Here is a 40617-nt window from a genome sequence, read left to right as displayed (position 1 = left end):
AACCTGGCCCGGGCTGTATTCCCACCCGCCGGAGCCCGCCCCCCGATGTTCATCCTGAGCCGCCTCGACAGCGTGCCGCCCGAATCTTTCCAGAACCAGATCCGCGAGCTGGTGATCCACCATGTCGGCGAACTGAGCAGTGTCGCCATTACCGCCGACAACCCGCTGTACCCGCTGTACCAGTACGGCGTCGGCATGGAGGTGCACCAGTACCTGCAAGCGCTGGACGGCACCCGCGGCCTTGCCGTGGCGCTGACCCTTGCACTGGATGCCGAGGCCCCGGACCAGTTGCTGGGCTTTGCCCTGTCGCTGCCGGCCGACGACGATGAGCAGGCGTGTTCATTGGCATTTCTTGCCGTGCGCGCCAGCCATCGCCGCCAGGGCATCGCCCGCGCCCTGCTGGGCGACCTGCAGGCACGCCATGCCTGTGTGGAGCTGAATGCCTTTGCCAACCAGGTGCCGTGGTTCGAGGCGATGGGCATGCAGGTGGTGGCCGCCAATGGGCCGCAGGTGCTGATGAGCAGTACCGGCCAGGCCAGTGGTGCGCTGATCGGGCGCCTGGACATTGCGCCGATTTATCAGACCGCTGAAGTGCTGCAGATTCACACCTACCTGCTTAACCAGCAGGGTGAGGATGCGATGATCGAAGCAGAGCAGATGCGCGATGAGCGCCTGGATGAGCTGACCGCCCAGGCCCAGGAATGTGTGCGGCAGCGCAAGACCGTGCATTGATCCAAGGGCCTATTCGCGGGCTTGCCCGCTCCCACAGGAATACCACAAGGCCCAAGGGCGGTGTTGTACCTGTGGGGGCTTGCCCGCTCCCACAGGAATACCACATAGCCCAAGGCCGGTGATGTACCTGTGGGAGCGGGCGAGCCCGCGAAGAAGCCCCATTGGCCCGTCAGCCATGCACCCAGCGCCGATGCAGCGCACGCGCCAGGGCATCGAGCGCGAACCCCAGCACGCCAATCAGCAGCACCATCGCCATCAGTTCGGAATACGCCAGCCGGTCGCGGGTATCGAGAATGAAGTAGCCAAGCCCCGCACTCACCCCCAGCATTTCGCACGGCACCAGCACGATCCACAAAATGCCGATGGCCAGGCGCACGCCGGTCAGCACGTGGCCGATCACCCCCGGCACGATCACCTTGCACAAGGTTTCCCAGCGCGTGGCGCTCAAGCTACGGCTCAGTTGCAGCCAGCGTGGGTCCAGTTGCCTGACGCCCGCCGCGGTGTTCAGCAAGATCGGCCATAACGCGGCAAACGCCAGCAGGAAGTAGATCGGCTGGTCACCCACCCCCATCAACATCACCACCACCGGCATCCACGACAACGGCGAAATCATGCGCAGAAACTGGAACGCCGGCGTAGTCGCCGCTTCCAGATGCCGGTAGCTGCCCACCAGCAAGCCCAGCGGCACGCCAATCAGCAACGCCAGCAGCAGCCCGACCAGGATGCGTTTGAGGCTGACCCAGATGTGCCCGTAAACCTCGCCCTGCCCCAGCAACTCGACCAGGCTGGCCAAGGTTGCCGCCGGCGAAAAGCGCGCCGACAGGCCGTCGGCCTGGCCGAACACGGCAACGCCAGCCCACCACAACAGCAACAAAGCCAGCAACCCGGCCAGCCCAAGGCCGGCATGTACGACATGCGTGCGCATCAGACCGCGAACTCCTCGCTACGCTCGAAGTTGTCGGCAATACCGAACACCGACGGGCCACCAACCGCCGCGATGGCATTGCGCACGAAGCGATCGTCGACCAGGTCGCGGGCGGTCTGCGCCGGATCAAGCCCGGCAAGGAACGCGTTATCACCTTCGATCAGGGTGGTTTTAAGGCGTTTGACCAGCTCTTCGGTGTAACTCGGGAACGGGTATGGCTGGAAGTCGATGCGCTTTTCGTCCCACTGCTGATGGCGAATGGCGCCACTGGCAATGTAGCCCGCACGGTCCTCGGCGGCCGGGGCCAGTACCTTGGCCAGCACTGCAGGCTCGTGCGGGGTGTACTTGTTGGGGCCGGCCCTGGACAGCAACGCGGCGGCTTCGGCGCGGTGGTCGCGGGTCCAGTGCTGGGCCTTGACGATGGCGTTGACCACCTTTTGCGACCATTCGGGGCGATTGTTCAAGTCATGCTCATGCATGAACACCACGCAACAAGCGTGGTTGCGCCACACATCGCCGGTAAAGCGCTGCACGCGGCCAACCTTCAGGCTCTCGGCCAGGGCGTTGAACGGCTCGGCGACGATGTAGCCGGCAATGCGCTTGCTGGCCAAGGCTGGCGGCATGTCGGATGGCGGCAGCACCAGCAGGTTGACTTCGTTGGCCGCAAGCTGCGTGTTGACCGGTTTGGACACCGGGGTCAGGCCGTTGTCGTTGAGCATCTGCTGCAGCACGACGTTATGGATCGAGTACCAGAACGGGATGGCCACGGTCTTGCCGCCCAGTTGCTTCATGTCGGTGATGTCGGGCGCCACGGTCAGGCCCGACCCGCCGACATGGTTCCAGGCCACGACCTTGGCCGGCACCTTGCTGGCGTACCGCGCCCATACGGTCATTGGCGACAACAGGTGGATCACGTTGACCTGGCCGGAGATGAACGCCTCGATCACCTGCGCCCAACTGCGCAGCAGCACCGGGCGCTCGGCCTTGATGCCTTCGGCCTCGAACAGGCCATTGTTGTGCGCCACCAGCAACGGCGTAGCGTCGGTGATCGGCAAGTAGCCGATGCGCACCGGCGCGCCCGGTTCGGCGGCAGCGCGGGCTTGCAAGCTCGACAGCAACGGCAAGGCACCGGCGGCAGTGAGCATGGCGCCAAGCTTGAGGAAGTCGCGACGCGACGAAGCAGAACAGCAGTCATCCATGCACATGGACAGCCTCCGAGGGCAAGGGGGTTGGGGAAGGTTCGACTGTGCGGCTTGCCCGCCGAAGGGTTTTGACGATCTCGATGCGCAGGGCGCCCAGTTCCTCGACCCGGTGCGTGCGCGGCTGCGGCAGGTCGATACACCACTGGCCGAGGATATGCGCTGGGTGGTTGCCCAGTAGCAGGACCCGGTCGGACAGCAGCAGGGCTTCGTCGATATCGTGGGTGATCAGCACCGCCGCAGTATTGTGGGTGGCGATCAGTTGCAGCAGCAGTTGCTGCATGTCGGCGCGGGTCACTTCGTCGAGGGCGCCGAACGGCTCGTCAAGCAACAGCACTTCAGGTTGACGCGCCAGACAGCGGGCCAGCGCCGTGCGTTGGGCCATGCCACCGGACAACTGCGCCGGGTACTGGTTGCGCGCATGGGCCAGGCCCACGGCGGCAATCGCATGGTCGATGCGCGCACGCCGCTCGCTGGCCGCCAATTTAGGCTGGCGGGCAAAGTCCAGGCCGAAGGCGACGTTCTTCTCAAGGCTCAACCAGGGCAGCAGGCTGGGGTCCTGGAAGGCCACCGCTAGGCGCGGATGCGGCCCTTGCAGCGGCTCGCCGCGCAGCGTCACGCTACCGCCACGCGGTGCCTGAAGGCCGGCCAGCACCCGCAACAGGCTGGACTTGCCGACACCACTGGGGCCCAGGATGCTCACCACCTCGCCCGGCGCCAGCTGCAGGTCGAACTGTGCCAGCACCTTTTGCCAGCCCCCCTCGCGGGGGTAGCCCAGGCTGATGGCACGGGCGTCGAGCAGTACCTCGCTCATGCGGCGCCCGCCTGGCGTTGCAGTTCGGCGCGCAGTTGCACCAGGCTCGGCGTCACGATCGGCACGAACGCCGACTCGCGCCAACGGCGGGCGAAGCCTTCGCCATACTCACTGAGGTAGGCCTTGCCGCCACTGGCCTGCAGCTCCAACTGCACCGCGTCGGCAGCGCATTCGGCGAGGGTGATGCGCAGTTTGAACAGCGCCGCCGGCTGCTGCAGGAAACGCTCGTCGAGCAGGCCCTGCTTGAGTTCGCTTACGGTGTTTTCCAGGCGCGCCTTCAGCACCTGGCCGGCCTCGTCGAGGAACGAGCCACGGCCTTGCAGGTGTGCCGCCACCTCATCCAGTGCCCGCCGGGCCAGGCCGATGGCCATGCCGCATTGCAGTGCCAGGAAGGCCGGGCGCACCTTGGGCAGGAACGCGCGGGCATTCTCGTGCAGCAGCCACTCGCGGCCCAGCTCGACCTGGTGGAACGCCAGTGCGGCGGTATTGCTCGATTGCAGCCCCATCAGTTGCAGGTCGTCCGAGCGCTCCAACCCTTGCGCCTCGGATGGAATGGCCACCACGAACGGTGCCCCTTCGGCATCCCCCTCGATGGCTGCCGCCACCACAAAACCGCTCTTGCGCAGGTTGGTCACCCAATGCAGCCGGCCTTCAAGCTGCCACCCGTCGCGGCTCTGGCGGCCTCGCACCTGCAGGCTCTCGATGCCGGAGAGAAACTTCATGGCATTGGACAGCCCGGTTGCACCGGCCAGCTCGCCCGTCAACAGGCGCGGCAACAGGCGCTCGCGCAGCAGCTGGTTGGGGCTTTGCAGCAGGTATTCGATGAAGGCGCGCTGGCCCCAGCAGACGAACGCCGCCGCCAATGAACGGCTGGCAATGGCCGCGATCGCTTCGACCGCGTCGCTCACCTGCCCGCCCGTGCCGCCCTGGGCCGGATCGACGCCGACGCGCAGCACTTGCGCTTCGGCGATGTGCGCCAGGACCAGGTGCGGGTCGCACACGCCTTGGTCGATTGCCTCGGCGTTGGCATCCAGCCATTGCCGAAATGCGGGATCAAGCATGTCTCTACTCCTTTGAAAACGCCGGCGTGGTCGGCACCACACTTGGCTTACGCAGACGGCTGCCAGCGGTACTTGCTGAGTTCGTCGTTGAGCGGTGTCTGGGCGAAGACATTAGCAAAGTTGCACAAGGTTGCGAGGCTCACGCCAAGAATCACGTCCAGGGCGTTGCCTTCGCTGAAGCCGGCATCGCGAAATGCCTGGTAGGTGGGCTCGCTGACGTTGCCACGGGTGGCGATCACTTCACGGGCAAACGCGGCCAGGGTTTCGTAGCGTGCATCGGGCAGTTCGCCACGGGCGCGCAGCGCATCGACCACGTCCTGGGGCAGCTTGGCCTTGTTCAAGGCCACCGCAGTGTGGCCGGCGACGCAGAAGTCACAGCCATGCTGGGTAGCGGCAATCAGCTGCACCACCTCTCGCTCGGCCAGGGTCAGCTCGGACTTGCCATTGAGCGCCGACACGGTCACGTACGTTTCCAGGGCGGCCGGGGCGTTGGCCAGCACGCCCAGCAGGTTGGGGATGAAGCCAGAATTCTTCTGAGCGTTCTCAAGGAATGGACGGGCCGCTTCCGGGGCGCTCTGCAGCGTGTGTAAAGTAATGCGCGAGGACATGGAGTGGTCTCCTGTGGTGGGTGTCCTTACAGTCTGTTGGTTATAAGAATTCGCCTCCATATTCATCAGTCGCCTTTCCTTGCTCCTGAGTCTTTGCATTAGATGATTTCGTCCAGCCCCCTTGTCGATTGGTTATTAGAAGGCCTGGAGCTCGATGCCAGCCTGTTTCATGTCGGCCGCTACTGCGGTGGCTGGCACGCCAGCACCCAGGGCATGGGCCGCGCCAGCTTCCACTTGGTGGTGCAAGGATATTGCTGGCTGCACATCGACGGCCAGCCGCAACCGGTGCGCCTGAAGAAGGGAGATGCAGTATTCCTGTTGCGCGACCTTGCCTATCGCTTCTCCAGCGAGCAGGACCCGGTCGACGCCTGCGCCCAACCGCGTCGGGCCATGCAGGCACTGGATAGCGAAGCCCGCGACGGCGTCGGGCTGGTTTGTGGCTTCTTCCATTTCCAGTCCGGCCTTTCTTCACTGATTGTCGAAGGCCTCGCCGACTGGATCCTGCTGCGCGCCGAAGACCCCGCCGGCAGTGCAGCGCGGGCGCTGTTCGAGCTGATTCTGGAAGAATGTCGGCGCACCGCCGGCCCGTCACAGACGTTGCTGGAGCGGCTGACGCACCTGTTGTTCCTGTACGTGCTGCGCCAGCAGGTCAATGCCGGGCAGTCACTGGGCGGGCTGGTCGCCCTCGCCCGCCAGCCGGCGTTTGCCGGGCTGCTGGAACAGTTGATCGAGCAACCGGGGCAAGCCTGGACACTGGAGAGCATGGCCGCCTGCACCGGCTTGTCGCGGTCGGCGTTTTTCAAGCGTTTCAATGAACTGGCCGGGCAATCTCCGGGGCAAGTGCTGCTGGCGCTGCGCATGCGCCATGCCAGTCAGCTGCTACGGGCGGGCAATACCGTGGAGCAAGTGGGCGCGCAGGTGGGGTACCAATCGGTGGCGGCGTTTACCCGGGCCTTTGCCAAGGCGGTGGGCCAGCAGCCGGGGGCCTATCGGCGGCAACACGTGAGCCGCTGAACGTACAGGCCCTATCACTGCGCCAGGTCGGGACGGACCTGCTGCGCTGCATGTTCGAACTCGATACATCGCGCTTGGCAATCAAAGCGCGTCTACGCCCATCGATAGATGGGCGATTGCCGGCGGCCGGATGTAGCACTTATTTAACTTATTGCCACTGACATTTTTACCAGTTGTGTGTCATCCGGGCCGGCCATAGCCTTTCTCAGCAGACCATCGAATCGTCCCGCCCGTGCGGCGAACACTACATGTGTGCGCGGCGACTTGAACTTTTTATCTCGACCCGGATGAAAGCCCATGACCTCTTCAAGTCAGAGCAATATCGGTTGGCGCCGCTGCAACACAGGCATGGACCTGAACGTAATCAGGACTGCCTCCAAAAATCGGTCCCTCTATGTCCATGACGATGAGACCGGTTTGGCGCTAGGGGAAGTATTGAAATTCGAATTCGGCGCAAACAACACCAAGGACAAATGGCCGGTTTTTTTTCGTGAACAACTGCGTACGTCACCTCTATATGAGTACGTGCGCCTAGGGACCCACTCTGCAGTTGATGGCAATATCCAAGCCGAGGGTACTGTCGACCTCTGGCAGCGTGACAAGCCCTTGCGAATTGCACTCCGTGGTTTTACGGAAATAGACAATAAAATTACCTGGGTTTGCGCCCTGCATGACGTCATCGGCGCCGAAGCGACGCTGGTACAGATGATGGATGCGTTCATCCAGCCTCCCGAAGGCGGCGTTGGCAAGCGACGTGTCACGCTGACCGTACGTGACAAGCGGACCCAACAGACGGTGGATCGCTGGGAATGCGAGCTGGACTACAGCAAGGCGCCGGACAATCCCTCGGCGCGTGTTCAAGCCTTAAGGTACAGCCTTGCTGCTCGCCCTGTTCCGTACCTAACACGCAGCCTGGGCCTTGATACCTGTTCGGACGACAAAACAACCTGGACAATCATGCTCCCGCTCGCTTTGCAACTCGAATTGCTCTTGACCGATCAGCAGACCACAGATAAGCCAGAGACAAGCTTAAGCAGGGCCTCAGTAGAGCCATATTATTCAAAGGGCGACACACTGGAGATTGATGGCAAAAGCTGCACCTGGGTCAAGGGCGGCAAATCTAACTTCGAAATAGAGATCGATGGCAAACTCGAACACCCAAGCTGGCTATCTATAAATAATATTACCGAGCTCGGCAATATGCGACTACGCGCCGGCATTGCGTTTCGATCACTTCTGGATGCAGGCTGGATCAAAGTTGGCCGCTCAAGTCAGGCGCTAAGGTCGTCGCCTGATCCCTTCCTTGTAGTATTTGATGCGTCAGATAATAATTTAAAAATTTATTATGGCTACGGGCGTATCTCGCCGAGTACGCTCGGCCATTACAACTTGGAGGCGATTGAAACCCTCGCCGACCTACCTACTCACGCCAACAATGCCTTGATTCACCGCGCCATTGAGGAGCAAAAATCTATCCGCGCAAGGACCCGCTCCTATTCTTTTGCACACAATACCAGTTTTTACTACTTTGTCGGCAACACATCGGCACTTCCGCCCGGTATCGTAGAGGACACCGCAGAGGAATATGAGAACGCCTTCAAGCGCCTGATGGGTGACTCTTACAAGGCCAACGCGTGGCAGTATGTTGCCGACGCTAACGGGCACATAAAAATAAAGCCGGCCGCTGGCCACCAACCCGAATTGCCTCAAAATAGGGGCTGGCGCCGCTGCAACACGGGCCTGGACCTGCGCAAACGGAACGCCTCCACCGATCGTAGGCTCTATGTTTATGACGATGAGACCGGTCTGGCGGTAGACGCAAGGTTGAAGTTTACATTCGGCGATAACGACACGAAGGACAAATGGCCTGCCTTTTTCCGCGAACAGCTGCTGGCGTCACCTCTAGCTGACTTCGTGCGCCTGGGTACCCATACGGCGGTCGATGGTGATATCCAAGCCGAGGGAACCGTCGACCTCTGGCAACGCGACCAGCCCCTGCGGATAGCACTCCGTGGCTTCACGGAGGTAGGCAATAACATTGCCTGGGCTTACGCCCTGCATGACGCGACCGGCGCCGAAGCGACGCTGGCACAGATGATGGATGCGTTCATCCCGCCGCCAAAAGGCGGTGTTGGCAAGCGGCGCGTCGAACTGGTAGTGCGTGATAAGCGGACCCGGCAAATCGTCTATCGCAAGGAGTGTGAGCTCGACTACAACACAACGCCGGACAATCTGTCGGCGCGTGTCGATGTGCTGGCGACACTTCCCGTCGCGATTTACACTCGCCTCGGCAGACTAGGCAGCGAGACCCGTTTGGGCGACAAAACCAACCTGACACTAATGCTCCCGCAGGCCCTGCACTTCGAGATTACCCTGGCACTTGTCGAGGGTGTCATTGCTACCCCAATCTGGAACGACTGGACCGGCGGCGACCTGGATGATGATCTATTACCCGACCTGACAGGTTTCGAACCCGCTACCCTCGGCGCGGGTGCCCACGTATGGCAAAGCGCCGCCTACCTGCTTGCCGACCGCGACCTGAGTATGGGCGAACAGGTAAAAGCCTGGGTGATCAACGAACAGGACGGGCGCATCGTCAAAGAGGTTGCGTGGACCGCAACGGCCACCACCAAAGGCAACGCTGATTGGCCAGGAGAGTTCCTCAAAGCCGTCAACGACGCCCCCGCTAACACTGATGGCAACAAGTGGCTCTGCGCGGGCTATTTGACCGAGGGCGGGGCATTGGCCATCGGCGCCACAGGCAGCCCAACGTCGGAGGCTTTCATCGCGCTGGATGCTGCGGGCAAGGTACAAGTCAACCGGCTATGGTCATTTGCCGACGGCTGCCGGTTGTTCAGCAATGCGCCGTTCAAGGCCAACCAGGTCATCGCTAGCCGCTTGCCGGTTGCCCCCCCGCCCGCAGGTGAAAGCGTCTGCGTGCAGGTACGCGACCGAACCACGCAATATCTGTACGAAACTCACGTGTTCACGCCGCAGCGGGGCACGGCTGCAACATGGGCCAAGGCGCTTAGCGAGCAGATCAATCAGCACCCAGCGCAGATTGGCATGTTGCGCGCAGGCGTGCTGGCGAGCGATGGCGTAACCGTCGCGCCTGGCGATGCAAACAATGCACTGTGGATACCCCAACACTCCAATCTGTCGGTAGAGCTGGAGGCGCTGACGTGGCAGCTGTACCGGCCGGTAGACACCTTCACCCCAGTGGCCGGCCAGGTCATCCAGATCCAGTTGTACGACCGCTACAGCGCAGGCCAACTGCCCGGCTCCCCTTTCCAATACACAATCAAAAGCACCGATACCACTGCGGCCAAGTGCCTGGCCTCTTTGGCGAAAGACCTTGAAGAATCGGCCTTGGGCGCGTACCTGCGGCTAGGCACGGCCCAGGCATCAGACGGCAAACCGACCGCCGCCAACGGCGGGGTCCTGTGGCACATGCCTTTACCGGTCAGGGTAATCGTTACAGGCTTGCCGGGGCTGGACGGTGACGCTGTAAAAGCGCTTGAAACGCCTGAAGGGCAGCCGCTGACCCTGGGCAAGCTGTATGAAGACTTCAAGGATGGCGTGACGCTGACCATGACTGATCGATGGAGCGGCAATGCCATCACGTCGTGGGATTTCAAGCCGAAGGCATCAACGGAGGAAAATGCGGACAAGCGCAGGGCCGAGTGGGTCAAGGCGCTGGGCACGCTGTTGGCTTCTTCCGTGACGATGTGGGGTAAACAAGTGCCACTTACCCATGCGCCAAACGAGAAGGCGAGTGACCTGGCTGATCACTGCCTGTGGCTGCCGGCGGACGCTGAATGGGTAATGGTCGCCAGCCATCATGAGACGGCCGATTCAGAGAATGCTGTAAACGACCCGACTTTCTACTACCAGCGAATGATTTACAAGCGCGACCGTTTGATCTGGGATGAGGTGCAGAGTTTCGCCTACTCCTCAGTGTGGACAGCGGAAACCGACTTTTCAACACGCTTTGGACAACTATTGACCTTGGGAGGCGAGCTCCTTTCGGAGGGAGATATCGAAGACGTTCGACAGAGAGAGCTTGAATATAACACGGACATCCGCGATATTACTTATGAACAATTTCAGTCAAAAGTACCTACAGCCAACATACCGGCGTTTATAGCCTCAGGACTGGCCCGCGACGATGAATATTGCATGTTAAATGATGTATGGGAGTTGCATGAGGGGTCAGGCTATTGGACCGAATGCCTGTCATGCAACGAGAGCCAACTCAACCTTCAATTTTGCACGCTCCACGATGAGTATATTGACGTGCTCGATACACTCCAACTTATCTTGGCAAACCGTAACGGAAAACTGCTGACTGATGACCAGCTGGATTCCAGAACAAAAAATGCTTTGCAGTCCCAGTGGTTCATCTCGACACTATTTCAACTCAAGGCCGTTGGCGCACTTACTTCCGCCGATGAAAGCCTGTTAGTACGCGCCAAGAAGTCACTGCCAAACCTAGCAATGAGCAAGCTTAACGAAATAGTGTTCGTGACGAATGAGTTCGATATGTTCAGGCATGAGCTCAGTAGACTCTTATCCGAGAAGGGATTACTCAAAAAACTCACCGACTTTACTACATTGAATGATCTTAACGACCTGGAAGAAATAAAACACGATACCGAGTACTCCGCCAATCTAAATGAAGCCATCGAAATCACTAAGAGTTTGCTTCCCGAGTGGTTTACCCTTGACGGCGAAACATTGACCACCATCAAGGGCCTGGGGAGATTGGGCCCCGAACATGTAAGCGTTTTACTCTTGTTAATAGGTGGTAACAATGACTCTGGTAATCGCAGCGTCCATCTTCAACTCACCCGTGCAGCACTGCAGAAAGGCATTCGTATCACCTCCTATACATCGGACTACGCTCCGGACCTAATGCGCACGTATCCGCTTTTTTCGGATCTGTGGGACACAAACAATGGGGGTATGCACCTTTATATTCCAGAAGGTGCAACGCTCGCGCCAGACAACAAGCTTTGCAGCGCAAGCTATGTCAGCAGGGCGGGCATTGCCCCAGCCTTCTCAGCACCGCTCACCATTGAAATGCCGTTCAAGGGCCGCACCTTCATCCCCCAAGACTCACTCTGCGCAGACTACGCCGGCACCCTTGGCTCCGAGCTTTATGACGTCAGTGGCGCCAGCGAAAACGGTGTCGACAGCAAGACCGGCCTGTTCCACGCCCACTACCCTGTGGGCGTAATTCGGGGGCTGTCGGGTCAGGGGCCAGAACTCGACCTGACGCTGCATTATTCTGCCACCCGTGCCAACGAAAGTGGCTTGGGCGATGGCTGGGCGTTCCGCTTCAGTGCCTACGACAATCGCCTTCACCGCTTGACCTTGCATAACGGCCAGACCATTACCCTGTCCTCCGCACAGGTAGAAAAAGCAAAAGGCTCCAAGCGCCTGGCCATCAATGGCGTAACGCTCACAGGCGCCAAAGGCACCCATGGCGAATTGACCGGGTTGACAGTGATATTCCCCTCCGGACGCAGCGAAACGCTGGCCAAGCCCAACCCTCATGACAACAAGGAACCCAGCGAGAATTACAAAAAGGCGTTCATCAACAAAGTAGATGCGCTCAAGGGCAACCTGGATCAATGGCTCAAAGAGTCAGGTATTACAGCTACGCAAACCACCCATCTGACTAACAAGATCGCGGAACTGACCAAGCTCAAGACCGAAATGAACCGCAAGGCCTACCTGCTGGTCCCCACCCGCATCACCTCAGCACAAGGCGGCACGCTTACCCTGGCGTGGGAAGGCAAAGAAGGCCATGTGCACCTGAAGCACATCGCTGATGGTGCGACCAAGCTGCTCGAGGCTGTACACACCAACCCTGTGGCCCAGGGTGAATACAGTTACACCTTCACTGTCTGGCCGGGTGATGCTGAGGAATACACGGTCACGCTGTCCATCAAGGACTGCCTGCTCACCCGTTTGACCCGCAAGGGCAAAAACGACACCAAGCCGGTACAGTCGGTGGTGTTCGGGTATGAAGGTGAGCCGGTGCTGGACCGCGTGCTGTGCTCGGTCGCCGAAGAAGACGGCTCGCTCGAGGTTGTGAGCTACGGGCCGATGTGGAAGGGTTGGGATTGGCGTACCGACAATATCATTCCCTTGCCTCGGGTACTGCGCCATACGCTGCTGCCAGGTGCGGGGCAACAGCCGATTACGTCTATCTGGGAATGGCAAGGCAGCAGCAGCCTGGGGCTGAGTGAAGGCGCGACATTCTCCTCCACCTGCAGCCTGTCAACCGGAAACCAGTTCGATGGCCCGTCGACTACCCGTACCTGGACGCTGAAGAATGGCTTCATCGTCGAAACCCAGGTGATCGAAGCGATTCCGGGCGTGGCCCGCAAGACCACGACGATGGTCTACCCGGACGCGGTCGCCAGCACCGACCCCGCCGTTAAGTTCCGCCTGGCCACACAGCCCATCCGCACGACGGTGACCACTGAAGATCTGAACGTCAGTGCCCAACCCGCTGCGCCCGTGAACAGCACTGCCGAAAACGTGTTGGAGGAGAACCGCTCATGAGTACCGATGCCAAGGCAACTGCCAGTGCTGATCCATTTACACCGGCCAGAACGGTAAGTGAAACCTCGCTCTTCACTTACCATGCAGATTCAGGGCTGCTTTCCCAGATCGTCGCTGACGATGGGCAAACCACTCACCTGTGCTACTACCCGGTAACAGCCAGCACGGCGAACGCAGACCGTAGCGACAACGTGCCTACGCTGACAACGCTGTTGAGTGGGCTGCAGCTGGAGAAAGATCAAGCTGCTATCCCTACACAGTCGCTATCGTGCCCGAAGATCCCCGATACCAACGCCCCGCCCTTGCTCGCACAATGCAGCTACCTGAAGTTCCCCGACGGCAGCACGTCGGACATGAACGTGACCCTGTTCGGTTATGCAAACGCCAGCACCGACAGCCACGGCGTCTTGATGCCTGACCTGGTACTAAACCTGGAAGGCGTTACGGTCGACTTTTCGACTGCACCCTGGGGCATCACTAAAGCGACGGGGCGCCAGGGACTGGTGATCGACTTGCAGCAGGTCACCCACACCACGACCGGCGCAGAAACGAAGACCGAAACGACTTCGACCCGTTGGTACAAGAACAATACTGCCCGGCAGACGCGCAGCCTGACAGAAACCACTACCACCGCAACAGGCAAGTTGCGGGTAAAGCGCGAGGCGCCCCTCAAGTACGGCGAGTTGAACCTCACAGCCACCGTGGCTCAGCACATTCGCTCCGCGCGCAGCGGCCGCGTGCTAGCCGAGACGGATCAAGACGAACTGGGCAGGCCAACATCGATGGCTTACCACACCTATGACGCACGAGACCGCCTGCTGACCAGCACTACCTATGCCTGGAATTCCGATAAATACACCTCGCAAAAGGCAAATGGCGAGGCCCTGGCGAAAACCGAACAGCAATGGGCAGAGACAGGCAACGGCACCTGGGTCGTCACCGTCGGCCCGGATGGCCGCAAAGGGCGCACCTTGCTCGATGGCCTGCAACGCCCCGTTCGGCGTGAACTGCAGCGCCAGGCAGGCAGTGACGATTCGGCACAGAACTACGTATGCCTTGAAGAAATCGCCTACGGCGCAGACGGTGAGCCGCAGCGCCAGTGCATTTACGACTACCACCCTGGGGGCTTGTGCGTTCGCAACGACGGCGTGAGCTTGCCAGCCACGCTGCGCGACTGGTTCTGGCGGGCCGAGGCGCAGGGGAACAAGGCGGAGGCAAACGGCACGCAGACGCAGCGTACCGAGTCCCTCGTGGGCACCTGGTTGCGAGGCCCGTTGCACAGCGTCGAACACACACAAAACAACCAGCTCGACGGCAAAGTCACGCTCGCAGTCAGCCATAAACGCTGGGACGCGGCCAGCAAAAAACTGGAGGCCACAGGCCTCAGCAGCGAGCGGCGCATCAATGCGCGCGGCTTGTGCGACGAGGTCACTGAAACGGTAGGCACCGTTAACCGGAAATGGCAGTTCAAATATGACGAGCTCGAGCGACGCACGGAGACCAAAGGGCCGGATGGCACGGTGGTGAAATGGGCTTACGAAGGGCTCAGCAACATGCCCACCCAGGTCACCATCAAAGGCAAATCAGGCACGGAGAAGCAGCTGGGCAAACAAACCGTGCGCGGCGACCAAATCGCGTCGAGGACGGTGGGCGCCGACGGCTCGGCACAGACGATCACGTTCAACCGCAGCCTTTATAGACGCGCTGATGGCACTGAAGTGACCAATGAAAACAGTAACGACGGCTCAGCATTGACGATCACCAAGGGCTATCAACGAGCTGATGGCACTGAAGTAACAAACGAAAGCAGCGACGACGGCAACAGCGTGTCCTGGTACGCCAAGGGCAGCCAGCAGGCTGCAGTCAAGGTGGCGCTTGCGACATTCACCTACAACGAACTTACCCAGGCCATCAAGGCCGAGCGCCCCCAAACCGAAGCGAACCTGCAAAGTCTGATCAGCACCGAGAGCATTTCGCCCCGTTTGCTCGGGCAAACACTGACATCCCGAAAGCTTCGCAGCATGCAGCAGCACGAACGGGTTCAGCATTCGCTGCGTGGCACCCTCGGCCGCACTGCCTTGACCAACGGCATCAGCAGCCAGGCCTGGCACGATGGGCAGAATCGACGCAGCCGGGTACGCCGCGGGGCCTTGGACTATCGCTATCGCTATGCTGCACAAGGCGAGCTCGAACAATTGCTCGTGAGCGACCGGCGCAATGGTACAAACCTGCTGGTGGCCTTTGCGTACGACAGCTTTGGCCAGGAAACCCAGCGGACATACACGCTGGATGGCGCTATCAAAAGCCGCTATCAACAAACGTGGTCGGTGACCGGGCAGCTCTTGAGCAAAACGTGGTTCCGCAACGGTGAAAGCGAGGCCACACGTACCGAGACCTTTACCTACGCAACCGATCGCAATGAACTCACAAGCTGGCGTGTGGCGGCAGTCACAGGCTACGAGATTCAAGACAAGGACAAGCAAAGCATCAAGGACCAGGCCTACACCTATGATGTGCTTGGCAACCTGCTGACCTGCACAACGACCTATGTAGACGGCGCAAGCGAACTGCGCCGCTACGTTTACGGCAATACACTGCAGCCCACCCAGCGCACAGCCGTCACGGTGACGAAAACCCCCAAAAACGGCACAGCGGGCACGCCCACAACCCTCACACTGGCCAGTGACGGCAATGGCAGCCTCACCACTGACGCCTCAGGGCATCAGCTCACCTACACGCCGGAAGGCCAGCTGCAGTCAATAACAAAAGTCGGTGCTACCAAGCCACTGGCAAGCTATGAATATGACCACATCGGTCGCCTGGCCTCCCAGTGGGATGAGGCCCACAAACAACGCCGGGTCATGCAATACAAAGGCGACCTGCTGTGTGGGGAAATGTGGCTGGATGCGCACGGCAAACCTGTGCGGCACCGGGTGCTCGATGAAGAGGCTGGGCTGGTGGTGCAGTGCCTGGAAATAGGCCAGGCGACCCCCACTGCACATACCCTTTTCCTGATGCCAGACCCACAAAATGGCGCTGCCGAAGAGTATTCGATTGATGCCGACGGCCGCTGGAAAAGCCAGGCGACAGGCTTCACGCCTTGGGGCGAGGCACCCCTGGATCAGCTCAATGCACTCAAGTGCGGCCTGGGCTATAACGGCCAGCGCGTCGACCCGGTAACCGGCGCCTACCATCTGGGTAACGGCTACCGCGTGTACGACCCCAGGTTCCAGGCCTTCTTCCAGGGTGACAGCCTGAGCCCATTCGGCGAAGGCGGCTTGAATGACCGGGCGTATTGCGCAGGGCGTGACCCAGTGAACTGGCATGACCCGAGTGGGCACATCATGGTCAGTCGCCGGGAACAATCGGCACAGCTGGCTTCCCTGGACGACATGATCCGCGAGACCACGCCACCCCATCATGAACCTGCAGCGTGGTGGGAATGGCTGCTGCTGGCTGGCGCTTTTGTGCTGGCTATCATCGGGTCGATCCTGACAGGCGGCTTGCTTGGGGTCTTGTTACTTGCTGTTTCCGCACTGGCGTTTGCGCTGGGCGCAGCGGAACTGTCGCTGCGACAAAGCAACCCGAGCTTATCGGAGAAACTGGGCTGGGCAAGCATGGCCGCTAGTGTGTTCGACGCCTCCGGCAAGGGCTTGGCGAAAGTAGGCAGTTTGCTGATGAGAGGGGCCAGCAAGGGCGTTCAGAGGCTACGCCTGTTGCGTATTTCTGCGTTGAAACGGTTGAAAAGCCTGTCCGGATCGGTCTCATCGCGCATGGGCTCATGGCGACGACACGTGGGTCGCAGTCATTTCTACGAGCTCAATGGCGGCCCAGCAACAGCTTCAACGACGCCAGACGTTTACACCTTGTACCAAGGCTCAAGCGAACCCCGCCAACTGCTGATCTTTAGTCATGGCCGTCGTGTTTCCGGCCCTATGGCAAAAGGGTACAACGCTCCGGGGGCATTCGAAGCCCCTACAACGATGAACTATTTTACCCGGAATGGGTTCAGGGCGGTGGTCGATACAGATTCCGCTTCGCTACGCTCCCTTGCCTCGTCTATCAAGGGCAAACGTCCAGTCACGCAGAGTTATGCAAGAGGTGCGAGCGTTCCAAATTATGAGCTGAGGGAGGCTGTGCCAGGGCGAACTTCTCATGAAGTAATACCCAATTATGAGAGAGCCCCATTCAGGATGATGATGGAGAGGATGGCAAACGAACACAACGTTGACATTTTGCTTGTCAACAGGCCCACCTCCACTCTGGAAGTAATGCAATCACTGAAAGCCAAAGGGCTTCACTACGACGCTGTCGACAACCTGTATTGCCGAGGCACGAAACTCAGTAGCAGGCCTTTGTTCTACCAACGAATTTACAGCGCATACATTAACAGTTTAGACAGCGCACTGCCTGTTACAAAAGTATGAGCCGGACGGTGTTGCTCTCTCATCACCGATGATTACGCTTCGCCCGCGCTGAGCAGCCCGCTGCACAGGAGCCCCAAACATGAGCACTACCGCCACCGAGAACGTTACACCGACGTCATCCGCTTCTACAGAAAACACACAGTTCACTTATGATCAGGCGACTGGGCTAGTGACGAAGACCTTCACCAGCGACGGTCTGACCCTCGAATTTTGCTACTACCCCGCTGACGCCAGCACCGGGACACCAGACCGAAGCGACAAAGTACCTGATGTGACGCAGTTGCTGAGCGGGTTTACACTTGAGAACGTAGAAGCAACTTCCCTCGTGGACGCCCTGACACTCAAGTGCGAAAGCCTGCCAGATAAAAGCACGCCACCCCTCATGGCGCAATGTGAGTACTTGACTTTCCCGGATGGCACGCGGTCGACTACCACGTTGACGTTGTACGGTTACGCTAATGCAACAATCGATAACGCAGGCGTTTTGATACCCGATACCGTACTGAACCTAGAGGGTGTAGCCGTTGATACAACCACCACACCCTGGACCGTCACACAAGCAACGGGGCGCCAAGGAATTACCGTTGCCTTGCAACAACTGACCACTGCCAGGGATGGCCTCGAGAAGGTAACCACCTCAACGCAGTGGCACAAGAACGACACAGCGCGGCAGACCCGCTCCATCACGGAAACGACCCAGGTTAACAGCACGGCCGGAACGTTGACGTCGATAAGCACGACGCCCATGCAACGAAACTTGTTCACGCCTATCGCCACCTTGTCCAATCAAGTGCGCTCAGCCCGCAGTGGTCGTGTGCTGCGCGAGACACAGCAAGATGACCTGGGCAATCCCGCGCTCATGGTCTACCACACATACGATGCCCGGGACCGTCTACTGGGCAGTACCACGCAAGTTTGGGAGGAAGAAGGCTTCGCCACAAGCGCCCATGCAGGCATCGCGGTAAACATCCATGAAACGCACTGGCTGGAAACAGGGAATGGCACCTGGGTCCGTACGGTCGGCCCGGACGGGCGCTGTGGGCGCACGCTTCTGGATGGTCTACAACGTCCAGTGCGGCGCGAAATGCAGCGGGTGGCGGGTGATGATCACTCGCCCAGCAACTATGTATGCCTCGAGGAAGTCGCTTACGGGGCCGACGGTGAACGTCAGCATCAGTGCGTCTACGACTATCTCCCTGGAGGATTGCGCCTGGTGAACGAGGGCGCGACCTTGTCGGAAAATCTGCGGGATTGGTTCTGGGAGGAGGAAACCCACTCGCATGCGCAACATGCGGCCACGGGGGAATCACTGACCACTGAAAGCGTGTCAGGCACATTGCTACAAGGCCCACTCCGCAGTGTGCAGAAAACTCAGCGCAATCATCGGGATGGCAAGGTCACACTCACCCAATCGCACAAGCACTGGGACGCACAGGAGAATAAATTCGGTACCCCAGCGCTCTCCATCGAGGAGCATATCGATACACAAGGGCAGCGCGTACGCGTGAAGGAAAGCCTGGTCGCCGGAGCGCAAAACGTGGAGCGCGAATGGGAATGCGTATATGACGAACTCGGACGCCGAACCCAGATCACTACGCCGGATAAGACCGTGGTCAAGTGGAACTATCAAGGTCTCTGCGTAGTCCCCGTCAAAGTCACCCTGACACCTGAAAAAGGCGCCGAACAAGTGCTCGGGGAGCAGACCCTGCTAGGCAGTGGCAACCGAGGTGACGAGATCACCACCCGTAAGGTTGGCAGTAGTGCTTCGCGCGTGGAGCACACCTTCAGCCCAAGGACGCAGCAGCGACCAGACGGCGTGCGGCTTTGGAGCGAGCCCAGTGAGGATGGTGCCGTACAACTCTGGTACACCGAGACGGCTGACAGTGGTGTAAGGGTTCCCAAAACACTGGTTGCCTCGTTCTCCTACAATGAGGTCACTCAAGCCCTGCACACTGAACGTCCAGCAACAGCGGATGCGCGCCAGAGTGCTATCCACAGTGACAGCACAGCCCCTCAACTCCTCGGAACGTCACAATCGACAAGGATTGTGCGGGGCGCCCAGATGCAACGCCTTGCGCAGCATTCATTGCGTGGCAACGTCGGCCAGGTGCAACACACCAATGGGACGAGAGCCCGCACGTGGCGGGACGGCCAGAATCGGCGCAGCCGCATTCGACGCGGTCGGATGGAATACCGATATCGCTATGGTGCGCAAGGCGAGGTCGACCAATTGGCCGTGCTGGATCTGCATAGCGGTCGAAAGCTGACAGTGTCAATGGCATACGACGGGTTTGCCCGGGAAACCGAACGAACCTACCGCCTGGACGGCGTAATAAAGAGCCGCTACGTGCAGTGCTGGTCACCGACAGGTCAACTGCTAAGCAAAACCTGGTACCGCAACGGCGATGAAACAGCCACCCGGGTCGAGACATTCACCTACTTCCCGCTACGCAATGAACTCAGCCAGTGGGACGTTGATGCGATCGAGGGTTTCGGGATAGAAGATGCGGCTGCGAGAACGATCAAATCGCAGTGTTATGGCTACGACGCTCTAGGCAACATCCTGACCTGTACTACAACATTCACTGACGATGAAATTGAAACCCGCACGTACACTTATGATGCCAATCAACCGACGCTGCGCAGTACCTGTAGCGTGGCCCGGGCGGGTAAGCGCAAGGCCCTTTCGCATACCAGCGACCTCAATGGCAGCCTGACCACCAACGCCTCAGGGCAGGCCCTCGCCTATACCCACGACGGCCAATTGCTCCGCGTCAGCAAAGACGATAGATGTATCACCCACTATGAGTACGATGAGCAGGGGCGGCTGGCTGCGCAATGGGATGAAACGCGCAAACAACGCTGCATTCTCCAATACAACGACGACCAGCTGTGTGGGGAGCAATGGCTGGATAAGCAGGGTAAGCCCCTGCGCCGCCGTGTACTAGATGACGAAACAGGTCTCGTGGTGCAATGTTATGAGATGTACAAGGATGCAGAAATAGTACAGACCTATTTCGTCATGCCAGACCCTCAGAACACGGCAGCGGAAGAGTATGCATGGGATGCCCAGGGCAACTGGAACAGTCAATCCATCGGTTTCACACCCTGGGGGGAAGCGCCACTGGCACGCCTGAACCAGATGAAGAGTGGTGTGGGTTACAACGGGCAGCGGGTCGATCCCGTCACCGGTTGCTATCACCTGGGCAATGGTTACCGGGTGTATGAACCGCGGCACCAGGCGTTTTACCAAAGTGATGCCCTCAGCCCCTTTGGCGAAGGGGGGCTGAATGACCGCGCCTACTGCGCTGGCCGCGACCCAGTCAACTGGCACGACCCCAGTGGGCACATCATGATCAACCGCAGGGAAGGCAATGACCGCCTCGCCTCACTGGACGACATGATACGAGATACGACACCTCCCCACCATGAAGCTGCCGCCTGGTGGGAGTGGGCGTTGTGGGCTGCAGCCACCGCGCTCGCGGTTGTCGGCTCCTTCGTAACCGGAGGGCTGCTGGGCGTTGTCTTACTGATTATTGCCGTTGCCGCATCCGCCTTGGGTGCGGCAGAGCTCGCCTTGCGCCAGCGTAACCCCGCGTTGGCCGAAAAGTTGGGCTGGTCTTCCTTGGCGTTAAGCTTATTCGATGCCTCTGGAAAAGGCCTGGCGAAAGTAGGCAAGCTGCTCCTGAAAACTGCGCAACGCGGTGTGAAGGCCATACGTACATTGCGAAATGCCGTCAAGTTACATGGGCTGTCATCGCTATTCAAAGCCTCGAGGCGATCCCGATACTTAGTGAACAATAGTAAATCCACAAAAGCCCTGAGCGCGGTGGTTGATATCGATGGATACGACCTTGGCGGTAGCATGAAGAACATGCACATCCTGTCAAAGGATCCTAACCTCATTCCGGGCATCGGTATCTTTGATGATTGGGTCAACGTCAAGTCCACGATCACGCACAATGCCGAGCTGATGAGCGTATTTGCCACGACTGAAGAAGCAACGATTGCTGCAGCACGCACCGCCGGCTTTAAGTCCCCGACGACGGAAAAATATTTAACAGCATTGACAAATGCCAAGACAGCACAGTCGGAGCTTATTAGGCTTCGAGACGAGTCAGCGCGCCTGAAAAAAAGCTTCAACACTGACATTGACCATGAATACAGAACCTGCCTCTCCGCCTCACGTGAACTGCAATCAATCTTGTCCGGCACAACGATAATAAATGGAGAAAAGGTTGAAACAGTCGCCCTTAAAAGCCTCACAGCCGATACGGTCGATGACTTCGCCTCCCACCTACTCGATTTCGATTACAAATACAGCGACGCTGTTTTCAACAAAAAAATCAGTAAACTCATCAGCGAGGCCGTGGCGTCGGCCCCCAGCGAGAGCACTGAATCCGCAGTCAGGCAGTGGAAGAAGATCATAGAAAGACTGGGCAAACAGCTAGACACGCAAGAAGCCAGGCTAAAAAGCCTTCACACGACAGCAGCACTGGAGGTAAAAAATGTCAATACATCGATCCAAAATGCATTTGAAACCTATCAATCCACGACCTATCCGAAGCTAAAGAGAGCCGGGCAGGCTTATGCAAAAGAGCTAAGAAAATTCACTCAGGGTAAACACCTCGGATTGTCTGCTGGACAAGCCCCTCAACCCACACGCCCAGCCCTTCGCTTAAATATTAATGCACACGGTTACGCCGACGACGAGGGCATTGTTCACATCGTTCGGTATGAGCCCATTGAGGGGCGACCCGGGAAACACAAGCCCGTCAGGACCAGCCCTAAAAAATTTCATGCCCTGCTAGGCAGTAACTTGAAAGCGCGGATGCGTGCGGCACCCGACGAACTGAAAAAAATCACTGGCAAAACCTGGGCAAATATAAGCGACGCAGAGTGGCAGGAACTTTCTACTAAACGTTACCAGAATATCCGCCTGTTGTCCTGCCACCTAGGCTACGCGTCCCCACACTCTCCAAACGGCGAGTCATTTGCGCAGACATTCAGCAACCTGACAGGAAAACCTGTCAAAGCATCTATGGGAAGATTGTTTATCTCATCAGCCGACAACAAATCACTCTTCAACCAGTTCAAAAATTCTGGCCTAAAAGACTTTACAACTTACTTTAGAAATCACTTCAAGAAACCCCAAAATCACTTCCTTCTCAGCAAACAACGCGACATGGTTGGCGACCATATGTATTACGGCTCTGACGTGGGTATCAACTACTCCATGAGAACTTTCAATCCTACTGCCCCCTGATACAGGACAGACACATGGGCACATGCCGATCAGGGCCCAAGAGATTGGATCGGAAATCCAACCTCTTGGGTTGTCCTGTACCCCTCCACCCTCGGCAACTGTGGAGGACTCGTTGCAGACGGCTTGGCGGCGAAGGGCCATATCTCCTCATTACACCCGGCTCGCCGGGATCCGCCGCTCACCCATCCACTCATTCACCCGCTGCCCAAACGCCGCCGGTGCCTTGCGCCCGAAGCGCCGCGCCAGGTCGAGGATGGTCTGCTGCGCCAGCGCCTCTTCCATGCGCTTCTGCGCCCCCAGCATCATCGCATGAATCGCGCAGGTGCCTTCAGTCGCCCAACCGGGCGGCGAACCTTCGAACAGCGTGCAACGCTCACGAATCTCGCGGCAGTCGAAAATAGCCTTGGGCCCGTCGATGGCATTGACGATGTCCAACACGGTGATTTCGTCCGACGGCCGCGCCAGGCGGCTACCCACGCAGCACTTTCACCTCACCTTGCTTGCCGTCCGTTTCGCGCAGGTACTCCTGCAGCGAGTCGTCCATCGCCTGCAGCCAGCGGGTATGGTGAGGCACGGCTTTGGTGCCGGTGATCACTGAGCGGTACGATTTGTCACGGTAACCCATGATGTCGTGCTTCTTGTCGCTCTTCCATTGCAGGAAGATGCGGTTCACCGCATCGATATCGAAGCGCGGGTAATCGGTCTGCTCGATCAGGTGCTTGATGTATCGGCCCTGGAATTCATACATCGAAGCTGTGGTTGCCAGCTGCTCCTCATCCTTGCGCCAGCGCGCGCTGTCGGCCTGCATGGCCGCCTTGGCCGGCAGCTTGATGCGCCCCAGCATGTAGTCGCGTGCAAACCATGCCTGGGCGTCGAACAGGTTGAAGCTGTACCAGAGGTCCTGCATGCCCAGGTACAGCAACTGCGGGTTTTGCTCCCACACCACGCCTTGGTACAGCCCGGCTGGCCACAGGCGGTTGTTGGTCTTGAGGGTGAGTTCATCGGGCAGGAACGGGAAGTGATGCTGGTAGCCCGTGCACAGGATGATCGCATCCACACGCTTGTTCGAGCCATCGGCGAAGAACGCCAGGTCGTTCTCGACGCGGACCAACTGCGGGCGCTCTTCCCAGCCCTTGGGCCATTTGTAGCCCATCGGCTGGGTGCGGTAGGCCGTGGTGATCGAGCGCGCGCCGTACTTGTAGCACTGCGAGCCGATGTCTTCGGCCGAGTAGCTGCTGCCGACAATGAGCAGGTCCTGGCCGTTGAATTCCATCGCTTCGCGAAAGTCGTGGGCGTGCAGGATACGCCCGGTGAACCGCTCGAAGCCTTCAAACTCCGGCACGTGCGGGGTAGAGAAGTGCCCGCTGGCCACCACCACGTAATCGAACACCTGCTCGATACCAAGCCCCGCGCTGTAGTCGTGGGCGCTCACGGTGAACTCGCGGGTGCTTTCATCGAAGCTGACGTTTTTGACTGCGGTATTGAAGCGGATGTAGTCGCGCACCCCGGCCTTCTTCACGCGGCCTTGGATGTAGTCCCACAGCACTTCGCGTGGCGGGTACGAGGAAATCGGCCGGCCAAAGTGCTCATCGAAGCTGTAGTCGGCGAACTCCAGGCATTCCTTGGGGCCGTTGGACCACAGGTAGCGGTACATGCTGCCGTGCACTGGTTCGCCATGCTGGTCGAGGCCGGTGCGCCAGGTGTAGTTCCACATACCGCCCCAGTCGGCCTGCTTTTCGAAGCATACGATCTCGGGCATGGGTGCGCCCTGGGCATGGGCGGATTGGAAGGCACGCAGTTGCGCAAGGCCGGACGGGCCGGCACCGATGATAGCGACACGAAGAGTCATAGTGATTCCTGAACAGTTGAACGCTGAAAAAATGCAAAGGCTCCCCAACCCCGAACGGTAAAAGACCGGGGGTGGTGGAATTCAGGCGCTACGGTGCAGGTGGAGGGACGGGGCGTTTGCGCATCTGGGTCAGCAGAAGCTTGACCGGCGGGATCGACAACACGTGGAACAGGCTCGAAAGCGGAGAAGGCGTCATTGAGGTCGGCCCGTATCCATCTGCGCAGGGCGCGATATGGGGGCCTGAGGGGCGGAAGATACGTGTGATCTCGTGCATGGGGGCTGAAATGGCCTCTTTTCTTTATGGTTTCCTTTTTATCTATAACGGATGGGGGTGGGGATATCAAGGACAATGCGGCAGCCGACCTGCTCGGCGTCGAACCTGTTATCTACCGGCAGCCCAAATATGTCACCTGCCTCGACCTGGGCGACTGGGGCGCGGCCTACAGCGAGGGCTGGGAACGGGAGCTGAAGCTGCACGGCCAGGAGGGCAAGGCGCTGAAACGCCAGATCAACTCGGTATGGATCTACCCGCCCGCCGCTGACCGTGCGCTGGCACTGGCCGCTGCCGACCCGTTGATCCCGATCGTGTGACACCTGATTGCGGGCAAATCCGTCAGTAAACGACGGATTTGTCAGCACACGTCGTTACATTGAATGACTGGTCAATAATGATGGCTATGTGACATCATTTAAATAAAAACGTACGAGGGTAAGGCACACACACTAAATCCGCAGCGCATCGAGAGCTGGCACCCCCCTGGTGAGCCGGCCTTCCGTCCATGCTCTTGACGCCTGCACGCCACCGTCAAGGAGCATTCCATGCAGTTACGGAATATGAAGATCGGCATTCGCGCAGCCAGCGTATTCGCCCTGTTGGGCGTATTGGTACTGGCCATGGGCTTGATAGCCCTTTATGAAACCCGGCAAATGGACGAGGCCACGGATGAAATCCGTGTCACCTGGATGCCGGCCGTGGTAGCCCTCAGTGAAATCAGCAGCAACCTCGGCCGAGCGCGGGCGGTCACCCTGCGCGCAGCGCTGGAAGAAACCGACCTGGAGCGTGCGCGCAGTCTCGACATGCTCAAAAGCATCAATGCGCAACTCAAGGATGGCCTGAAGGCCTACGACAACACCATCATCGCCGCCGATGACCGCGCCCTGTTCAACCGCTTCAATACCGCCCACGAGCAATACGTCAGCCTTCAGGCGCAGGTCATCAGCGACATTGCTGGCGGGCGCCTCGACCAGGCCAAACTGCAGATCAACGGCCCGCTTTCCGAGCATGCCGACAACATGATGAAAGCCATGGCCGCGCTGATCGCCTACAACGGCAAGGGCGCCGAAGAGGCCTCGCAACGCAGCAGCGACGTCGCTGACCAGGCGTTGACCGCCATCATCGGTTCATTGCTGGTCATCATGCTGGTACTGGCCGCCATCGCCACACTGCTCACCCGCAGCATCGTCGTGCCCCTGGCCGCTGCCGTGGCCGTGGCCGAGCGCGTGGCCACCGGCGACCTGACCCAGAACATCCTGGTCACCGGCCGCGACGAGCCGGCCCAGCTGCTGCGCGCCTTGGGCCGCATGCAAGAGAGCCTGCGCGACACCTTGCGCAAGATCGCCGCCTCGTCCGACCAACTGGCCTCGGCCTCCGAAGAGCTGCACACCGTCACCGAAGACACCAGCCGCGGCCTGCATCAGCAGAGCGCCGAAATTGACCAGGCAGCCACCGCAGTCAACCAGATGACCGCCGCCGTGGAAGAAGTGGCCAACAATGCCGTGAGTACCGCTGACGCCTCCAAAGGCGCCGACCGCACCACCCGTGACGGCCGCGACCAGGTCAACCAGGCGCTGGCGTCGATCCAGCACCTGGTCGCCGACGTGACCGGCACTTCAGCCGAGATCGAACAGCTGGCCAACAATGCCAATGAGATCAGCCGCGTGCTGGATGTGATTGGCGCAATTGCCGGGCAGACCAACCTGCTGGCATTGAACGCCGCCATTGAGGCTGCTCGCGCCGGCGAGGCGGGCCGTGGCTTCGCCGTGGTGGCCGACGAAGTTCGTGCCCTCGCCCACCGCACCCAGCAGTCGACTGCGGAGATCGAGCAGATGATTGCCGGCATCCAGAACGGTACCGAGCGGGCCGTGACCGCGATGCACAGCAGCCAGGGGCGTGCCACCGGCACGTTGGAGGTGGCGCAAGGTGCCGGTCAGGCGTTGGAGGTGATTGCCGAGGCGATTGCCTCGATCAACCAGCGCAACCTGGTGATTGCCAGTGCTTCGGAGGAGCAGGCGCAGGTGGCGCGGGAGGTGGATCGCAATTTGGTGAACATTCGTGATCTGGCGATGCAGACCTCGGCGGGGGCTAACCAGACCAGTGCGGCGGCGCAGGACCTGTCGCGGTTGGCGGTGGATTTGAACGGCATGGTGGCGCAGTTCAAGGTTTGATCTGAGATAGCCGGGGCCGCGTTGCGGCCCTTCGCGGGCTTGCCCGCTCCCACAGGAATGTGGCTTGCCTCAAGAGCAACACAAAACCTGTGGGAGCGGGCAAGCCCGCGAAGGGCTGCAAAGCAGCCCCATTTACAGCAAAATTCATATATCAGTCGTTAACACTCACAACCCGCCCCGCCTTCTCGGCAGCCTTGCCCCGGGTCGCCAGGCAATAATACAGCGGCACCGTCACGATCAACCCGAACACCCACGACAAGTCCGCCCCTTCGACAATGTTCGAATACGGCCCCACATACAACGACGTGTTGGCAAACGGCAACTGCACCAGGATGCCGCAGGCATAGGCAATGATCGCGTGGTGGTTGAAGCGGCCATAGATGCCGCCGTCAGCACTGAAGATCGAAGCGATGTCGTACTGGCCCTTCTTGATCAGATAGAAATCGATCAGGTTGATCGAAGCCCACGGCACCAGCACCAGCAGCAGCGCCAGGATCAGGCCGATGAAGTGGCCGATGAAGTCCGCCGAGGCGTTCAGTGCCACCATGCCGCAGCCCACCAGAATTACCGCGGCCAGAATCACCCGCACCTTGATGCTCGGCGTCCATTCGGCGATGAAGGTCTGGATCGCGGTGACGATCGACAGCACCGCGCCATACAGGTTGAGGGCGTTGTGGCTGATGATGTTGAGCAGGAACAGCACCATCAGGATCGGGCCCAGCCAGCCGGTGGCCTGCTTCACTGCGTCCATGGCATCGGTACCTTCCGGCACGCACAGCACCGCCACGGCACCGAAGCTGAAGCACAGGATGGTGCCCAGGGTGGCGCCGAAGTAAGTGGCCCAGAACGGCTTGGCAATGCCCACTTCACGCGGCAGGTAACGCGAATAGTCGGACGTGTACGGCGAGAAGCTGATCTGCCAGATGGTGCCCAGCGACACCGTGGCGATAAAGCCCGACAAGTTGAATGCACCACGGCTGAAGAAGTCGGCCGGCAGTTCCTGGGCGAACATCATGATGAAGCCCGCCAGCAGCGCAGAGCCCATCACCCAGGTACCGATGCGGTTCAGCACATGGATGAAGCGGTAGCCGATCACGCCAATGGCCGTGGCGCTCAGGGCACCGATCACGATCGCGCCCGGCATCGGCATGCTCGGGGCAATGCCATGAATGGTCTTGCCCGCGAGGACGATGTTGGAAATAAAGAAGCCGACATAGATCAATGCGGTGAAGAACACGATCAGCAAGGCACCGTAGCGGCCGAACTGGCCACGGCTTTGCACCATCTGTGGAATGCCCAGCTGCGGTCCCTGCGCAGAAGCCAGGGCGATGACCACGCCCCCGACCAGATGGCCCAGCACGATAGCGATCAGCCCCCACAACAGGTTCAGGTGGAACACCTGGACCACCATGGCGCCGGTAACGATAGGCAGTGGCGCAATGTTGGTACTGAACCAGAGGGTGAACAGGTCGCGCGCCTTCCCGTGGCGCTCGGCAGGTGGAACGTAATCGACCGTGTGATTCTCGACAAACTGGTGTTGCGATGACGGTTGGGACATAGGATTCAGCTCGAAAGGTCGTTTTTATCGTTGTAAGGAAACCGCATCCAGGGCGGCCTCTCAGCTGCGGACCATATTATGGTATTCCAAACTTTTGACAACACTGATCCGCACGAAAAAGCGTCCACTGATCTGCTTGGGAAACCCCTGCGACAAACCGCCTCACCACTCAAAGCCACGGTTTACGTGGCCTTGAGCCGTTCATCGCGCAATAACCCTGCTTGAAAATTCCGCTTGCAAAATAGGTATTACGGTATACCATCAGACACATCAACGATAAAAACCGCGGACCACCGCAGCCCTTTAGAGGTACTCCCGATGATCGACGCAACCGTCTACAAGAACGTCCTGGGCTCCTTCCCGTCCGGCGTTACCGTCATCACCACCCTGGACGATGACGGCTCGGTTGTCGGCCTGACCGCCAGCGCTTTCTCCTCCCTGTCGATGGACCCGCCGCTGGTGCTGTTCTGCCCCAACTACACCTCCGACTCCTACCCTGTGCTGATCAAGCAAAAGCGCTTTGCCATTCACCTGCTCTCCGGTGAACAGCAAGCCGAAGCCTATGCGTTCGCCAAGAAGGGCAAGGACAAGGCCTGCGGCATCGAGTGGTCCCTGAGCGAACTGGGCAACCCGATCCTGGCCGGTGCCACCGCCGTCATCGAATGCGAACTGTGGCGTGAATATGAAGGTGGCGACCACGCCATCATGGTCGGCAAGGTGCATAACCTGATCGTGCCCGAAGAAGCACCACGGCCGATGGTGTACTGCCGCGGCAAGATGGCCAGCCTGCCGGCCTTTGCCTGAAACCTATTCTGAATCGTGACCACTGGTGCCCACCCTGCCAGGCGCCAGCCCCTTTCAAGCGTTGAGGAAAGCCCCATGAAATTTTCGTTGTTCGTACACATGGAACGTTGGGATGAACAGGTCAGCCATCGCCAGCTGTTCGAAGACCTGACCGAACTGACCCTGATGGCCGAGCACGGCGGTTTCAGCACCGTGTGGATCGGCGAACATCACGCCATGGAATACACCATCTCGCCAAGCCCGATGCCGCTGCTGGCCTACCTCGCTGCGCGCACCGAGAAGATTCGCCTGGGCGCTGGCACCATCATCGCGCCGTTCTGGAACCCGATCCGCGTGGCTGGCGAATGCGCCCTGCTCGACGTGATCAGCAACGGCCGCATGGAAGTGGGCCTGGCCCGTGGCGCCTACCAGTTCGAGTTCGATCGCATGGCCAATGGCATGCCCGCCACCGACGGCGGCAAGGCCCTGCGCGAAATGGTGCCGGTGGTGCGCAAGCTGTGGGAAGGCGACTACGCCCACGACGGTGAGGTGTACAAGTTCCCCACCTCCACCAGCGTACCGAAGCCTTTCAACGCCGAACCGCCGATGTGGATCGCCGCCCGCGACCCGGACTCGCACAACTTCGCCGTGGCCAACGGCTGCAACGTCATGGTCACCCCGTTGATGAAGGGTGATGAAGAAGTGCTGGACCTGCGCAACAAGTTCCAGGCGGCCCTGGACAACAACCCGGATGTGCCACGCCCGCAACTGATGGTGCTGCGCCACACCCACGTGCACAGCCCGTCCGAACCTGAAGGCTGGAAGGTCGGCGCCCAGGCCATTTCGCGTTTCTACCGCACCTTCGATGCCTGGTTCGGCAACAAGACCGTGCCGGTCAATGGCTTCCTTGCGCCAAGCCCGGAGTCGAAGTTTGCCGAAGTGCCGGCGTTCCAGCTGGAGAACATCCGCAAGAACACCATGATCGGTACACCCGAAGAAATCATCGCGCGCATCAAGTACTACCAGGAACTGGGCGTCGACGAGTTCAGTTTCTGGTGCGACAACAGCCTGCCCCACGCCGAGAAGAAGAAGTCGCTCGAGCTGTTCATCAACGAAGTGGTGCCGGCGTTCGCCTGAATTCCCTTTGCCTGAAGTAGTTGCGGGATCAGCCCGCTCCCGGGGGTCCTTGTGGCCCTCGCGAGCGGGCATTTTTTTGAGTTTTTCGGCCAGTACAGACGCCGCGCAAATCAAGGGATCAAGACGCCTTTCGTCCCCCGGCAAGAGATTTTTCCAGCCCCCTCTTGCGCAACAAATATTATGGTATACCATCAGACAACAAGAGCTGATAACCCTCACCAGGAGCCACCCATGAGTTTCGAAATCCGCAAGATCGTCACCTACTCCGAAGAGACCCGCATCGAAGGCGGCAAGGCCACCGACAAACCGGTGACCATGGTCGGCCTGGCCGTGGTGATCAAAAACCCATGGGCCGGTCGCGGTTTTGTTGAAGATCTGAAGCCGGAAATCCGCGCCAACTGCTCCGAGCTGGGTGCGCTGATGGTCGAGCGCCTGACCGCCGCCATCGGCGGTGCCGACAAGATCGAAGCCTACGGTAAAGCCGCAGTGGTCGGCGCTGATGGCGAAATCGAGCACGCCTCTGCCGTGATCCACACCCTGCGCTTTGGCAACCACTACCGCGAAGCGGTGCAGGCCAAGAGCTACCTGAGCTTCACCAACAAGCGCGGCGGCCCTGGCACCTCGATCCAGATCCCGATGATGCAGAAGGACGACGAAGGCCTGCGTTCGCACTACATCACCCTGGAAATGCAGATCGAAGACGCCCCGCGTGCCGATGAAATCGTCGTGGTGCTGGGCGCTGCCGACGGCGGCCGCCTGCACCCGCGCATCGGCAACCGCTACATCGACCTGGAAGAACTGGCTGCCGAAAAAGCCAACGCTCAATAACAACAATCAAGACGGGCCGGGGCGTGGCGTGCTTACCCGCCGTGCCCGACCTTCAAGGAGCGCCCTCCATGATTCAGCCTGTCGCTGAACGTACACCTGCCGGCACCAGCTACCTGTCCGTAGGCCAGGGCCAACCCGTGGTATTGATCCACGGCGTGGGCCTGAACAAGGAAATGTGGGGCGGTCAGATCGTTGGCCTGGCCACTGACTACCGCGTCATCGCCTACGACATGCTCGGCCACGGTCAAAGCCGCGTACCGGCTGCCGACACGCCGCTGGAAGGCTACGCCGACCAGCTCGCCGAACTGCTCGACCACCTGCAAATTCAACAAGCGACCGTGATCGGCTTCTCCATGGGTGGCCTGGTTGCCCGTGCATTTGCGCTCAACTACCCGCAGCGCCTGGCTGCGCTGGTCGTGCTCAACAGCGTGTTCAACCGCACCCCCGAGCAGAGTGCCGGCGTGATCGCCCGCGCTGCCCAGGCGGCGGAGCTGGGCCCCGACGCCAACGTCGATGCTGCCCTCGACCGCTGGTTCAGCCGTGAATACAAGGCTGCCAACCCCGCGCAGGTCGCCGCCATTCGCCAGGTACTGGCGAGCAACGACCCGCAGGGCTACCACACCACGTATTCGCTGTTCGCCACCCAGGACATGTACCGCGCCAGCGACCTGGGCAGCATCCAGGTGCCGACGCTGATCGCCACCGGCGAACTCGACTCGGGCTCCACCCCGGCCATGACCCGCCAGCTTGCCGCCAGCATTCCGGGTGCGCACAGCGTGGTCCTCGCCGAGCAACGGCATATGATGCCGGTAGAAGCACCCCGTGAAGTCAACAAGATGCTGCTGGACTTCCTCGCGCAAGCCCGCACCCTCACCGAATCCGCCAAGGGGATTGTTGCATGACCCTCGTTCGTTTCCAGATGTGCATCGACGGCCAATGGCGCGATGCCCAGAGCGGCAAGACCTTCGACAGCCTCAACCCGGCCACCGCCCAGGCCTGGGCGCAGTTGCCCGACGCTGACGAAACCGACGTCGAATTGGCCGTGCAGGCCGCCCAGCGTGCCTTCGAAAGCAAGGAATGGCGCAGCATCACCGCCACCGCGCGCGGCAAACTGCTGCGCCGCCTGGGTGACCTGATTGCCGAAAACAAGGAACACCTGGCCCAGCTGGAAAGCCGCGACAACGGCAAGCTGATCCGCGAAACCCGCGGCCAGGTCGGCTACCTGCCAGAGTTCTTCCACTACACCGCAGGCCTGGCCGACAAAATAGAAGGCGGCACCCTGCCGCTGGACAAGCCCGATCTGTTCGCCTACACCGTGCACGAGCCAATCGGCGTGGTGGCCGGGATCATCCCGTGGAACAGCCCGCTGTACCTCACCGCGATCAAGCTGGCCCCGGCCCTGGCCGCCGGCAACACCATCGTGCTCAAGCCCTCCGAGCATGCCTCGGCGACCATCCTCGAGCTGGCCCGCCTGGCCCTCGAAGCCGGCTTCCCGGCCGGTGTGGTGAACGTGGTCACCGGCTATGGTCCAACCACCGGCGCGGCGCTGACCCGCCACCCCCTGGTGCGCAAGATCGCCTTCACCGGCGGCGCCGCCACGGCCCGCCATGTGGTGCGCAGCAGTGCCGAGAACTTCGCCAAGCTGTCGCTGGAGCTGGGCGGCAAGTCGCCGAACATCATCTTCGCCGACGCCGACCTGGACAGCGCCATCAACGGCGCCGTGGCCGGCATCTATGCCGCCTCCGGGCAAAGCTGCGTGGCCGGCTCGCGCCTGCTGGTGCAGGACGAGATCTTCGACGAATTCGTCGAGCGCCTGGTTGCCCGCGCCAAGCGCATCCGCATCGGCAACCCGCAGGACGACGCCAGCGAAATGGGCCCGATGGCCACCGCGCAGCAGCTGGCCGTGGTCGAAGGCCTGGTGGCTGCCGCCAAAGCCGAAGGCGCCAAATTGCACATGGGCGGCAAGCGTGCCGAGGTCGAGGGTGACGGCTGGTTCTACGAGCCGACTCTGTTCGAGTGCGACAGCAACTCGATGACCATCATGCAGGAAGAAGTGTTCGGCCCGGTCGCTGCGGTCATCCGCTTCAAGACCGAAGAGCAAGCCCTGGCCATCGCCAACGACTCGCAGTTCGGCCTGGCTGCCGGCATCTGGACTCGCGACCTGGGCCGTGCCCATCGCCTGGCCCGCGACGTGCGCTCGGGGATCATCTGGGTCAACACCTACCGCGCCGTGTCGGCCATGGCGCCGATCGGTGGTTTCAAGAACAGCGGCTACGGCCGTGAGAGCGGCATCGATTCGGTGCTGGCCTATACCGAGCTGAAGACCGTGTGGATCAACCTGTCCACCGCGCCGATGCCCGACCCGTTCGTGATGCGCTAGGAGGAACACAAGATGATCGAACCCGGCATCTACAAAGACGTGATGGGCTCTTTCCCGTCCGGCGTCACGGTAGTCACCACCCTGGACGCCGACGGCGGCATCGTCGGCATCACCGCCAGCGCCTTCAGCGCGCTGTCGATCGACCCGGCGCTGGTACTGTTCTGCCCCAACTACGCCTCTGACACCTACCCGATCCTGCGGGACAGCAAGCAGTTCGCGATTCACCTGCTGTCCGCCGGGCAGACCGCCGAGGCCTATGCCTTCGCCGGCAAGGGCAAGGACAAAGCCAAGGGCGTCGAGTGGCACTTGAGCGAGCTGGGCAACCCGCTGCTGGCCAAGGCGACAGCGATCATCGAATGCGAACTGTGGCGCGAGTATGACGGCGGTGACCACGCGATCATCGTCGGCGCGGTGAAGAACCTGGTGCTGCCGGCCGAGCCGGTGACGCCGATGGTGTACCACAAAGGCAAGCTGGGCGCCCTGCCCCCACTTGGCTGACAGATCTTGAAATCGGCGGTGGCTTCTTCGCGGGCTTGCCCGCTCCCACAGGTACTGCACAGGTTTCAGCATCTGTGCGATCCCTGTGGGAGCGGGCAAGCCCGCGAAGAAGCCAACACCGATCACCCTGTTTTCAGGGGCTGCGCTATCGTCTCACCCTCGGTTGCGGCCCCTTTTTTCTTCCGGAGTACGGCACATGAGTAACGAGAAGTACGACAAAGGCCTGGCCATCCGCACCCAGGTGTTGGGCGAGGACTACGTCAACCGCTCGATCCAGAACGCCGACGAGTTCACCAAACCGTTGCAGGAACTGGTCACCGAATACTGCTGGGGCCACGTCTGGGGCCGCGAAGGCTTGTCGCTCAAAGAGCGCAGCATGATAAACTTGGCCATGATTTCCGCGCTCAACAGGCCCCACGAGCTCAAGCTGCACATTCGCGGTGCATTGCGCAATGGCCTGAGCCGTGAACAGATTCGCGAAATTCTGCTCCAGGTCGGTATTTATTGCGGCGTACCCGCGGCGGTGGACAGTTTCCGCCTGGCCCGTGAAGCGTTTGCCGAAGCCGATGCGGAGTCAACCCGATAACAACGGGCTGTTCGAACCACTGCATGGAAAGCCTCGGTTCGGGGCGTTCCGCGATGTTGGCGCAACAGCCTCTTAAAGAGCGCACCTGATGAAACGCCAGCCACTCGACGACAGCTTCAAGGTCAACCGCAACCCCGTTACCCTGCGCGAAATCGTGCTAGACAAGCTGCGCGCTGCGATCATGAACTTCCACCTGCTCCCGGGCGACCGCCTGGTCGAGCGCGACCTCTGCGACCGCCTCGGGGTCAGCCGTACCTCGGTGCGCGAAGCCCTGCGCCACCTGGAGTCCGAAGGCCTGGTGGAATTTGCCGACGCCAAGGGCCCACGCGTGGCCATCATCACCCTGGAAGACGCCCGCGACATCTACGAGCTGCGGTGCGTGCTCGAAGGCCTGATCGTGCAGCTGTTCACCCTCAACGCCAAGGCCAAGGACATCCGCGCCCTGGAACGCGCACTGGAGGTCAACCGCGAGGCCCTCGAAGAGGGCGAGCTGCAACAGGTGCTGGATTCGGTACAAGGTTTCTACGATGTGCTGCTGGAAGGCTCGGGCAACCAGGTGGCCGCCCAGCAGCTGCGCCAGTTGCAGGCGCGCATCAGCTACCTGCGCGCCACCTCGGTGTCGCAGGAAAACCGCCGTGGCGCCAGCAACCGCGAAATGGAAAAGATCGTCGAAGCGATCAAGGGTGGCGACCCGCTGGTGGCCCATCAGGCCTCGGTCGACCACGTCCGCGCTGCCGCCAAGGTGGCCCTGGACTACCTGCGTCAGAAGCAGGATGACAACCCCAAGGTGCGCGACATCGTCGAGCCCCTGGCCCTCAAGGAACCCCGCATAGGTCGCTGATCATGCCTACCGCCCCGCGCTATTGCCCGCACTGCACCACGGAACTGGCCCGGGGCGTTCCCACAGGCGACACCCACGAACGCCTGCACTGCACCGGCTGCGGCTACATCCATTACATCAACCCGAAGATCATCGCCGGCTGCATCATCGAGCGCGATGGCAAGTACCTGTTGTGCCAGCGCGCCATCCCGCCGCGCCCCGGCACCTGGACCTTGCCGGCCGGGTTCATGGAGGCTGGCGAAACCACCGAGCAGGCGGCGCTGCGCGAGGTCTGGGAAGAAAGCGGCGTGCGCGCCGACATCGTCTCGCCCTACTCCATCTTCAGCGTGCCGATAATCAGTGAGGTGTACATCATCTTCCGCGCCAGCGTCACCGAAGAAACCGGGCAGTACGGGGCGGAGACCCTGGCGTACAAGTTCTTCGAACCCGACGAGATTCCGTGGGACGAGATCTACTACCCGGCGATCCGGCAGATTCTCGAGCGCTACATCCTCGAGCGGCAGGCCGGGGTGTATGGCATCTACATGGGCAATGACGACACCGGCAAGGTGCACTTCATTCGCTAGCACAGGCCTCCAGGCCAATGCCGAAGGTGGGCACCCGGGGTTTACCTTCCTGGCCAAGCCTTATTCGGCAAAACAGGGGCGCCAGATGCTCGGGAAAGTACGGCCACTGAATGCTCGCGTCGCGATGAGCGATCAACGCCGCCCTTCTGCCAGCATGCGCAGCGCCAGCCCTGCCAGCACCGTACCCATCAACCAACGCTGCACCTGTTGCCACAGCGGCCTGCCCGCCAGGAACACGGCGATGGACCCCGCCATGACCGCAATCATCGCGTTGACCGTGACGCTGATGGCGATCTGTGTCGAACCCAGCACCAGCGACTGCAGCAGCACGCTGCCATGGCCCGGTTCGATGAACTGCGGCATCAGCGACAGGTACATGACGGCGATCTTGGGGTTGAGCAGGCTGGTGGCAAACCCCATGGTGAACAGCCGCCGCGGGCTGTCGGCGGGCAGGTCACGGACCTGGAAGGGTGAACGGCCACCGGGCCGCAGCGCCTGCCAGGCCAGGTACAACAGGTACAGCGCGCCACCGATACGCAGCGCGTCGTAGGCAAAGGGAACTGCCATTACCAGCGCCGTGATGCCCAACGCCGCGCAGAACATGTAGATGACAAAGCCCAGGGCCACACCACCCAGGGAAATCAACCCGGCCTTGCGGCCCTGGCAGATCGAACGGGAGATCAGGTAGATCATGTTCGGCCCCGGGGTCAGCACCATGCCGAGGCAGATCAGGGCGAAGGTGAGCAGTTGGGTGGTTTCAGGCATGGGGCACATCCTGGTTGTGCGTGGGTTTGCGGCGAGTGTATCTGAAGCCATTTGTCACGAGTGAAATCAGTTGATCTGCCCGGCAATCAAGCCCAGGGCCACTGTAATCATCGCCACCCCCGATACCCGCCCGACCAGCTTCGCCGCCCCCGGCCGGGTGCTCAGTACGGCTTTGGCGCCATAGCCGACCAGCGAATAGATCACCAGCGAGCTGCACAGGTGCACCAGGCCCAGCAGCAGGATCTGCAACGGCACCGGCCAGCTCGACTGCGGGTCGGTGAACTGCGGCAGCAAGGCCAGGAACAGCAGGAACACCTTCGGGTTCAGGCCGCTGACGCAAAACCCTTTCAACGCCCAACGCGAACCCGACTCCCCCTCACCGCCCTGCCCGGCCTCGGGCAATGCCGGGCTCAGCAACAGGTTGCCGCCCAACCACAGCAGGTAGCTGCACCCGGCCAAGGTCAGCAGGGTCAGCGCCAGCGGGTGGCCCGCCAACAGGCTGCCTACACCTGCAGCCACCACCAGTGTCGCCAGGAAATGCCCTGACAACATCCCCGCCACCGCTGGCATCACCCAGCGCCCGCGCATGCCTGCCGAAATGGCGTAAGCCCAGTCTGCGCCCGGGGTAATCACGAACAGCATCGACACGGCCCAAAACGCCGTCAGCACACTGATAGCCACTTGAATCTTCCTTATCTACTGCATTGGGATGTCGAAAGATTACGGATTCCGCTCGGGGATTTTCTTTCGTATATTCCCTGTAATCGCTCAATTACTGGAAGATTCTCCTCAATGGACAGGACGGATAGAAAAATACTTGCCGAGCTGCAAAAAGACGGTCGGCTGTCGGTGACCGAGCTGGCCGACCGCGTGGGGCTAAGCCTGTCGCCCTGCCACCGGCGTTTGAAGGCACTGGAGGAGTCCGGGGTAATACTCGGCTATCACGCCCGCCTGGCGCCAAGCGCCCTGGGGCTGAACTTTGCCGCGTTGGTGTTCGTGACCCTGCGCGAGGTCACCCGCCAGCCGGTGGCGGATTTTGAAGCGGCACTTTCGGAGATCCCACAGATTGTCGAAGCGCAGCGGTTGTTCGGTGACCCGGACTATCTGCTGCATGTGGTGGCCAAAGACCTGCCGGCGTTTCAGAAGCTGTACGACGAGAAACTGACCAGCATTCCCAATGTGAAGCGCCTGAGCTCGACCCTGGTGATGAAGGAAGTGATTCAGGACCGGTTGTTGCCGATGTAGCTCTATTGCCGGTACTGGCCCTTTCGCGGGCTCGCCCGCTCCCACAGGTTGATCACAAGTACTGAAAGCTGCGCCATACCTGTGGGAGCGGGCAAGCCCGCGAAAGGGCCAGTACAGGCAACCATTCAGCTGCCCTGAAAATGCGCACGACGCACCATCAAAGGCCACCGTTTTCTACCGACACTGGGCTGAACCCCTCTATCCCAAGCCCTCCCGCCAACTGGCACCCTCCTTGCTACCGTCCCCCTCTTAAGCTTTTGTCAGCCTTAGGTTTTTTAAGGTTTATGGGTACATATTTACTAATTTCTCGTTATCCCCGCGCCCCGCATCATCCCTCCAACAAGAACGCGTCGCCCATCGCCGGCACGCCCCCGGGCAGCTCCCGATGCCCTACCTTGCCTTGGAGTCAGTCATGACCAGTGCAGCCAATTCGGCACCCCTGATAGAAAAACACACAATCGGCTACGTGCCCCCGCAAGACCGCCATGGAAAGGTAAGGGATCTGTTCACACTGTGGTTCGGCGGCAACATCGCGCCGCTGCCCATCGTCACCGGCGCGCTGGGCGTGCAGCTGTTTCACCTGAACCTGATATGGGGCATCGTCGCCATCCTGGTCGGCCATCTGGTCGGTGGGGTACTGATGGCGCTGCACTCGGCCCAGGGCCCGCAAATGGGCATCCCGCAGATGATCCAGAGCCGCGCCCAGTTCGGCACACTCGGCGCACTGCTGGTGGTGGTGATCGCCGGCGTCATGTACATCGGCTTCTTCGCTTCCAACATCGTGCTCGCCGGCAAGTCGCTGCATGGCGTGGTAGACACCGTGCCAGTACCGGTGGGCATCGTCATCGGTGCGCTGGGGTCGGGCATCATCGGCATCATCGGTTACCGCTTCATCCACGTGCTCAACCGTATCGGCACCTGGGTGCTGGGCATCGGCATCGTGGTCGGCTTCGGCTACATCTTCACCCACGTGCAAAGCGACGACTTCCTGACCCGTGGCAGCTTCAACCTGGCCGGCTGGCTGGCCACCGTGTCGCTGGCGGCGCTGTGGCAGATCGCCTTTGCGCCCTATGTGTCGGACTACTCGCGCTACCTGCCAGCGGATGTGAAAGTCAGCTCGACGTTCTGGACCACCTACCTGGGCTCTGCCCTGGGTTCGAGCCTGTCGTTCATCTTCGGCGCCGTGGCGGTGCTGGCGATCCCGGCCGGCATGGACACCATGGATGCGGTCAAGCTGGCCACCGGCACCCTGGGCCCGATCATGCTGGTGCTGTTCCTGCTCAGCGTCATCAGCCACAACGCCCTCAACCTGTATGGCGCGGTGCTGTCGATCATCACCCTGGTGCAAACCTTCGCTTATCGCTGGATTCCTACTGCCAAGAGCCGTGCGGTGCTGTCGCTGATCGTGCTGTCGGCCTGCTGCGTGGTGGCAGTGTTCGCCTCGGCAGACTTCATCGGCCACTTCGTCGACATGGTGCTGGTGCTGCTGGTGGTGCTGGTGCCGTGGACGGCAATCAACCTGATCGACTTCTATGTCATCCACAAAGGTGACTACGACATCCAGTCGATCTTCCAGGTCGATGGCGGTATCTACGGGCGTTACAACCCACAGGCGCTGATCGCCTATGCGGTAGGTATCGTGGTGCAGATCCCGTTCATGAACACGCCGCTGTATGTCGGGCCGATTTCCGAGCACATCAACGGGGCTGACCTTTCGTGGCTGGTGGGGCTGGCGGTTACTTCGCCGCTGTACTGGTGGCTGGCCAGCCGTGACAGTGCCTACCGTCGTCGGCAGATGAGTGCCAAGTTGGCCATGGGGCACTGATTCGACCTGTACCGGCCTCTTCGCGGGCACGCCCGCTCCCACAGAGACACCACGGATTTCAAACCCTGTGGCATTCCTGTGGGAGCGGGCTTGCCCGCGAAGAGGCCGGCACAGGCGACAGATCAATCAGAGGTTGTACGCCCGCTCATTATGCGCCGCCAGGTCCAGCCCCTGCTCTTCTTCCTCCCGGCTGGCCCGCAGCCCGACAGTCAGCTTGATCGCCCCGAGAATCGCCCAGCTCACCACGAAGCAATACACGAAGGTGAACGCCACCCCCTTGAGCTGCACCAGTGCCTGCCCGATGGGCGATACGCCCTCGACATAGCCCCCCAGCGATGGCGCTGCGAACACCCCGGTCAGCACCGCCCCGACCATCCCGCCAACGCCATGCAGCCCGAACACATCGAGGCTGTCGTCATACCCCAGCGCCTGCTTGAGCCGGGTCACGGCAAAGAAGCAGATGGCCCCGGTCAGCACACCGATCACCAGCGCACCCAGCGGCCCGACGAACGCGCAAGCTGGCGTGATGCCCACCAACCCGGCCAATGCCCCCGACGCAGCACCCAAGGCAGTCGGCCGGCCATGCATCACCTTCTCGGTCAGCAACCAACCGACAATCCCGGCGCAGGCCGCCACCATGGTCGCCAGCATCACCACCCCGGCCCCCTCGTTGGCCGCCAGCCCCGACC

The 40617-nt window shown here is 60.6% G+C and carries 27 protein-coding genes and 3 pseudogenes; 19 read left to right on the top strand and 11 right to left on the bottom strand.

Features of this window, described 5'->3' with window-relative positions; translation table 11 throughout:
• The first annotated feature begins 45 nt into the window (after nt 1-45).
• Entirely contained in the window at nt 46-732 is a 687-nt protein-coding gene (locus tag AK81_RS23885) for a GNAT family N-acetyltransferase (RefSeq protein ID WP_043203157.1), read from the top strand.
• A gap of 169 nt (nt 733-901) precedes the next feature.
• Here AK81_RS23885 and AK81_RS23880 read toward each other — a convergent pair whose 3' ends face one another.
• The 5 genes from AK81_RS23880 to AK81_RS23860 are packed head-to-tail and all read right to left on the bottom strand — an operon-like array spanning nt 902 to nt 5339.
• Nucleotides 902-1657 carry an ABC transporter permease gene (locus AK81_RS23880; RefSeq protein ID WP_043203155.1) on the bottom strand — a complete coding sequence of 252 codons (756 nt, stop codon included), beginning with the start codon at nt 1655-1657 and terminating at the stop codon, nt 902-904.
• A complete protein-coding gene (locus AK81_RS23875; RefSeq protein WP_043203154.1) occupies nt 1657-2862 on the bottom strand; it encodes an ABC transporter substrate-binding protein in 1206 nt (401 codons plus the stop codon). Before AK81_RS23875 ends, AK81_RS23880 begins: the two co-directional genes overlap by 1 nt.
• A complete protein-coding gene (locus AK81_RS23870) occupies nt 2849-3670 on the bottom strand; it encodes an ABC transporter ATP-binding protein (RefSeq protein WP_043203152.1) in 822 nt (273 codons plus the stop codon). The genes AK81_RS23875 and AK81_RS23870 overlap by 14 nt, the downstream gene beginning before the upstream one ends.
• Nucleotides 3667-4731, bottom strand: coding sequence for an acyl-CoA dehydrogenase family protein (locus AK81_RS23865; protein WP_043203150.1), 1065 nt, complete (start codon nt 4729-4731; stop codon nt 3667-3669). The genes AK81_RS23870 and AK81_RS23865 overlap by 4 nt, the downstream gene beginning before the upstream one ends.
• A 47-nt stretch (nt 4732-4778) precedes the next feature.
• Nucleotides 4779-5339, bottom strand: a complete 561-nt coding sequence (locus AK81_RS23860) for a carboxymuconolactone decarboxylase family protein (RefSeq protein ID WP_043203149.1) — start codon at nt 5337-5339, stop codon at nt 4779-4781.
• A 102-nt stretch (nt 5340-5441) separates the two neighbouring features.
• On the opposite strand from AK81_RS23860, the gene AK81_RS23855 reads away from it, so the two are divergent.
• The 4 genes from AK81_RS23855 to AK81_RS23840 all read left to right on the top strand — a co-directional run bounded on the left by AK81_RS23855 (nt 5442) and on the right by AK81_RS23840 (nt 22622).
• Nucleotides 5442-6353 carry an AraC family transcriptional regulator gene (locus AK81_RS23855; RefSeq protein WP_043203147.1) on the top strand — a complete coding sequence of 304 codons (912 nt, stop codon included), beginning with the start codon at nt 5442-5444 and terminating at the stop codon, nt 6351-6353.
• Between the two features lie 297 nt (nt 6354-6650).
• Nucleotides 6651-12929, top strand: a complete 6279-nt coding sequence (locus AK81_RS23850; protein ID WP_154100839.1) for a hypothetical protein — start codon at nt 6651-6653, stop codon at nt 12927-12929.
• Nucleotides 12926-17356 carry an RHS repeat-associated core domain-containing protein gene (locus AK81_RS23845; RefSeq protein ID WP_043203141.1) on the top strand — a complete coding sequence of 1477 codons (4431 nt, stop codon included), beginning with the start codon at nt 12926-12928 and terminating at the stop codon, nt 17354-17356. The genes AK81_RS23850 and AK81_RS23845 overlap by 4 nt, the downstream gene beginning before the upstream one ends.
• A gap of 79 nt (nt 17357-17435) precedes the next feature.
• The gene (locus AK81_RS23840) at nt 17436-22622 is read left to right on the top strand and encodes an RHS repeat domain-containing protein (RefSeq protein WP_043203138.1); all 5187 of its coding nucleotides are present in this window, start codon (nt 17436-17438) and stop codon (nt 22620-22622) included.
• A 150-nt stretch (nt 22623-22772) separates the two neighbouring features.
• Here AK81_RS23840 and AK81_RS23835 read toward each other — a convergent pair.
• Nucleotides 22773-23096: pseudogene (locus tag AK81_RS23835) on the bottom strand (RrF2 family transcriptional regulator); the annotation flags it as partial.
• Nucleotides 23092-24471 (bottom strand): NAD(P)-binding domain-containing protein, encoded by a 1380-nt coding sequence (locus tag AK81_RS23830; RefSeq protein WP_043203135.1) that lies wholly within the window; start codon nt 24469-24471, stop codon nt 23092-23094. The pseudogene AK81_RS23835 and the gene AK81_RS23830, both read right to left, overlap by 5 nt.
• 345 nt (nt 24472-24816) lie before the next feature.
• Here AK81_RS23830 and AK81_RS23825 point away from each other — a divergent pair.
• The 3 genes and pseudogenes from AK81_RS23825 to AK81_RS30890 form a co-directional block, all read left to right on the top strand.
• A pseudogene (locus AK81_RS23825) lies at nt 24817-25062 on the top strand (NAD(P)/FAD-dependent oxidoreductase); the annotation flags it as partial.
• A 228-nt stretch (nt 25063-25290) separates the two neighbouring features.
• Nucleotides 25291-26061 (top strand): annotated as a pseudogene (locus AK81_RS30895) (MCP four helix bundle domain-containing protein); the annotation flags it as partial.
• Nucleotides 26053-26916 carry a methyl-accepting chemotaxis protein gene (locus tag AK81_RS30890; RefSeq protein ID WP_430298496.1) on the top strand — a complete coding sequence of 288 codons (864 nt, stop codon included), beginning with the start codon at nt 26053-26055 and terminating at the stop codon, nt 26914-26916. The pseudogene AK81_RS30895 and the gene AK81_RS30890, both read left to right, overlap by 9 nt.
• 151 nt (nt 26917-27067) lie before the next feature.
• On the opposite strand, the gene AK81_RS23815 is transcribed toward AK81_RS30890, so the two are convergent.
• Nucleotides 27068-28474 (bottom strand): purine-cytosine permease family protein, encoded by a 1407-nt coding sequence (locus tag AK81_RS23815; protein WP_043203131.1) that lies wholly within the window; start codon nt 28472-28474, stop codon nt 27068-27070.
• A 318-nt stretch (nt 28475-28792) separates the two neighbouring features.
• On the opposite strand from AK81_RS23815, the gene AK81_RS23810 reads away from it, so the two are divergent.
• The 9 genes from AK81_RS23810 to AK81_RS23770 all read left to right on the top strand — a co-directional run bounded on the left by AK81_RS23810 (nt 28793) and on the right by AK81_RS23770 (nt 36093).
• Entirely contained in the window at nt 28793-29278 is a 486-nt protein-coding gene (locus tag AK81_RS23810; protein ID WP_043203128.1) for a flavin reductase family protein, read from the top strand.
• 75 nt (nt 29279-29353) lie between these two features.
• Nucleotides 29354-30394 (top strand): LLM class flavin-dependent oxidoreductase, encoded by a 1041-nt coding sequence (locus AK81_RS23805; protein WP_043203125.1) that lies wholly within the window; start codon nt 29354-29356, stop codon nt 30392-30394.
• 231 nt (nt 30395-30625) lie between these two features.
• Nucleotides 30626-31222 carry an amino acid synthesis family protein gene (locus tag AK81_RS23800; RefSeq protein ID WP_003256068.1) on the top strand — a complete coding sequence of 199 codons (597 nt, stop codon included), beginning with the start codon at nt 30626-30628 and terminating at the stop codon, nt 31220-31222.
• Between the two features lie 68 nt (nt 31223-31290).
• Entirely contained in the window at nt 31291-32124 is an 834-nt protein-coding gene (locus AK81_RS23795) for an alpha/beta fold hydrolase (protein ID WP_043203123.1), read from the top strand.
• Nucleotides 32121-33602 carry an aldehyde dehydrogenase gene (locus AK81_RS23790; protein WP_043203122.1) on the top strand — a complete coding sequence of 494 codons (1482 nt, stop codon included), beginning with the start codon at nt 32121-32123 and terminating at the stop codon, nt 33600-33602. Before AK81_RS23795 ends, AK81_RS23790 begins: the two co-directional genes overlap by 4 nt.
• Before the next feature lie 12 nt (nt 33603-33614).
• Nucleotides 33615-34100 (top strand): flavin reductase family protein, encoded by a 486-nt coding sequence (locus AK81_RS23785; RefSeq protein WP_043203121.1) that lies wholly within the window; start codon nt 33615-33617, stop codon nt 34098-34100.
• Between the two features lie 196 nt (nt 34101-34296).
• Nucleotides 34297-34686 carry a carboxymuconolactone decarboxylase family protein gene (locus AK81_RS23780; protein ID WP_023047056.1) on the top strand — a complete coding sequence of 130 codons (390 nt, stop codon included), beginning with the start codon at nt 34297-34299 and terminating at the stop codon, nt 34684-34686.
• Between the two features lie 88 nt (nt 34687-34774).
• Nucleotides 34775-35527: a GntR family transcriptional regulator gene (locus AK81_RS23775; protein WP_016499259.1), complete on the top strand. Its 753-nt coding sequence runs from the start codon at nt 34775-34777 to the stop codon at nt 35525-35527.
• 2 nt (nt 35528-35529) lie between these two features.
• Complete coding sequence (locus AK81_RS23770; RefSeq protein ID WP_043203120.1) at nt 35530-36093, top strand: NUDIX hydrolase; 564 nt, start codon at nt 35530-35532, stop codon at nt 36091-36093.
• A gap of 132 nt (nt 36094-36225) precedes the next feature.
• On the opposite strand, the gene AK81_RS23765 is transcribed toward AK81_RS23770, so the two are convergent.
• Nucleotides 36226-36858: a LysE family translocator gene (locus AK81_RS23765; protein WP_043203119.1), complete on the bottom strand. Its 633-nt coding sequence runs from the start codon at nt 36856-36858 to the stop codon at nt 36226-36228.
• 66 nt (nt 36859-36924) lie between these two features.
• Entirely contained in the window at nt 36925-37539 is a 615-nt protein-coding gene (locus tag AK81_RS23760; RefSeq protein WP_016499255.1) for a LysE family translocator, read from the bottom strand.
• A 111-nt stretch (nt 37540-37650) separates the two neighbouring features.
• Here AK81_RS23760 and AK81_RS23755 point away from each other — a divergent pair, with 111 nt between their 5' ends.
• Together AK81_RS23755 and AK81_RS23750 are read left to right on the top strand one after the other, a co-directional pair.
• Nucleotides 37651-38103, top strand: a complete 453-nt coding sequence (locus AK81_RS23755) for an Lrp/AsnC family transcriptional regulator (protein ID WP_043203118.1) — start codon at nt 37651-37653, stop codon at nt 38101-38103.
• A gap of 412 nt (nt 38104-38515) precedes the next feature.
• A complete protein-coding gene (locus AK81_RS23750; RefSeq protein WP_043203116.1) occupies nt 38516-39928 on the top strand; it encodes a purine-cytosine permease family protein in 1413 nt (470 codons plus the stop codon).
• A 126-nt stretch (nt 39929-40054) separates the two neighbouring features.
• On the opposite strand, the gene AK81_RS23745 is transcribed toward AK81_RS23750, so the two are convergent.
• A partial coding sequence (locus AK81_RS23745) for an ammonia channel protein (protein ID WP_043203114.1) occupies nt 40055-40617 on the bottom strand: 563 nt, incomplete at its 5' end.

Origin of the sequence: Pseudomonas putida W15Oct28 (assembly GCF_000708715.2) — a bacterium.
GTDB lineage: Bacteria > Pseudomonadota > Gammaproteobacteria > Pseudomonadales > Pseudomonadaceae > Aquipseudomonas > Aquipseudomonas putida_R.
Note: the sequence above shows the minus strand (reverse complement) of the source record. Positions and strands in the feature narration are given on the sequence as shown.

Bases quoted from the DNA above. Each gene is read 5' to 3' on its own strand.
- AK81_RS23795 (WP_043203123.1), top strand. From the start codon at position 31,291: ATGATTCAGCCTGTCGCTGAACGTACACCTGCCGGCACCAGCTACCTG.
- AK81_RS23875 (WP_043203154.1), bottom strand. From the start codon at position 2,862: ATGTGCATGGATGACTGCTGTTCTGCTTCGTCGCGTCGCGACTTCCTC.
- AK81_RS23870 (WP_043203152.1), bottom strand. From the start codon at position 3,670: ATGAGCGAGGTACTGCTCGACGCCCGTGCCATCAGCCTGGGCTACCCC.
- AK81_RS23830 (WP_043203135.1), bottom strand. From the start codon at position 24,471: ATGACTCTTCGTGTCGCTATCATCGGTGCCGGCCCGTCCGGCCTTGCG.
- AK81_RS23785 (WP_043203121.1), top strand. From the start codon at position 33,615: ATGATCGAACCCGGCATCTACAAAGACGTGATGGGCTCTTTCCCGTCC.
- AK81_RS30890 (WP_430298496.1), top strand. From the start codon at position 26,053: ATGCAAGAGAGCCTGCGCGACACCTTGCGCAAGATCGCCGCCTCGTCC.
- AK81_RS23860 (WP_043203149.1), bottom strand. From the start codon at position 5,339: ATGTCCTCGCGCATTACTTTACACACGCTGCAGAGCGCCCCGGAAGCG.
- AK81_RS23770 (WP_043203120.1), top strand. From the start codon at position 35,530: ATGCCTACCGCCCCGCGCTATTGCCCGCACTGCACCACGGAACTGGCC.
- AK81_RS23780 (WP_023047056.1), top strand. From the start codon at position 34,297: ATGAGTAACGAGAAGTACGACAAAGGCCTGGCCATCCGCACCCAGGTG.
- AK81_RS23885 (WP_043203157.1), top strand. From the start codon at position 46: ATGTTCATCCTGAGCCGCCTCGACAGCGTGCCGCCCGAATCTTTCCAG.
- AK81_RS23865 (WP_043203150.1), bottom strand. From the start codon at position 4,731: ATGCTTGATCCCGCATTTCGGCAATGGCTGGATGCCAACGCCGAGGCA.
- AK81_RS23855 (WP_043203147.1), top strand. From the start codon at position 5,442: ATGATTTCGTCCAGCCCCCTTGTCGATTGGTTATTAGAAGGCCTGGAG.
- AK81_RS23805 (WP_043203125.1), top strand. From the start codon at position 29,354: ATGAAATTTTCGTTGTTCGTACACATGGAACGTTGGGATGAACAGGTC.
- AK81_RS23810 (WP_043203128.1), top strand. From the start codon at position 28,793: ATGATCGACGCAACCGTCTACAAGAACGTCCTGGGCTCCTTCCCGTCC.
- AK81_RS23845 (WP_043203141.1), top strand. From the start codon at position 12,926: ATGAGTACCGATGCCAAGGCAACTGCCAGTGCTGATCCATTTACACCG.
- AK81_RS23815 (WP_043203131.1), bottom strand. From the start codon at position 28,474: ATGTCCCAACCGTCATCGCAACACCAGTTTGTCGAGAATCACACGGTC.
- AK81_RS23775 (WP_016499259.1), top strand. From the start codon at position 34,775: ATGAAACGCCAGCCACTCGACGACAGCTTCAAGGTCAACCGCAACCCC.
- AK81_RS23755 (WP_043203118.1), top strand. From the start codon at position 37,651: ATGGACAGGACGGATAGAAAAATACTTGCCGAGCTGCAAAAAGACGGT.
- AK81_RS23800 (WP_003256068.1), top strand. From the start codon at position 30,626: ATGAGTTTCGAAATCCGCAAGATCGTCACCTACTCCGAAGAGACCCGC.
- AK81_RS23840 (WP_043203138.1), top strand. From the start codon at position 17,436: ATGAGCACTACCGCCACCGAGAACGTTACACCGACGTCATCCGCTTCT.
- AK81_RS23765 (WP_043203119.1), bottom strand. From the start codon at position 36,858: ATGCCTGAAACCACCCAACTGCTCACCTTCGCCCTGATCTGCCTCGGC.
- AK81_RS23790 (WP_043203122.1), top strand. From the start codon at position 32,121: ATGACCCTCGTTCGTTTCCAGATGTGCATCGACGGCCAATGGCGCGAT.
- AK81_RS23750 (WP_043203116.1), top strand. From the start codon at position 38,516: ATGACCAGTGCAGCCAATTCGGCACCCCTGATAGAAAAACACACAATC.
- AK81_RS23880 (WP_043203155.1), bottom strand. From the start codon at position 1,657: ATGCGCACGCATGTCGTACATGCCGGCCTTGGGCTGGCCGGGTTGCTG.
- AK81_RS23850 (WP_154100839.1), top strand. From the start codon at position 6,651: ATGACCTCTTCAAGTCAGAGCAATATCGGTTGGCGCCGCTGCAACACA.